At 41.1% G+C, this 56893-nt stretch carries 62 protein-coding genes and 1 pseudogene (1 of these 63 cut by a window edge); 43 read left to right on the top strand and 20 right to left on the bottom strand.

Going from position 1 to position 56893, the window contains the following annotated elements:
• The 4 genes from ACTJJQ_RS16925 to ACTJJQ_RS16910 all read left to right on the top strand — a co-directional run.
• Positions 1–4775, top strand: partial view of a SpaA isopeptide-forming pilin-related protein gene (locus tag ACTJJQ_RS16925; RefSeq protein WP_440600425.1) — the 3' portion only. 1369 nt of this gene lie to the left of the window's left edge; the window shows 4775 of its 6144 coding nt (coding positions 1370–6144); the start codon falls outside the window, past its left edge; the stop codon is at positions 4773–4775.
• A 21-nt stretch (positions 4776–4796) separates the two neighbouring features.
• Complete coding sequence (locus ACTJJQ_RS16920) at positions 4797–5399, top strand: class D sortase (protein WP_008341713.1); 603 nt, start codon at positions 4797–4799, stop codon at positions 5397–5399.
• A complete protein-coding gene (locus ACTJJQ_RS16915) occupies positions 5392–5718 on the top strand; it encodes a hypothetical protein (protein WP_048002713.1) in 327 nt (108 codons plus the stop codon). Before ACTJJQ_RS16920 ends, ACTJJQ_RS16915 begins: the two co-directional genes overlap by 8 nt.
• 414 nt (positions 5719–6132) lie before the next feature.
• Positions 6133–6945 carry a leucine-rich repeat domain-containing protein gene (locus ACTJJQ_RS16910; protein WP_440600424.1) on the top strand — a complete coding sequence of 271 codons (813 nt, stop codon included), beginning with the start codon at positions 6133–6135 and terminating at the stop codon, positions 6943–6945.
• 40 nt (positions 6946–6985) lie between these two features.
• Here ACTJJQ_RS16910 and ACTJJQ_RS16905 read toward each other — a convergent pair whose 3' ends face one another.
• From ACTJJQ_RS16905 to ACTJJQ_RS16895, 3 genes are all read right to left on the bottom strand, one after another.
• Positions 6986–7300, bottom strand: a complete 315-nt coding sequence (locus ACTJJQ_RS16905) for a DMT family transporter (protein WP_440600423.1) — start codon at positions 7298–7300, stop codon at positions 6986–6988.
• Positions 7301–7645 (bottom strand): DMT family transporter, encoded by a 345-nt coding sequence (locus tag ACTJJQ_RS16900; RefSeq protein ID WP_003217798.1) that lies wholly within the window; start codon positions 7643–7645, stop codon positions 7301–7303.
• 80 nt (positions 7646–7725) lie between these two features.
• On the bottom strand, positions 7726–8304 hold the full coding sequence (locus ACTJJQ_RS16895) for a TetR family transcriptional regulator (protein WP_440600422.1): 579 nt from the start codon (positions 8302–8304) through the stop codon (positions 7726–7728).
• 164 nt (positions 8305–8468) lie between these two features.
• On the opposite strand from ACTJJQ_RS16895, the gene ACTJJQ_RS16890 reads away from it, so the two are divergent.
• The 7 genes from ACTJJQ_RS16890 (at position 8469) to ACTJJQ_RS16860 (ending at position 15898) form a co-directional block, all read left to right on the top strand.
• A complete protein-coding gene (locus tag ACTJJQ_RS16890; protein WP_440600421.1) occupies positions 8469–9017 on the top strand; it encodes a VanZ family protein in 549 nt (182 codons plus the stop codon).
• The gene (locus ACTJJQ_RS16885) at positions 9014–9499 is read left to right on the top strand and encodes a DUF6884 domain-containing protein (RefSeq protein WP_268450711.1); all 486 of its coding nucleotides are present in this window, start codon (positions 9014–9016) and stop codon (positions 9497–9499) included. The genes ACTJJQ_RS16890 and ACTJJQ_RS16885 overlap by 4 nt, the downstream gene beginning before the upstream one ends.
• 129 nt (positions 9500–9628) lie before the next feature.
• A complete protein-coding gene (locus tag ACTJJQ_RS16880; RefSeq protein ID WP_048002709.1) occupies positions 9629–10258 on the top strand; it encodes a rhamnogalacturonan acetylesterase in 630 nt (209 codons plus the stop codon).
• A gap of 153 nt (positions 10259–10411) precedes the next feature.
• Positions 10412–11452, top strand: a complete 1041-nt coding sequence (locus ACTJJQ_RS16875; protein ID WP_017366859.1) for an NAD(P)/FAD-dependent oxidoreductase — start codon at positions 10412–10414, stop codon at positions 11450–11452.
• A 75-nt stretch (positions 11453–11527) separates the two neighbouring features.
• Positions 11528–13132, top strand: coding sequence for a helix-turn-helix domain-containing protein (locus ACTJJQ_RS16870; protein ID WP_017366860.1), 1605 nt, complete (start codon positions 11528–11530; stop codon positions 13130–13132).
• Between the two features lie 111 nt (positions 13133–13243).
• On the top strand, positions 13244–14170 hold the full coding sequence (locus tag ACTJJQ_RS16865; RefSeq protein WP_017366861.1) for an ABC transporter substrate-binding protein: 927 nt from the start codon (positions 13244–13246) through the stop codon (positions 14168–14170).
• Between the two features lie 12 nt (positions 14171–14182).
• Entirely contained in the window at positions 14183–15898 is a 1716-nt protein-coding gene (locus ACTJJQ_RS16860; RefSeq protein WP_282900554.1) for an ABC transporter ATP-binding protein, read from the top strand.
• 45 nt (positions 15899–15943) lie between these two features.
• On the opposite strand, the gene ACTJJQ_RS16855 is transcribed toward ACTJJQ_RS16860, so the two are convergent.
• A complete protein-coding gene (locus ACTJJQ_RS16855) occupies positions 15944–16270 on the bottom strand; it encodes a YnfA family protein (RefSeq protein WP_017358827.1) in 327 nt (108 codons plus the stop codon).
• 354 nt (positions 16271–16624) lie between these two features.
• Between ACTJJQ_RS16855 and ACTJJQ_RS16850 the strand changes: the two genes are divergently transcribed.
• The 6 genes from ACTJJQ_RS16850 to ACTJJQ_RS16825 all read left to right on the top strand — a co-directional run bounded on the left by ACTJJQ_RS16850 (position 16625) and on the right by ACTJJQ_RS16825 (position 20460).
• Entirely contained in the window at positions 16625–17194 is a 570-nt protein-coding gene (locus ACTJJQ_RS16850; RefSeq protein ID WP_046527471.1) for an RNA polymerase sigma factor, read from the top strand.
• Positions 17191–17949 carry an anti-sigma factor gene (locus ACTJJQ_RS16845; protein ID WP_440600420.1) on the top strand — a complete coding sequence of 253 codons (759 nt, stop codon included), beginning with the start codon at positions 17191–17193 and terminating at the stop codon, positions 17947–17949. The genes ACTJJQ_RS16850 and ACTJJQ_RS16845 overlap by 4 nt, the downstream gene beginning before the upstream one ends.
• 99 nt (positions 17950–18048) lie before the next feature.
• Positions 18049–18546 (top strand): hypothetical protein, encoded by a 498-nt coding sequence (locus ACTJJQ_RS16840; RefSeq protein ID WP_335372607.1) that lies wholly within the window; start codon positions 18049–18051, stop codon positions 18544–18546.
• Positions 18547–18635: 89 nt separating this feature from the next.
• Positions 18636–19643, top strand: coding sequence for a zinc-binding alcohol dehydrogenase family protein (locus tag ACTJJQ_RS16835; protein WP_335372608.1), 1008 nt, complete (start codon positions 18636–18638; stop codon positions 19641–19643).
• 13 nt (positions 19644–19656) lie between these two features.
• A complete protein-coding gene (locus ACTJJQ_RS16830) occupies positions 19657–20184 on the top strand; it encodes a YfiT family bacillithiol transferase (RefSeq protein ID WP_041506578.1) in 528 nt (175 codons plus the stop codon).
• A 12-nt stretch (positions 20185–20196) separates the two neighbouring features.
• Positions 20197–20460, top strand: coding sequence for a hypothetical protein (locus tag ACTJJQ_RS16825; RefSeq protein ID WP_035391285.1), 264 nt, complete (start codon positions 20197–20199; stop codon positions 20458–20460).
• Positions 20461–20498: 38 nt separating this feature from the next.
• On the opposite strand, the gene ACTJJQ_RS16820 is transcribed toward ACTJJQ_RS16825, so the two are convergent.
• On the bottom strand, positions 20499–20978 hold the full coding sequence (locus ACTJJQ_RS16820) for a MarR family transcriptional regulator (RefSeq protein ID WP_008341672.1): 480 nt from the start codon (positions 20976–20978) through the stop codon (positions 20499–20501).
• A 168-nt stretch (positions 20979–21146) separates the two neighbouring features.
• On the opposite strand from ACTJJQ_RS16820, the gene mprF reads away from it, so the two are divergent.
• The 3 genes from mprF to ACTJJQ_RS16805 all read left to right on the top strand — a co-directional run bounded on the left by mprF (position 21147) and on the right by ACTJJQ_RS16805 (position 25165).
• The gene (mprF, locus tag ACTJJQ_RS16815) at positions 21147–23717 is read left to right on the top strand and encodes a bifunctional lysylphosphatidylglycerol flippase/synthetase MprF (protein WP_282900550.1); all 2571 of its coding nucleotides are present in this window, start codon (positions 21147–21149) and stop codon (positions 23715–23717) included.
• Between the two features lie 93 nt (positions 23718–23810).
• Positions 23811–24359 carry a thioredoxin family protein gene (locus ACTJJQ_RS16810; protein WP_440174250.1) on the top strand — a complete coding sequence of 183 codons (549 nt, stop codon included), beginning with the start codon at positions 23811–23813 and terminating at the stop codon, positions 24357–24359.
• 338 nt (positions 24360–24697) lie between these two features.
• A complete protein-coding gene (locus tag ACTJJQ_RS16805) occupies positions 24698–25165 on the top strand; it encodes a thiol-disulfide oxidoreductase DCC family protein (RefSeq protein ID WP_007496690.1) in 468 nt (155 codons plus the stop codon).
• Positions 25166–25200: 35 nt separating this feature from the next.
• Here ACTJJQ_RS16805 and ACTJJQ_RS16800 read toward each other — a convergent pair whose 3' ends face one another.
• A complete protein-coding gene (locus ACTJJQ_RS16800; protein WP_008341668.1) occupies positions 25201–26457 on the bottom strand; it encodes a transcriptional regulator in 1257 nt (418 codons plus the stop codon).
• A 270-nt stretch (positions 26458–26727) separates the two neighbouring features.
• Between ACTJJQ_RS16800 and ACTJJQ_RS16795 the strand changes: the two genes are divergently transcribed.
• Positions 26728–27315 (top strand): nitroreductase family protein, encoded by a 588-nt coding sequence (locus ACTJJQ_RS16795; RefSeq protein ID WP_024720283.1) that lies wholly within the window; start codon positions 26728–26730, stop codon positions 27313–27315.
• Positions 27316–27348: 33 nt separating this feature from the next.
• Here ACTJJQ_RS16795 and ACTJJQ_RS16790 read toward each other — a convergent pair whose 3' ends face one another.
• From ACTJJQ_RS16790 to ACTJJQ_RS16780, 3 genes are all read right to left on the bottom strand, one after another.
• Positions 27349–27504, bottom strand: a complete 156-nt coding sequence (locus ACTJJQ_RS16790) for a YfhD family protein (RefSeq protein ID WP_008341997.1) — start codon at positions 27502–27504, stop codon at positions 27349–27351.
• A 61-nt stretch (positions 27505–27565) separates the two neighbouring features.
• Positions 27566–27676, bottom strand: a complete 111-nt coding sequence (locus ACTJJQ_RS16785; RefSeq protein ID WP_017358836.1) for a YfhE family protein — start codon at positions 27674–27676, stop codon at positions 27566–27568.
• A gap of 52 nt (positions 27677–27728) precedes the next feature.
• Complete coding sequence (locus ACTJJQ_RS16780) at positions 27729–28625, bottom strand: TIGR01777 family oxidoreductase (RefSeq protein ID WP_216099521.1); 897 nt, start codon at positions 28623–28625, stop codon at positions 27729–27731.
• Between the two features lie 95 nt (positions 28626–28720).
• Between ACTJJQ_RS16780 and recX the strand changes: the two genes are divergently transcribed.
• Positions 28721–29512, top strand: a complete 792-nt coding sequence (gene recX, locus ACTJJQ_RS16775; protein ID WP_017358838.1) for a recombination regulator RecX — start codon at positions 28721–28723, stop codon at positions 29510–29512.
• A 3-nt stretch (positions 29513–29515) separates the two neighbouring features.
• A complete protein-coding gene (locus ACTJJQ_RS16770) occupies positions 29516–29830 on the top strand; it encodes a YfhH family protein (protein ID WP_008341991.1) in 315 nt (104 codons plus the stop codon).
• A 23-nt stretch (positions 29831–29853) separates the two neighbouring features.
• Here the strand turns inward: ACTJJQ_RS16770 and ACTJJQ_RS16765 are convergent, their stop codons facing one another.
• A complete protein-coding gene (locus ACTJJQ_RS16765) occupies positions 29854–30027 on the bottom strand; it encodes a YpzG family protein (protein ID WP_003217811.1) in 174 nt (57 codons plus the stop codon).
• 25 nt (positions 30028–30052) lie between these two features.
• Positions 30053–30202: a small, acid-soluble spore protein K gene (locus tag ACTJJQ_RS16760; RefSeq protein WP_003217849.1), complete on the bottom strand. Its 150-nt coding sequence runs from the start codon at positions 30200–30202 to the stop codon at positions 30053–30055.
• Positions 30203–30318: 116 nt separating this feature from the next.
• Here ACTJJQ_RS16760 and ACTJJQ_RS16755 point away from each other — a divergent pair, with 116 nt between their 5' ends.
• The 3 genes from ACTJJQ_RS16755 to ACTJJQ_RS16745 all read left to right on the top strand — a co-directional run bounded on the left by ACTJJQ_RS16755 (position 30319) and on the right by ACTJJQ_RS16745 (position 34558).
• On the top strand, positions 30319–30591 hold the full coding sequence (locus ACTJJQ_RS16755) for a YfhJ family protein (protein WP_017366871.1): 273 nt from the start codon (positions 30319–30321) through the stop codon (positions 30589–30591).
• A 301-nt stretch (positions 30592–30892) separates the two neighbouring features.
• Entirely contained in the window at positions 30893–31876 is a 984-nt protein-coding gene (locus ACTJJQ_RS16750) for a glycosyltransferase family 2 protein (RefSeq protein WP_017366872.1), read from the top strand.
• Between the two features lie 87 nt (positions 31877–31963).
• On the top strand, positions 31964–34558 hold the full coding sequence (locus ACTJJQ_RS16745; RefSeq protein ID WP_440600419.1) for a YfhO family protein: 2595 nt from the start codon (positions 31964–31966) through the stop codon (positions 34556–34558).
• A gap of 23 nt (positions 34559–34581) precedes the next feature.
• Here ACTJJQ_RS16745 and ACTJJQ_RS16740 read toward each other — a convergent pair whose 3' ends face one another.
• Positions 34582–35715 (bottom strand): FAD-dependent oxidoreductase, encoded by a 1134-nt coding sequence (locus ACTJJQ_RS16740; RefSeq protein ID WP_440600418.1) that lies wholly within the window; start codon positions 35713–35715, stop codon positions 34582–34584.
• A 206-nt stretch (positions 35716–35921) separates the two neighbouring features.
• On the opposite strand from ACTJJQ_RS16740, the gene ACTJJQ_RS16735 reads away from it, so the two are divergent.
• The gene (locus ACTJJQ_RS16735) at positions 35922–36389 is read left to right on the top strand and encodes a DinB family protein (protein ID WP_060832191.1); all 468 of its coding nucleotides are present in this window, start codon (positions 35922–35924) and stop codon (positions 36387–36389) included.
• A 4-nt stretch (positions 36390–36393) separates the two neighbouring features.
• Here ACTJJQ_RS16735 and ACTJJQ_RS16730 read toward each other — a convergent pair whose 3' ends face one another.
• The 3 genes from ACTJJQ_RS16730 to ACTJJQ_RS16720 all read right to left on the bottom strand — a co-directional run bounded on the left by ACTJJQ_RS16730 (position 36394) and on the right by ACTJJQ_RS16720 (position 38306).
• Positions 36394–36816 carry a regulatory YrvL family protein gene (locus ACTJJQ_RS16730; protein ID WP_017358844.1) on the bottom strand — a complete coding sequence of 141 codons (423 nt, stop codon included), beginning with the start codon at positions 36814–36816 and terminating at the stop codon, positions 36394–36396.
• A 67-nt stretch (positions 36817–36883) separates the two neighbouring features.
• A complete protein-coding gene (locus ACTJJQ_RS16725) occupies positions 36884–38047 on the bottom strand; it encodes an oxalate decarboxylase family bicupin (protein WP_035391265.1) in 1164 nt (387 codons plus the stop codon).
• Between the two features lie 94 nt (positions 38048–38141).
• Positions 38142–38306, bottom strand: coding sequence for a YvrJ family protein (locus ACTJJQ_RS16720; protein ID WP_003217819.1), 165 nt, complete (start codon positions 38304–38306; stop codon positions 38142–38144).
• A gap of 166 nt (positions 38307–38472) precedes the next feature.
• On the opposite strand from ACTJJQ_RS16720, the gene ACTJJQ_RS16715 reads away from it, so the two are divergent.
• Positions 38473–39075 carry a sigma-70 family RNA polymerase sigma factor gene (locus ACTJJQ_RS16715; protein WP_212362318.1) on the top strand — a complete coding sequence of 201 codons (603 nt, stop codon included), beginning with the start codon at positions 38473–38475 and terminating at the stop codon, positions 39073–39075.
• A complete protein-coding gene (gene rsoA, locus ACTJJQ_RS16710; RefSeq protein ID WP_041116267.1) occupies positions 39023–39244 on the top strand; it encodes a sigma-O factor regulator RsoA in 222 nt (73 codons plus the stop codon). The genes ACTJJQ_RS16715 and rsoA overlap by 53 nt, the downstream gene beginning before the upstream one ends.
• An 18-nt stretch (positions 39245–39262) precedes the next feature.
• Here the strand turns inward: rsoA and ACTJJQ_RS16705 are convergent, their stop codons facing one another.
• A complete protein-coding gene (locus ACTJJQ_RS16705; RefSeq protein WP_061418435.1) occupies positions 39263–40243 on the bottom strand; it encodes a metal-dependent hydrolase in 981 nt (326 codons plus the stop codon).
• 191 nt (positions 40244–40434) lie between these two features.
• Here ACTJJQ_RS16705 and mutY point away from each other — a divergent pair, with 191 nt between their 5' ends.
• Positions 40435–41535: an A/G-specific adenine glycosylase gene (gene mutY, locus ACTJJQ_RS16700; protein ID WP_039167932.1), complete on the top strand. Its 1101-nt coding sequence runs from the start codon at positions 40435–40437 to the stop codon at positions 41533–41535.
• On the opposite strand, the gene ACTJJQ_RS16695 is transcribed toward mutY, so the two are convergent.
• A complete protein-coding gene (locus ACTJJQ_RS16695) occupies positions 41522–41746 on the bottom strand; it encodes a hypothetical protein (RefSeq protein ID WP_008341962.1) in 225 nt (74 codons plus the stop codon). The two genes, mutY and ACTJJQ_RS16695, sit on opposite strands and share 14 nt — an antisense overlap.
• Before the next feature lie 81 nt (positions 41747–41827).
• Here ACTJJQ_RS16695 and fabL point away from each other — a divergent pair, with 81 nt between their 5' ends.
• The 10 genes and pseudogenes from fabL (at position 41828) to ACTJJQ_RS16645 (ending at position 51376) form a co-directional block, all read left to right on the top strand.
• Entirely contained in the window at positions 41828–42580 is a 753-nt protein-coding gene (gene fabL / locus ACTJJQ_RS16690; protein WP_007496726.1) for an enoyl-[acyl-carrier-protein] reductase FabL, read from the top strand.
• 75 nt (positions 42581–42655) lie between these two features.
• Positions 42656–42805 (top strand): annotated as a pseudogene (locus ACTJJQ_RS16685) (gamma-type small acid-soluble spore protein); the annotation flags it as partial.
• 174 nt (positions 42806–42979) lie between these two features.
• The gene (locus ACTJJQ_RS16680; protein WP_440600417.1) at positions 42980–43240 is read left to right on the top strand and encodes a YgaB family protein; all 261 of its coding nucleotides are present in this window, start codon (positions 42980–42982) and stop codon (positions 43238–43240) included.
• A 147-nt stretch (positions 43241–43387) separates the two neighbouring features.
• Positions 43388–43918: a nucleoside tri-diphosphate phosphatase gene (gene ntdP, locus ACTJJQ_RS16675; RefSeq protein ID WP_008341956.1), complete on the top strand. Its 531-nt coding sequence runs from the start codon at positions 43388–43390 to the stop codon at positions 43916–43918.
• Between the two features lie 95 nt (positions 43919–44013).
• Entirely contained in the window at positions 44014–45756 is a 1743-nt protein-coding gene (locus ACTJJQ_RS16670; protein ID WP_041090773.1) for an ABC transporter ATP-binding protein, read from the top strand.
• A gap of 112 nt (positions 45757–45868) precedes the next feature.
• The gene (locus tag ACTJJQ_RS16665; RefSeq protein WP_019743186.1) at positions 45869–46891 is read left to right on the top strand and encodes an ABC transporter ATP-binding protein; all 1023 of its coding nucleotides are present in this window, start codon (positions 45869–45871) and stop codon (positions 46889–46891) included.
• The gene (locus ACTJJQ_RS16660; protein ID WP_080688153.1) at positions 46860–47837 is read left to right on the top strand and encodes an ABC transporter ATP-binding protein; all 978 of its coding nucleotides are present in this window, start codon (positions 46860–46862) and stop codon (positions 47835–47837) included. Before ACTJJQ_RS16665 ends, ACTJJQ_RS16660 begins: the two co-directional genes overlap by 32 nt.
• Positions 47812–49398 carry an ABC transporter substrate-binding protein gene (locus ACTJJQ_RS16655; protein ID WP_025206978.1) on the top strand — a complete coding sequence of 529 codons (1587 nt, stop codon included), beginning with the start codon at positions 47812–47814 and terminating at the stop codon, positions 49396–49398. Before ACTJJQ_RS16660 ends, ACTJJQ_RS16655 begins: the two co-directional genes overlap by 26 nt.
• Positions 49399–49459: 61 nt before the next feature.
• Positions 49460–50461 carry an ABC transporter permease gene (locus ACTJJQ_RS16650; RefSeq protein ID WP_007496737.1) on the top strand — a complete coding sequence of 334 codons (1002 nt, stop codon included), beginning with the start codon at positions 49460–49462 and terminating at the stop codon, positions 50459–50461.
• Positions 50462–50479: 18 nt separating this feature from the next.
• Positions 50480–51376: an ABC transporter permease gene (locus tag ACTJJQ_RS16645; protein WP_008341942.1), complete on the top strand. Its 897-nt coding sequence runs from the start codon at positions 50480–50482 to the stop codon at positions 51374–51376.
• 29 nt (positions 51377–51405) lie between these two features.
• Here ACTJJQ_RS16645 and ACTJJQ_RS16640 read toward each other — a convergent pair whose 3' ends face one another.
• Positions 51406–52479 (bottom strand): FUSC family protein, encoded by a 1074-nt coding sequence (locus tag ACTJJQ_RS16640; RefSeq protein WP_025206980.1) that lies wholly within the window; start codon positions 52477–52479, stop codon positions 51406–51408.
• Between the two features lie 247 nt (positions 52480–52726).
• A complete protein-coding gene (locus tag ACTJJQ_RS16635) occupies positions 52727–54022 on the bottom strand; it encodes a glutamate-1-semialdehyde 2,1-aminomutase (RefSeq protein WP_008341922.1) in 1296 nt (431 codons plus the stop codon).
• A 129-nt stretch (positions 54023–54151) separates the two neighbouring features.
• Here ACTJJQ_RS16635 and bcp point away from each other — a divergent pair, with 129 nt between their 5' ends.
• Both bcp and perR read left to right on the top strand, forming a co-directional pair.
• Entirely contained in the window at positions 54152–54619 is a 468-nt protein-coding gene (gene bcp, locus ACTJJQ_RS16630) for a thioredoxin-dependent thiol peroxidase (RefSeq protein ID WP_007496746.1), read from the top strand.
• Positions 54620–54778: 159 nt separating this feature from the next.
• On the top strand, positions 54779–55216 hold the full coding sequence (gene perR, locus ACTJJQ_RS16625; protein ID WP_003217782.1) for a peroxide-responsive transcriptional repressor PerR: 438 nt from the start codon (positions 54779–54781) through the stop codon (positions 55214–55216).
• Between the two features lie 35 nt (positions 55217–55251).
• On the opposite strand, the gene ACTJJQ_RS16620 is transcribed toward perR, so the two are convergent.
• Positions 55252–55599, bottom strand: coding sequence for a YgzB family protein (locus tag ACTJJQ_RS16620; protein WP_007496750.1), 348 nt, complete (start codon positions 55597–55599; stop codon positions 55252–55254).
• Between the two features lie 189 nt (positions 55600–55788).
• On the opposite strand from ACTJJQ_RS16620, the gene ACTJJQ_RS16615 reads away from it, so the two are divergent.
• Complete coding sequence (locus tag ACTJJQ_RS16615) at positions 55789–56667, top strand: nucleotidyltransferase-like protein (RefSeq protein ID WP_079919190.1); 879 nt, start codon at positions 55789–55791, stop codon at positions 56665–56667.
• The last annotated feature ends 226 nt before the right edge of the window (positions 56668–56893 follow it).

Genomic DNA, 56893 nt, shown 5'->3' with positions numbered 1-56893 from the left:
TTACGAATCAAGATCAGTCTGTGTTTCGTAATAAAGCGTCCCTTGTCTCTGCTGATAAAGAGATTAGTTCAGCAGAAGGAACCGTGAATGTGACAAGAGGCAGTCCTTTAAATAAAAAAGCCGCCCACTACGATCCAGTCACTCAAACGATTACTTGGGAAATTCGGTATAACTATAACGAAAAAAAGCTGGCTCAAAAGGATGCTTTAATAGAAGACTTCTTTAACGGTACACAGGCGCTAATATCTGATTCAATTCAAGTCAAAAAAGTCACAATTGATGAGAATGGCAAAGAATCAGGAACAAAAGCGTTTGAAGATTATGTGGTTCAACCTCAAAAAAAGGATGAACAAAACGGGTTTACCTTGCAATTCAATCAAGATATCCACTCGGCTTACCTGATCACATATCAAACAAAAGCAACCGAGCGAATTTTCGAAGCTGAAGACATTATCAATACTGTAACAGCTGGCAAAGAGAGCGAACAAGGGAAGCAAAGAATTGATCAGCAAATCCTAACGAAAGACCACGGAACACCGGATTACAAGAACAAGACCATTCCATGGCGTATCATCTTCAACAAAGATCAACAAACCATGAACAACGTGATATTAAAAGATACGTTTACAAACGAAGGATTGACGCTGCAAAAAGATAGTTTAAAAGTGACGACAGGTAATACAGTGCTTGAAGAAGGCACAGATTATCAAATCGTTGAACATGCAAATGGATTTGATATTCAATTTACGAAAGAAATCAAGACAGAACATACTATCACATATACAACGTCTTTTGATTATGAAAAAAGAGCAGATAAAGATCAAAAGAACTTGCGTAACCATGTAAAACTTGAATGGGTAAATGAAGATGGCAAGGATTTGACGAAGGAAAACCAATCTGTCTTTACGCCTGACACATACACGCAGTCCAATGGGTTCAAGAATGGAACATATGATGCAAAGAAAAAAGAGATCACATGGAATATCGGTGTGAACTATAATTTGAAGCATCTAGAAGAGGCGAAAATCGAGGATTTCATTCAAGGAAATCAGCGTTTGCTTAAAGATTCAATTATCGTCTACTCGCTTGATTTACAAGGCGGGGAAAATGGTGCGGAAGAAAAAGAAGTATTAGCGAAAGAACATTATGACATCAAATTCCTTGAAAATGAAAAGGGAGAATCAGGCTTCGAAGTCATTTTCAAACATGCCATTGATTCCCCATACAAAATCACGTATCAAACAAGTGTTGAAGGAATGGATTTAGTACAGAAAACCTACGAAAATAAAGCGACCCTTTATGATGGGAAGACGAAAGAATCAGACGTGAATGCTGTGGTGTCCATTCCAAATGGAGGGAAATACACGAGCAAGTCAGGAAATCAACAAGGGAAAGTCATTGATTGGAAACTGAATATCAACTTTGGTCAATCAACAGTCCAAGATGCGACGATTATCGACCATCCGAGCAGTAATCAAGCCATAATAGAAAACTCATTTCATCTGTATTCGACAACAATAGATGAAAAAGGGCAAGTGACTAAAAAGGATGAGCTTGAAAAAGGGAAGGATTATGAACTAGACCTTGAATTCGATCCAGATTCTTTTCAAATCAAATTTAAAGAAGAAATCACGAGACCCTATATTTTAGAATACCAATCTCTCATTTTAGATAAGGTGGGAAGTACACTTCAAAACGAAGTAACGTTTAGAGGTGAAAATGTAAAAGAAATCAAAAAGGAATCCGAAGCCTCAATTGTGGTCAAACGTACCGCTGGCATGGGAGATGGCACAGGAGCGATTGGCGCTTTAACCATTAAAAAGGTAGATGCGAGTGGTGGAAAAGCGCTAAAAGGAGCAACCTTTTCTCTGACAGATGCTGCGAGCGGTATCGTCATTGGAACAAAGACAACAGATGAAGAAGGAGCTCTTCGATTTGATCGTCTTCTGTATGGTGACTATATCGTGACAGAAGAGAAAGCACCTGATGGTTATTTGAAAACGAAGGAACCGATCAATGTCACGATTGATCAGCCTTACGAATCAGGAGATCAAACGAAAATAGGAAACAGCATGACGGTGCAAAACCAAGAAATCCGCCAGCATGTGAAGCTCACGAAAAAAGACAAAGAAACGGGTGCGGCATTAGAAAATGCAGAATTTGAACTGAAAAATGAATCTGGAGATACCGTCCAAACCCATTTGAAAACGGATGAAAAAGGAGAAATCCTATTCAAACATCTTGAGCCAGGTTCCTATTATTTTGTTGAAACAAACGCACCGAAAGGCTATCAATTAAATCAGCAAAAATGGCCGTTCACCATTAAAGAAAATCAAACAGAAACAACGGTTGTCACCGCAGTAAATGACATCATCAAAGGCTCTGCAGAATTGAGCAAAATAGGTGAAGGCGGAGAGAGACTAGAAGGTGCACAGTTCAAGCTCTTAGATCAAGATGGGCATGAGCTAAATGGTGCGCTTGTCACAGGAAAAGATGGCAAGATCACGATCAATGAACTAAGACCGGGTTCGTATCAGCTCATCGAAACAAACGCACCAGACGGTTATGTATTAGATGAAACACCCATCACATTTGAAGTACCACTCGATCCAAAAGAACCAGTCATCATTTCACAAAAGAACCTCTATGAAACAAGTGCATTAGAAGTGATGAAAGAAGGGGAAGATGGCAAGAAGCTTCAAGGTGTTCGATTTGAAGTCTTGGATCAAAATGACAAAGTCGTGCGTAAAGATTTGACAACAGATGAAGATGGGAAGCTGTTGGTCGATGACCTCAAACCGGGCAAATATCAGCTTGTGGAGACAGAGAGTATTGATGGTTACCAAAAGAAAAATAAACCTTATCCGTTTACCATCGAAATCGCACAAAAAAAACCGGCAGAGATCAAAGTGATCAATGATCTCAAAACTGGAGCTGTCCAGCTCACGAAACTCGGTGAAAAGAATGATGTGCTTGAAGGAGCAGAATTCAAGCTAGTAGATGCAAATGGAAAAGAGATAAAAACAGGTCTTGTCACAGATGAGAACGGGAAGATCATCGTCAACAATCTGAAACCTGGAACCTATCAGTTTGTTGAAACGAAGGCGCCATTCGGTCATGAGCTTGACGAAACACCTGTCACTTTTGCTATTCCATTTAACCCTGAGAAGCTGGTCAGTGTGACAAAAGAAAATAGCCGCACAACTGGCGGAGTGCTATTACACAAAACAGGCGAAGATGGGAAATCATTAGAAGGGGTTGTCTTTGATCTATCTGATGCCAAAGGAAAGATAGTGGCAGGAGGAGAAGGGATTACAACCAATCAGGATGGAAAGATTACCTTCACAGGTCTTAAACCTGGAACCTATCAATTTGTTGAAAGAAAGAGTCTTGAAGGCTATGAATTGAGTGCGAAACCACTTGTCTTTGAAGTTGAATTAGGTCAAAAAGACTTGATTCAAGTGGAGGCCATCAATCAGCTCAAGAAAGGTTCTGTAGAACTAACTAAAATAGGGGAAGAACAAGAAAGATTGAAAGGCGCAGAATTTACACTTTTCAATGACGATGGTAAAGAATTGATGTCAGGTTTAACAACAAATGAAAAAGGCATCATCACTGTCAACGATTTGAAACCAGGCGCTTATCAATTGGTTGAAACAAAGGCTCCTTTTGGACATCAACTTGATGCAGAACCAGTAGACTTCAAGATTGATTTCAATCCAAATCAACTGGTGAAAGTGACGAAAGAAAATATTCGGACGACAAGTGCTGTGAAGCTTGAGAAAAAAGGGGAGGATGGTCAGTTGCTCGCTGGCGTGACCTTTGACCTGATTGATGCGCACGATCAGCGTGTGAAGAAAGACTTAAAGACAGACAAAAACGGTCAACTGACAGTCGATCAACTGAAGCCAGGAACCTACCAATTTGTCGAAACAGCAAGCATTGCCGGCTATGAATTGGATCAGACACCTGTCTCATTTACGATTCGATTAGGTCAAGACAAACCCACAAAAGTAGAAATGATCAACAAACTGACGCCGGGAGCAGTGGAACTGACCAAAGTAGATGATGAGGGACACACGCTGGAAAACGCAGAGTTTGCTCTTCAGAGTAAAGACGGGAAAACGCTGAAGAAATCACTTGTAACGGATCAAAAAGGAAAGCTTCACATCAACGATCTAAAACCGGGAGAATATCAATTCGTTGAAACGAAAGCGCCTCATGGCTATGAATTAGATGATCAGCCGATCCGGTTTACGATTGAGAAAAATCAGCAGAAGCCTCTTCAATTAACAGCGAAGAATCACTTGATTTTAGGAAGTCTGCGTATCATAAAGGTAGACCAGCAGACTGATAGAACCTTAAAAGGTGCAGCCTTTGACATTCGTACAAAAGCTGGGAAAATCATCAAATCTGTGACAACAGGAAAAGACGGAGAAGCCATTGTCAAAGGGCTTAAACCTGGTGAATATACACTCACAGAGACGAAAGCTCCAAATGGTTATGTAGCGTTAAAAAAACCACTCGCTTTTACAATTCAAATGGGCGAAGTGGAGATCAAGACATTGATTGTGAAAAATGCTCCAATGAAGAATGAAGTGGACCACACAAATCCTCCAGCTTCAGATCAAGGGGATCAACATCCGCCTCATGACTCAAACGGTGAATTGCCAAAGACTGGGGAAGAATGGCTACGTTATTTGATGTATGCAGGGATTTTACTAGTAGTGTCTGGAACTGTTCTTCTTGTAGTCAGAAGAAGGACCATTCAGTAAAAGGAAGGAACGAGTGTATTGATGAAAAAAAGAACCTTATTAGGCAGCTTTTTGGTGGTCGCAGGACTAATGCTCATCTCCGTTCCTTTTCTATATGAGTGGCGAACGTCTCAAGAGGCAGCAGCCATGGAAGAGGCATTGAAAATGATTGAAGAAAATGACAGTGATGCCCTTTCTTCTATTCCACATTTAACTGTGTCAGAAGAAGACCTGCGAGATACGATGGAGCTTGAGATCCCGTCAATTGATTTAAATGAAAAAGTGCTACCTGTTACATCAAAAGAAAATTTAAGTATTGCACTGACTCAAATCAAATCTCATCAAATGCCAGGGGAAGGAAATTTCACGATTGCAGGCCATAGAGGGTATAGGGGCGACCGGCTTTTCCGGCAGCTGCCAGAGGTGCCTAAAGGAGAAAAAGTCGTCTTACATCATCAAGCAGAAACATACGAATACAAAATTGTCAGCTCAGCTACGATAGAACCGACGGATGTTGATGTACTAAAGGATCGCGGGAAAAATGAACTGACATTGATCACTTGTACTCTTGATGGCCAGAAACGATTTGTCTTAAAAGGAATACGAATCAATGCTTCAAAGGATAAGCAACCGTCGGATGTATAACACCAACATAATAGATGATGAGTTTGATGGAAAAGCAACGCTCACGACCGACATGTTACACCAATTGTTAGTAGAGCATTATCCCACTTTAAAAAACGAACGTTGGGATGTGGATATAGATACAATTCGGACTTCGCCTATTCTTCATCCTTTATTAAGAAGGAAGATTCCGATAGGTATTGAAAAATTCACATGTGTTTTGTTCACGCAGCAGATAGGGTCCTTTGGAGAGCCTTTGATTGTGTACTTTTTATTGGATGAAAAAGGCGAATCGATTTACGCAATGGATTTCTTGCTTGAGCAGCATGATCCACATTAAACGAGAAATAAAAAAGAAAGATCTTTAATGAACGGGTTCGGTTTTAAGGTGGGAAAGTTGTATTAGTCATATAATGAGGACTCTAATTCGTATATGAATTGGAGTTCTTTTATTTGTTTATATGAAAGAGTACAAGCTATCGTCAAGACCTGTGCAGAATATATGGAGTATAATGAAAGCGAAGTCGTTGATATGTTGTTGCTCCATATTTTAGATAATAAAGATTTTATAAAATGGATTGAAAACAGGCGTAATAACTAGCGGATTGTGGTTAAACGGACAAAGAAGATCATCTAGTTTTTATTCCTTCCTCTATTTCTTCGGCAGAAAGATCGGAAAGAATCATGTTTTGACTCCAAAACTCTGATAAAATTCATTTAAATATCCATCATTAGTAGGTGTGGAGGTAAAAGAATGTTAAAAGAAGACCCTGAATATATTTTTCGTCATGATGCACGACCAGAAGCTGTTCATGATTTAGCCGACATAGATGAAAATTCCACAGAGTTAGTAATCACAGGAAAAACAAAAAATATTGAAAGGTTGAACTCTTTTTCTAACCTGACGAAATTGTGGATTTACAAAGTGAGCCAAAAGGAATTTAATACGATCTTGAGCTTAGTTAACCCTAAAATGCTCTATATGCGTGAACTGAGAGTAGAAGATTTATCAATCATTAGTTCTCTTAAAGATGTTGAGGTATTGGCACTTGAATGGAATACAAAGGCACAAAGTTTATGGGATTTATCAAAAAATACTTTTTTGAAATCTTTATCCATAACAGATTTTTCAAAGTTGAATGACATAGCTCCTTTGCAAAAAAACACTGGTTTAGAATGGTTGCAATTGTCAGGTGGGATTTGGAATTCATTAAACTTAAATACTCTACAACCTTTAAGATACCTCAAGAATTTAAAATATCTGTGCTTATCAAATATAAAAGTGAAGGACGAGTCTTTAGAGCCAATATCGGCATTAGAGGGACTCAAGGAACTTGACATTTCAAACCAATTCCCGACAGAAGAATATGCTAGATTATCCGTAACCCTTCCAAATACGAAGTGTGATCGTTTTGCACCATACATCTTTTTATCAAGTCCTATTGTAGATAAAGATGTGATGGTGATTGGAAAGCGGAAACCGAAATTAAATTCAAAAGTCGATGGGGAAAAGTTGCAAAAATACGAAGAACAATTTAAAGCGTACCAAGAAAAGTATAAAAATTAACTTAAAAAGCAATGGACAATCTATTCCATTGCTTTTTCTATTACGCAAACAACTTCAGCCCAACGACGCCAATCACAATCAGCAGCAAGCTGAGGATACGAATCATGTTTTTCGGCTCTTTAAATAGAATCATATTAAACAAGACAGAACCCGCTGTTCCAAGTCCAATCCAAACCGTATAGGCAACGGACACTTGAACGGAAGAGAACGAGGTGTACAAAAACAAAAAGGATAAGGCAAATCCGCCGACAAATATAATACCTGTCGTGAGTTGCTTTTTCTTACTAAACATATTGAGACCAATGGTTCCGCCAATTTCACAGGCAGAGGCCAACAGTACAAAAAACCAGCCCATTTATACCGCTTCTCCTTTCTGCTCATGTGCATCTCCATCAGACACTTTCAGTCCAATAATTCCGAGAATTAAAATACCCATAAATAAAAGCTTTTCTAATGAAAATGAACCGCCGAACAGCGCATAATCCATCAAAGACGTACCAATCGTTCCAACTCCGGCAAACACGGCGTACACAGTCCCAGTCGGCAGCTTCTCGCAAGCTTTCATTAAAAAATAAAAATCAACCGGGATCAGGCAGATAATGATCGCCCACTCCCACACAGCATCAGCTCTATTTAAACCAAACACCCAAAGTAATTCAAATAAACATGTGAGTGCAACATACATCCAGCTTTTTTTCATCGTATTTCCTCCTAAAACTGAAAACTGACGATTCGTCATTTTGAAGCCAAAAAAGAGCGTACAGCAAGTGCTGTACTAAGTTAAGGTGTCTCTATGCCTAGTGCGTAAAGGAGAAATTGCTTCACCTCTCGCTTTTGAATCAGAACCTCTTCTGTATCTGTTTCTGTAAATAAGTACATTTGCTCAGCAGACGATTCAAGTAAACCGATAATGAATTTCGCAGCATATTGACAGTTCAAGTTCGCACGGACTCTTTTGTCCCGCTTAGCTTTTTCTAAAAAAGCAGCGACCCATTTGTAAATCGGCTCATAAATATCTTCCCATTCCTTTAGATGCTCGGTGGCAGCTAAACCTGAGTAGGTCAGGGCAAGGACATCACGGTATTGTCTTGTAAAAGAGAAAATAAATTCAACTAGCGCATCTGCTTGATCAAGTACATCCGCATGCTGAGTGAGTTCCATTTCAATGGCTGGTACCATCTGTGCGATCAGATGTTCAGCGATGGCAGGCATGACAGACAGCTTTGAAGGAAAATATAAATAAAAAGTTCCTTGCGCAACACCTGCAGTTTTCACAATATCCGATATAGTCGTCTTTTCAATTCCCTTCTCTTTAAAGGCATCAATCGCAGCAAGCATAATTTTTTCTCGTTTTGACACAGGATCACCGACCTTAAAATGACTGAATGTCAGTCAGTATACCGAGAAAATGACGATTTGTCAATATCGCATGAATTGTGAGAATAAGTGATGAATAGATACAGGAAAGCTTGAATAACCTGTAATATGGTCAAGCATGATGTAAGAAAGGGGCAGCTATTTGTATGACATCCAGTGCTATGTTTTCAATGGCTTATTTTCTTCTGCTCGTCCCGTTCTATCTAAATATGAGATATAGACTGGCAAAAAAGCAGCAACGTTTTATCTATTTACGAACAGAAATGGTCCTTGCTTTTCTATTTGTATATACGAATGTTCTCTTTTATTTAACGGTCTTTCCGAATCGCTTTTCAGCACCAAAAGATCAAGTGAGCGTCAATCTGATTCTCTTCCACTCCATTCAACAAAACCTACACGCCTTTCAGCATGGCTATCCAAACCTTGTCTTGTTAAATTTGGCAGGGAACATTCTCTTATTTGTGCCGCTCGGTTTTTTTCTATATCAAGCTTTTCGGAAATGTCGCTTTCAAAAGGCGGTGCTGGCTGGGTTGATCTTGTCAGCGATCATTGAAATCCTTCAATGGATATTCTCACAATCTGGTATGATTACAAGAAGCAGTGATATAGATGATATGATCTTAAATACACTTGGAACGGCACTAGGCTGTATCGTCTATGTAACATACCAGCGAAGAAAGGAGAATAAGAGATGAAGCGAATATGTATCATCCCGTGCGGCGCCAAGAAAATATGGGACGTGAATCCAGAGGCAGGAAGCCAGCCAGCGGATCTCGTCTACTTGAGTCCGCTGCATCAGCGAACGAAAATCTATGCTCAAACATTCTTTTCAGACTGGATGATTTTATCCGCAAAGCACGGATTCCTAAAGGCGGGGGACATGATTCATGAAAATTATGATGTGGCTTTTGGCAAACCGCACAAGGAACAGGTGACACGAGAAGAACTGAGTCATCAATTTGATGAAAAAAATCTCGCTGTATATGATGAGTTAGTCATACTAGGCGGAAAGAAATATCGGAAAGTGATCGATCCTTTATTACAGCCTCACCAAAAGGCGAATTATCCGCTCGCTCCCTATCAAGGCATTGGCTATATGCTTCAGGCATTAAAGAGAGCGACTGAGACAAAAATAGAACTTCCGCCGCATATTTCATACACTCATATCTCATCGTAAGCAGGGTTTTCAGCACAAAAAAGAGAATCATTGAATAAGCGATGTGAATGGTTTCATATCTTTTCAGTAGCCACTAGCGTCTGCATCGCTCTTGAAGAGGTGGCTCAATGAAAAAGGAGGCGTATGAACATGACAACCATCTATTTAGCTGGTGATTCAACCGTTGCATCTTATCCAGATCGTCCTGTTCAAGGAGGATGGGGAGAGTTTTTACATCGCTACACAGCGCAGGGTGTGAGCGTCGACAACCGCGCAATCGGTGGAAGAAGCTCAAAAACATTCATTGAAGAAGGACGGCTTGATAAAATATTGGCTGACATTCAGCCTGGGGACTGGCTGTTTACACAAATGGGGCACAATGATGCTTCAACGGAGAAGCCCGAACGGCATACAGATCCTTTCACAACGTATAAAAGCTATTTGTCTCAATATATTCACGGAGCAAGAGCGAAAGGAGCTACACCGCTTTTATTAACGCCAGTCGGCCGCTTTCATGAAAAAGACGGAGAATATATCAATGATTTCCCTGATTACTGTGCCGCGATGAAAGAACTAGCCGATGAAGAAGAAGTTCTTCTCGTTGATTTAAATACAGTTAGTCTCCAGTTTTATCAAATTTCCGGCATAGAGAAAACGACTTCTTACTTTATGCTGTCAACAGGCATAGAGGATCGCACGCACTTTACAAAAGAAGGAGCAGATGCGATTGCAAGACTTGTTTCGCTGGAATTAAAGGACCTTGGATTAACGATTGTGTGATGGATGACAGGACGAGAAAGCGCTCGTCCTGTTCTTTTTTTGCAGAAAGCTATTGATTCCCTTCGCTAGAGTAGACTACAATAGATACATATGATAATGAGAATCAATATCAACGATAAATAGATCATTCAATGAAAAAACGGAGGGACTCAAATGACAGATCAGCTTGAATTGTTTGACGTCACCATTATTGGCGGCGGTCCAGCAGGAATGTACACTGCCTTTTATAGTGGGATGCGGGATTTAAAGACGAAGGTACTGGAGTATAACGAAAGCCTTGGCGGAAAAATCCTCCTCTATCCTGAAAAAGTCATATGGGATGTGGGTGGTTTGCCGCCAACAAGAGGTGAACAGCTGATTCAGCAGCTAGAAACACAGGCGAAAACATTTGAACCAGAGATTGCGTTGAATCAAAAAATCACGCAATTCGAGCGGGATGAGCATGGTCATATCCTGCTGACGGCTGAAAATGGCGATCGTCATTTGACAAAGACCCTCATCTTAGCCATGGGTCACGGAATTCCAGTTCAGCGAAAACTTGAAATCGAGCATGCAGACCGTTATGAGGTAACAAACCTTTATTACACCGTGCAGGAGCTAAAGACGTTTGCAGGAAAGCGGGTAGTCATCTCTGGAGGCGGAGATTCAGCTGTTGATTGGGCAAATGCCCTCGTTCCAATTGCTGAAAGTGTGACCGTTGTGCATCGTCGTGATATGTTTGGCGGACATGAAAAAAACGTCGCCAACATGAAAGCATCTAGTGCTCGCATTCTCACACCGCATGAACTCACAGAGCTTCATGGTCAAGGTGACAAAATTGAAGCCGTCACCATTCAGCACTTAGAAACAGGCGACATCGAACGAATCGAAACCGATGCTGTCATCGTCAACCATGGCATGAAAGGTGATTTAAGTGTTCTATCAGAATGGGGACTCAAGCAAGGTGAGTGGGGACTCATCGAGGTCAATGAAAAGATGGAAACCAATTTACCTGGCGTCTATGCAGTTGGCGACTTATGCACACATAAAAGTAAAGTGCGTTTAATTGCCGGTACGTTTGTTGATGGAGTTAATGCACTCAATAGCGCAAAGCTATACATCGAACCAGAAGCAGAAAAAGTAGCGTACGTGTCTTCACATAATGAACGCTTTAAAGAGAAAAACAAAGAATTACAAACGGCTGGAGCGCGATAATCACCATTCAGTCAGACATTGAAGTGCTAAAATGGTTTATTTTAGCACTTTTTTATATGGAAGGAGAAAGAGAAAATGACCGCCTATACTCATACAATTCTTCGCATGAAAGAAAGCAGTAAACGATCTCTTTCTGTGAAACAAACGGACTCATGGCAAACATCTTCACTGATGTTCTTGACAACGGACGGTGCGGTGAGACTTGATATGGAAGGAATTCGATATGAGCTAAACGCCAAAGACAGTGTATTGATCCGCTCAGGTATAGATGTCATGATTCAATCTTTGTCCAGCGAGCAAGTGGTGATCTATACTGTCACATTTGATCAATTCACTCTGGCACATGATGCACAAAATGAATTGGTCTATAAGGTGAATCACGATGACCTCCCTGATAACGGTGAAGTGGTGAAAGGCTCTGCCGTCCTTTTTTCTTACATCAAACAAATACAGACGAGCCAAATCGTACAAGAACAGGCGAAATGGCTGGAAGAAATCATGTTCATTTTCCGCAAACAATCCAAGCCATACAACGAAAAAGTGCATTATTCGATTAACATGATCTTGCAGTATATGACTGCACATTATAATCAAAAACTAACAAGAAAAGACTTAGCTCATAAGATGGGGTTTCATGAAAGTTACTTTTCTACCTTTTTCAAACAAAGTATGGGGATGAGTGTGACAGAATACATTGCACAAATTCGAATAGACGAAGCCAAAAAACGTCTTTTACAAACAGACGATCAAATTCAAATCATAGCACGGCAAGTCGGGTATGCAGACAGTTTATATTTCAGCAGGAAGTTCCGTCAAAAAACAGGAAGAACGCCCAGTCAGTTTCGAATGAACCGAAGACCAGAGCGGATTGCTGCTTTTCAATTTGTCGGGTCATTGGTCGCAATAGGCATTGAGCCTGTTTGTATTGACGAAGAAACCTATCTCCATTCAGATATACTCAAAGAACATCTGGCCAGTTCGCTCGTCATAAATGAACACACGCCTGATGACGTCTTCAAATCACTTCAATTAGATGTCATCATCGTCCCTAACTATTACTATTCAAAACCTGCATTGATCAAGCGGTTGGAGCAAATCGCACCAGTTCTTGTTCTGCCATACGTCGGTCATCATGCTGTACAAGAGGTACTGTCTATAGGACGCCTTTTAGGAAGAGAACACGAGGCAAACGATTGGGTGAAACGATTTGAACAGCTTAGTCAACAGGCAAGAAACAACCTGTCTTCCTTTAGAGAAAAAGGCGAGACCGTTGCGATCTATGAAATGAGAGGACATGACAAAGTGTATATGTGGTCCTATGAGGCAAGAGGGGCCTTCTATCTTTACGAAACGCTTGGCTTAAAACCTCCAAAAGCCATTTTAGAAGAAGTTCTTCTTCCTAATCAACATACAGTCATTCCTTTAGAGAGACTTGGAGAATACGAGGCGGATCATATGTTTTTTATTGTCTCTGACCAATATGGGTGGTATAAGCAAATGGACAAGCGAATGGAAGAAAGTGATGTTCTTCGTCAATTATCGGCTGTGAAAAATGGTACCTTTTATCCAGTAAAACTGGAGGAGTTTCGATTTGATGAAGGAGAGCGTGCACTTCTTTTGATGGACCGGTTTGTCTCTCAATTGACACAGCCAGCCTATCCAACAATTGTCCATATGTAAGTTGCGAGAATCCTCCATAGACCACTACGGGTGAGGTTGATAGAATACATGAGACTAGTAATTGATAACTATTCTCATTTGTAGTGGCGAAAATGAAGGAGGAATATGGAGATGAAAAAGACGTATTGGATATGTGCTGTCATTCTTCTAATGATATTGACGGCCTGTGGCAATAAAGAACAAGCCAAAACAGCAGAATCAAAGCAAGAAACGAAAACGGTTGAAACAGTGAAAGGAAAGATAGAGATTCCAGCTGAACCTAAACGAATTCTCGTAGATGGATATTTAGGGAGTGTGATTGCACTTGACGTTCAGCCTGTTGGATCGACCACGCAGGATTTAAAGAACGTACACTTGAAAGACAAGATAAAAGGAATAGAGGACATCAGTGACGAGCGTTCAGCTGAAAAAGCACTTAGCTTAAAGCCTGATCTGATTATCACAGCAGTACAGGATGAAAAAGTCTATGATGTGTACAAAAAAATAGCCCCTACCATCGTGTATCCTTACGGCTCTTTCAAAGATGCGCATGAAGAATTGACGACACTGGCAAAAGTTTTAAATAAAGAAGAGGAAGGAAAAGCATTCCTCACCGCCTTCGATCAACGAATCGAGGCTGCTAGAAAAAAAGTGAAGTCTGCTTTAAAAGAGAATGAAACGGTCTCGATCATGGGCGCTTTTAAAAATGATGTCTATGTATATGGTAACGGAATTTACCGAGGCGGGCAGGCATTATATCAGCAATTACAGGTAAACCCGCCAAAACAGGTCAGAGATACGATTTTAAAAAGTAAGACAGGGTATGAGGTCATTTCTTATGAAACCCTTCCAGAATATGCAGGAGACTACATTTTCATTGATGAAAGCAACGGCGGAACATTTGATAAAAACAATTCTATTTGGAAGAGTCTAGAATCTGTCAAAAAAGAGCAGACCTATCAAATGGATACAGAGTTCTTCTGGCCTTACGATCCGATTGCAGTAGCAAATCAGGCGGAAGAGTTTGCTGACATATTGACAGAAATGTCTGATCGGTAGGAGGTCTGTCAATTGTTAAAGCGTTTCTTCTCATACTACAAACCATATATGGGGCTGTTTATATTAGATTTTTCCTGTGCAGTACTGGCAGCCTTACTCGAATTATCCTTTCCCCTTGCCATCAGTAAAGTGATGGACGATTTGCTGCCAAATGGTGATTGGGATGCCATTTGGTTTTGGGGCATTCTGCTCCTCAGTTTATACGTGATCAGCTCTACGATGCATTATGTCGTGACCTATTTTGGGCACAAATTAGGCATTAATATAGAAACGGATATGAGGAATCAGCTATTTTCTCATGTACAAAGAATGTCCTTTCGCTTCTTTGACAAAAAGAAAACGGGAAAACTCGTGTCCCGTATGACAAATGATTTAATGGATATTGGAGAAATCGCGCATCATGGCCCGGAGGATTTATTTATCGCTGTGATGACACTCACAGGTGCCTTTGGCTTGATGCTGTCGATTAATTGGCAGCTGGCGGTTCTCACATTTATTGTCGTTCCATTCTTGATCGGATTATCCGTCTACTTTACGAAAAAAATGTCTGCTGCTTTTGATAAAATGTTCTCGAGTATTGGTCAATTCCATTCACGTGTGGAAAACAATATTAGTGGCATACGGGTTGTGAAAGCATTCGGAAATGAATCACATGAAATGGACCGATTTATTGAACATAACGAGCAATTTAGAAAGACAAAGCTAACCACATACCAAATGATGGCTGTGCATACCGCTGTTAGTCATTTTCTTATTAAGAGTGTGACAGTGTTTGGCCTTGTATGCGGCGCATGGTTTGTGCTGCAAAAAAATATGACGTATGGGGAATTTGTGTCATTTGTGCTATTAACAGGCATCTTCTTAGGACCCATTCAACAAATCAATGCAGTCATTGAAATGTATCCAAAAGGTGCAGCGGGCTTTAAACGATTTGCATCACTCATCGATCAATCGCCAGATGAAAAGGACGCGGATGATGCCATTGAAGTTGGTCAGTTGAAAGGGGATATCGTTTTTGAGCACGTGTCTTTTCAATATGAATTAGACAAACCGGTTCTTCATGACATCAATCTTGAGGTGAAACAAGGAGAGACCATTGCGGTCGTAGGCCCCTCTGGTGCTGGAAAATCGACGCTTTGCAGTTTGCTGCCACGTTTTTACGAATGGCAGGAGGGTACCATTACAATTGATGGCATAGAGACAAGAAAGATGACACTGCCTTCGTTGCGGAGACAAATTGGTGTCGTCCAGCAAGATATTTATTTATTCCATGGGACCATCCGAGAAAACATTTTATACGGAAAACTCGATGCATCTGATGAAGAAGTGTGGCAGGCAGTGGAGAAAGCCCAACTGAAGGATCTTGTAAATAGCTTGCCAAATGGACTTGATACGATCATCGGTGAACGCGGAATGATGTTATCTGGCGGACAAAAACAGCGTATCTCCATTGCACGTATTTTCCTTAAAAATCCGCCAATTTTTATTTTAGATGAAGCCACATCTTCTCTGGATACGGAGACAGAATCCTTTATTCAGGGCTCACTTGAAGAACTATCTGAAGGACGAACCACGTTTATTATTGCGCATCGCCTAGCAACCATCCAGCATGCTGACCGGATTGTGGTTTTAACAAAAGAGGGCATCAAGGAGCAAGGCAGGCATGAAGACCTGCTGGAAATGGACGGGATGTACCGGCGTTTGTATGAAACACAATTTAGAATGTAAAAGAGGAAAAGCCGGCATATTGCCGGCTTTTTAGCGTGTGATCATTTAACTGCGGGGGGCAAATAACATCACACTGACACCAGCTAAACAGATCAAAGCACCCATCCAGTCATAGAAATCAGGGGTTTTGCGATCGACCCACCAGCCCCAAAACACAGCGAGAACGACAAAAACACCGCCATAGGCCGCATAAACCCGCCCAAAGGTCGGGAACTGCTGGAATGTAGGGATGACGCCGTAAGCGACCAAGATGAGGCTACCTGCGATTCCGTAGCTGACGGGTTTTGCTTCACGCAGCCACAGCCAGACAAGATAACCACCGCCTATTTCAGCCAGACCAGCTAATAAAAAAAGAACAATCGTTACAATCATTTTCGGACACTCCAGTTCTCCTGTTTCGTTCTATTATGACATGATGAAAGGATGCGTTCTACCTGATGTAAATTGAGAGACTAATGAGAGTTTGCTAAAATCAACTGAACAGTGAATGAAACACATGCATTCTTGACTTTCCTTGAGGTGGGTGATCCAAATGGTCAATCCATCCGTTTAGTAAGTACATTCTCATGAGGAACACATTTCCTTTTTCAGCGCTCTTTTTTTCTCCTTGAAAAAAGAGTAAAGTACAAAGGAGGCTTATCTCAGCAATTTGAGTGATGAGCCATACGTGAAGATTTCATGATGAATGCATAATGCTCTTTCTCATGAAAAAGGAAGGAGATGACCATGGACACACTGAAGGATTTTGAGCTGTATCACAAGATCAAACATGATCGACACAAGCCCTCGCTTGAAATATTGTACGATCGCTATGAACGTGTGTTATATTCGTTTATTTATAAAATGACTGGAAACCGTGAGCTGGCGGAGGAAGTGCTTCAAGAAGTCTTTATCAAGCTCTGGCGCGGCATAGGAGAATACAATACAGATAAAGGGAAATTTTCCTCATGGTTATTTATGATGTCACGAAACACGGCAATCGATCTATTAAGGAAACACCGAAATGAAACAGCTCTTGAAGATGAGCATATTGAATACTTGGCAGATCATCAAGAAGATGTGTCAAAAGAAGTAGAATGGAACGAAGAAAAACAAATCATACGTGAAGCAGTATCAACATTGTCGAAAGAACAGCAAACCATCATCGAAGATGTCTATTTTAAAGGAATGACACAAAAGAGCATTGCGGAAAAGCTAGGCATCCCTATTGGAACGGTGAAGGGAAGAGTTCGATTGTCATTGAAGCATTTACGAACGAAACTGTCTCGCGGAGGAAAGGAGGAGGAAGAGGCATGACTCAGTGTAAACATCAAGTCATTGATTACTTTAACGGGCATTTACAAGGAGAAGAAAAGGCGCAGTTTGAAGAACACATCAAACATTGCTCGGCTTGCAAAGAAGAGCTTGAAGAACTGACATCGCTCATGTCTGATATTCCGTTTCTAGCAGAGGACGAAACGCCTCCGGCAGGGATGAAAGACCGCATTTTATCAAGAGTATTTGAAGAAGAGATACGAGAGACAACAATCGCTGCAACATCGAACCCGCCTCAAGATCTCAAAATGGTTCGTGATGCAAATGAGATGAAACCGCCAATGAAGAAGAAAAATCAATGGCTTTTGCCTCTCGTTGCTGCACTACTTCTCATTTCTGCAGCTGGGAACGTGTATTTCTTAACAAATGGAACAGATCAAGCAGAACAACCTGTCAAAGTTGTTGCGACAAAACCACTGGCATCTGCTGAATCTGCAAAAACAACGGGTGCTTTTTCAGTGATTGAGCATCACGGCAAAAAAGAGCTTGTCGTGAGTGCCGACGGATTAAAAGGCCAGCTTGATTCATCAGCTGTTTATCAAGTATGGCTCATTAAAGGAGATCAGCCCGTTCCGGCCGGTGCCTTTAAAACAGATAGCAAAGGAGAGGGCACCGTCACCTATGCGTTATCTGAAAAAGAAGCAAACGAATCATGGGATACGGTGGCTGTCACCCTTGAACCAAAAAAGGATAACAAGCTTCCGCAAGGCCCTGTCGTACTGAGTGCTGCATTTTAAGCTTGATTCATGAAGGATGCCTTTTTCAGGGCATCCTTTTTTGATAGGCAGAAGGAACCTTATGACAAATGAGACGTACTACATATAGAGGTGAGGCACATGCAGCGATACATAGAAAAACAACTATTTCTCTTATCAGCTAGACACGCATTTACCGCATTTTATTTTTTGGTGATCCCATTCATTATAAAAGACCTTTTTGAATCAACTCCTTTATTGATGGTCATGATCTCTCTTTTTATCATTCATCATCTAGTGACAAGTATGGTATGGTTTTATAAATCAAGAAACATTCGAAAGCGTCAATCAGGTGACCTAACCAAACGGGGACATCTCGTTATCCTGATCATGCAGAGGCTCGAACAGCTCATGATGCTCGGTTTTGTGATGTTATTGATCAGTGGATCGATGCAGGGAGACATTGTGACGCTATTATTCACAATTTTTCTGTTCATCGTCGTTTTCTTTCAGCACATTCAGTTTTATTATGTTCAGTACTTCTTTAAATCGAGCGGCTGGTTCACCTATGTCCTCTCTTTACAAAAGGCTCGTCCTTCTTACATCGTGAGGGAACGAAGGGCTTTGAAGAAATCCTAAATGTGCAATCGCTTGCTGACTGATCCATCAGCATCAGAAATGTATGATAAAATGTGGAAAAGAAGCATGGAGAAAGGGAGTGCGAGCGAGTGAAAGCAGTTGGATTATTTGAGTATTTGCCAATTGAGCATGAACAAAGCTTGATCGATCAGGAGGTGGCAAAGCCCAAAACAGCTGGCAGGGATATTCTGGTGAAAGTAGAGGCTGTGTCGGTGAATCCAGTGGATACAAAGGTGAGGTCACCGAAGAATCAGAAAGAAGAAGAACTGAAAATTCTTGGCTACGATGCAAGCGGTACGGTGATGGAAGTGGGCGAAGCGTGTACGTTGTTTCAGCCTGGTGACCATGTCTATTACGCAGGAGATATCACGCGACAAGGCTCAAATAGTGAATACCAGCTTGTGGATGAGAGAATTGTGGCGAAAAAGCCTGCAAATCTCTCTTTTGCCGAAGCAGCTGCCATGCCTCTTACAACAATTACGGCATATGAAGCGCTATTCGACCGAATGCATATGAAGCGGGATGCAGAAGGCTCGACCTTGCTGATCATCGGTGGAGCAGGCGGAGTGGGCTCTATCGCCATTCAACTCGCCAAATTAGCAAAGGCGACTGTGATCGCCACTGCATCAAGACCTGAAACAAATGAATGGTGTCTCTCATTAGGGGCTGATCATATCATTGACCATCACCAGCCGCTCTTAGCGCAGCTTCGGGAAAAAGGGATTGGCGAAGTGGATTACATTTTATGCTTAAATGATACAGATGGCCATTTCAAAGGGATGGCAGAAGCGATTAAACCTCAAGGGACGATCTGTACCATTGTTGAAAATCAGCACCATTTAGACATTCAATTACTCAAAAATAAAAGTGCTGCATTTGTATGGGAATTCATGTTCACACGGCCGATGTACAAAACCTCGGATATGATGAAGCAGCACGAGCTTTTAAAAGAAGCGAGTACATTATTTGAAGAGAAGAAGTTAAAACATACATTAACAAAGGTGCTCAGCCCCATCAATGCCGCCAATTTGAAGCAGGCACATCAAACACTTGAGCAAGGGAAGATGATAGGTAAATTTGTTCTAGAAGGATTTTAAGGAGGGGCAGCAGATGACATCATTACAATATCCGATTGGCTTATATGAACCGGTGGACCAACAAACGAAAAAGCAGCTGGAGGCATGGATTGATGAGCTGGCACTCATTCCTCAAAAGTATGAAGAGGCAGTTGTCCCATTGACAAATGATCAGCTGGATACCCCATACCGGCCAGGTGGATGGACTGTTCGTCAGCTCATTCACCACGTAGCGGACAGCCATCTGAACGCTTACTTGCGATTTAAGCTTGCGCTGACAGAAGAAACACCGCACATACGTCCATATGATCAGGAGGCATTTGCTTCACTTCCTGACAGTAAGGCGCCTATCAGCCTATCACTGCCGTTAATCAGCAGTCTGCATCGCCGGTGGGTCACATTACTTCGCGAGATGACAGAGGAAGATTTCAACGCTGCATATTACCATCCGGCCGATCAACAAACGGTGTCCTTATATGATGCAACAGGAATGTACGTCTGGCATTCACAGCATCATCTCGCCCATATCACGGAATTAATCAAAAGAAATCAGTGGAAGTAAAGGAGTCAACACATGTCTAGTAGAAGAATTGTCGGCGCTATGTTTATCTGCATGGCGGCATTGTTTTATATAGCAAAATTCGTTTTGTTTGAGATTCGTTATGGTGGAAATGTAAGCACAGTAAGAACGATCGAGGAACTGGAAGATATACTCCCAGGCGGTACGTGGATCAGCATCATTTTTCTCATTATCGGTTTAGGTTATCTCCTGTGGGATGATCGGGAAGTCATTCGTCAATATCTTTTCACCCCAGATAAACAAGGAAAAGAAGAATGAAAAAAGACGGACCTCAAGTGACCGTCTTTTTTCCTTTTTTAGCCACGTTCAGGACGAAGTGCTTTTTCTAAAATGGCTAGACCTTCATTGACTTTTTCTTTTTCCTCGTCATTGAGCCGTTGCAGGGAATTTTTAATTTTTTCATGCCCTTTTTGATAAATACTTCTGAAAATATTTTTCGCTTCCTCTGTCAATTCTACGACAATGATTCGACGGTCACGCTCAGAATGCTTTCGTTCCACAAAGTTCGATTGTTCTAACCGATCAAGCAGCCCTGTCATATTGGACAAAGAAGCCCCCATTTTTTCAGCAATTTCGGACACCTTAAGAGAGCCATGGTTATTGAGCAGCATGAGTACTTTCATTTGAGGCATACTCATATCAAGCTTCATCCATTCAGAAACATCTCCAAGTCCTGCAGCAGTGAGCACTTTCATATACAGCACCCATGTCTTTTTTTCCTCAGGAGACAGGATTTCCTCTTTTAGTACGGTGGTGTCATGAATATTATATTCCACGCTTGTTCACTTCCTTTAAGCGGCTCTTTTCTTTATATTACTGATTTTTACTTCTAATTGAAAGTATCATGAAGCTTTTGAATGTTAAACTGCATGAATTAAGTGGTATTTGTTGTATAATAATGGTCAGTTGAAATTAATGAAGCAACTTAGAAAGTTGGGAAAAACATGTGGAACAAAAAAACGGGTATGACGATCTTAAAAATGCTCTTTCCGATCGTGATCATCCTTGTCTTAATTTTTGTCGCCAAGCAGGAGCTGAGCGGCCTTTCCATTAAAAAGACGTTTTATATTATTGACAGCTTGAATCGAATGGACTTGTTTATTCTAGTCTTTCTTGGACTTGTCGCTGTTTTATCCATGTCCTTATATGATTTTATTTTAAGAAAAAGCCTTGATATGCCCATCAGCGGCTGGAAAACGATCCGAATTTCTTGGATCGCCAACTCCTTTAACAGTGTACTTGGATTCGGTGGTTTATCAGGAGCAGGGCTTAGAACGCTTCTATACAAGGAATACATAACAGATACGAAAAAACTGCTGAAAGGCATTGCCCTTTTGACATCCTCCGTTCTACTGGGCTTATCTATTTTCAGTGATTTGATTTTAGTTAGGGTCCTGCCAGTTGAAAGTATTATTAGTCAGGAGCCGTGGTTATGGGCATTTGTCATTATTTTTGCTTGTATTGTACCCATTTACATCATCATGGCGTCCATTCGAAAAAGCTCGATTGAGAGCGGTGAAAACGGACTGAAGCACCCGATCTATGCTTATATTGGTGCATCGTTTTTAGAGTGGCTGGCAGCTGGTCTTGTCATGTACATGGCTGTTGTCTCTATGGGGATGAACGTTGATGTCCGTATTGTATTAGGCGTCTTTGCGATTGCGTCAATCGGCGGTTTAATCAGTATGGTTCCGGGCGGATTTGGTTCGTTTGATCTGATCTTTTTACTCAGTATGCAATACATTGGGTTTGATAAAGAGATGGTACTGACAGCGCTTGTATTGTACCGCTTCGTTTACTCCATTTTCCCGTTTATTCTTGGACTTTGTCTAGCGGCATACGATTTAACTGGAACAACACTCAGGCGTCTTGAAGGCAATCCGAGAATGGCTCCTGCTATTGAAACAACGAACGTCTTAATTGTTTTGCACCGAGCGCTGCTCATCCGTCTATTGTACGGATCTTTGTCCATTTTAACGTTTGGAAGCGGTTTGCTCATTATGGCTTCCGTTGTGCTTCCTGTTGATCGTTTAGGCGTGATTACAACCATTCCACGCTTTTTGTTATCAGGATTTAATGGTCTTTCTTTAATGTTCGGGATCATTTTAATGATTTTGTCCATTGAAGTGTATAAAAGAACAAAACGGTCTTATCTATTGACAATGATTGCCCTAGCAGGCGGCTTTGTGTTTACTTTACTAAAAGGGTTTAACCTGAGTTTGATCTTTATATTGCCGGTCATCATGGTGGTATTTTTCTCGCTTCGAAATCAATTTGTGAAGCAGCAGGCCCCTTATTCTTTGAATCAGTTTGTGGCGGCCGCCGCCGGATATTTACTCGTGTTGTTTAACTATAATGTCATTGGGAACTTCATTTGGATGAAAATTGGTCATTTCCTAAGCAAGGACTATTTGGTTCATAATGAACGGCATATCACGATGACCAGTATGATTGCTTTAATTGGCGTCCCTCTTTTCTTTTTCATTAGCAAATTGATTTTTAATAAAAAAGCAGTTCCAATCGGTGAAGAAGCCGATGAAGAAAAATTAAAAACTTTTCTCGAAGAAAAGGGAGGAAATGCTCTTAGTCATCTAGGTTTTTTGGGAGACAAAAAACTGTTTTTCTCAAGTGATGGAGAGGCGATGCTTCAGTTTGGCCGGATTGGCCGCTGCGTTATTGTGCTTGGAGATCCTTCTGGCCGTAAAGCCTCTTATCCGCTTGTACTGGAAGAATTTTTGGAACAGACAGAAAAAGCAGGCTATCGTGTCGCTTTTTACCAAGTAGAGCGCGAAGGAATGGCGCTTTATCATGACCTAGGTTTTCACTTCTTTAAGCTTGGGGAAGAAGCCATGGTCGATTTAGAAACGTTCTCTTTGTCAGGAAAGAAAAAATCAAACTTACGGGCTGTCGCAAATAAATTTGAACGAGAAGGCTATACGTTTGAAATGCTGGAGCCGCCCTTTTCAGAGGAATTGATCTCAACCTTAAAACAAATCTCTGACAGCTGGCTGGGCAAGAAAAAAGAAAAAGGATTTTCATTAGGCTATTTCCATGAAGACTACATTCAAAAAGCACCGATTGCGATTTTAAAGGATGAACAAGGACAGATCATATCTTTTGTGTCCTTAATGCCGATGTACCAAAAAGGAGAGATATCCATCGACCTCATGCGTCATATGCATGATGCACCGAACGGGATGATGGATGCACTCTTTATCCACCTTTTTCAATGGGCGAAAGAAAAAGGCTACACATCCTTTAACATGGGAATGGCGCCATTATCGAATGTAGGCACGTTCCACCAGTCCTTTCTGACAGAACGTTTGGCGAGTGTCATCTTCAATAACGTCAGATATATGTATAGTTTCAGCGGCTTACGGTCGTTTAAACAGAAATATAAACCAGAATGGCGCGGAAAATATTTAGCGTATAAAAAGAATACATCACTGCCTGTCACAATGGTGCTCGTCACTAAGCTGATAGGAATGGACCCAAATCGAAAACGGCGTCCATAAGTCCAAAGAACCTTTACCTTTCACTAGGTGAAGGTTTTTTTAGACAAAAGAATAGCAAAAGTGGTAAAGTTGAAGGGTAAGGGGGATGTTCACATGACACTAAATGAATGGTTTACAAAGGGATTAGCTGAACGTACATATGTACACAACATGGAGAAAAATCGTGAAAACTTACTCACGGTGTACAACCAGTACGCAATTCATCAAAAGGAAAAAGAGCTGCTTCAAAAACTTCAAAAGAAAAAACTGAGAGCGCTTGTGATCACGGCAGATTGGTGCGGCGATGCGATGGTCAATGCACCTATTTTCATGCGTATTGCAAATGAAGCACTGATTGATGCGCGCTATTTCATTCGGGACGAGCACCTAGACCTGATGGATCAGTATTTAACGAACGGGACCGCAAGATCGATTCCGATTATCGTCATCATTGATCAGGACGGGAAAGAAGTGGGGAAATGGGGACCTCGCTCAGCAGAAGCTCAGCGCTTTGTCGACGAGAAAAAGCCGGATAAAGATGCACCCGATTTTGAGGAAGCATTTAAAGTGTTTGCGAAAGAAGCCGCACATCACTATACGACAGATCGTTACTTATGGAAAGATATTGAGAAAGAAATAGTAGAAGTTTTGGCAAAAATATAAACCAAAAGACTACTTCGCCGCAATGGGAAGTAGTCTTTTTTTATCTTGTTTTTGCGTTTCACCTACAAAACACCGCATAAAGATGTAGAAAAACCGCAGAATTCTATCAAATACCGCAGAAAACCGCAAAGCATCACGATTTTCCCAACCACTTTTAGTTGAAAAACCTCATATATGCCATGAAAACAGCTATTTTGCCCTTATCTAAAGGCTCATATAACGCACGTCGGATGGCTTTTTCCCAATACAAGAGGCCCAGCAACTATAGTAATCTAGTTGTAATCTCCTTTGAACGAACTAAAAAAAATAAATGAAGGAAAAGGGCTGGCGATCAATTTATGAAAAAAATCATCTATCTCGATCAAGAAAAAAAGAAGCTCGCTGAATCAAAGAAAAGAGAACAGCGTTCCATCAAATCACTCAGACTGCTTGTGTTTTATGACGGACAAAGTCCTTCATGTGCAAAAGCGATTGACCTGTTGAAATCACTCGATTGGAAAAACCGAATTCACTTTGAATCATTTAGACACTCACAGCTGCTGAGACTGAATAAAATTAGTGAAGAGAAGGCAGAGAAACGAATCGTGTCTATTTCCTTAGCGAAAAATCAAAAAAACTCAGGGATTTATACTTGGCTGAGAATGGCTTGTCACATCCCTGCATTATGGGGAACGGTCCCATTCATTGTACTCAGCATTTGGCTTGGCTTTGGGCAGCATGCTTACGATTATTTTGCGAGAAAACGGTACATTCATTCTGTCGAACAAGTCACCCGTCCCGATACAGATCAACAAAAAACCATCTAATCATAGAAAAAGCATGACCTTCGATCGGCAGAAGGTCATGCTTTTTTGTAATATGGGATATATGATGCTAAGTGATCAAGTAGCTTCGTTGTGTAAGACATATACGCACGCTTATCAAGCTCAGAAGCCGCATAGGAAAGTAAGGTTCTAAGAGCAAACAAGTACTCATTGTGGAGCTGATTGTGTTCAAAGTAAGGAATCGCTGCTTCTACTAAATAAGTTTTCAAATCATGAGGATTCTCTTCAATCATCAATTTATAGATTTTAATCATATATAAACAGTTTGGTTGAATACGAGGCTGTTTGAGCAGCTCGTGTATGTATGGAAGCGCCTTTTTGCGATCATATTCCGCATACAATGTTGCGATTTCATAAAGCGTTTCACAGTAACGATCTTCTATCTGTTCTTGATTAAAATAATTGAGTGAATCTAGTAAATAAGGCACAGCGGATGAGAAATCTCCTTGGCGTTTTAAGAGAACCCCGTAATAAAAATAAGCTGTCATCTTAATATAAGCATCAGGGTGAAGCGATGTGTGTAAAATCACTTCTTTTAAATATCTTTTAGCTGTTTGAAAGGCCTTTAATTCCAGTGAGATGACCCCATGAATGAGTGTACAATGAATGACCCGCTTGAAATTATTTTTTTGTCTATACAAATCCATTGCTTGATGTGTGGCCTCAAGCGCATCACCGAGATGCCCCATGGCTCCAAGTGCTTTTGCATAGTGATAATACAGGTCGCTCTGTTCAACAGAAGCGTAAGAAAAGCAGCTTTCAAGTCTTTTCAATCCTTCTTCGAGTTGACCGATTTTAATCTGGTGGATGCCATCTAGATATTCAAACGTTTCTTTTTCTGTGTCAATAAAGGTTTTTTCAAACTTCTTAAGCACGCGGTGCGTTTTTAAGGCAAGCTGCTGTTTTTCTGTTAATAAATAAAATTGAAATAAGGACAAATGATACTGAATCCCTAAATCTAGCGAAAAGAACTGTTCCTCGTGATGAATGATCATTTCTGCATTTTGCTCTGCTTGATCGAGCGCATAGAAATACATGTTCATCTGAAACTCATCGAGTAATGACAACAGATGACGCGCCTTTTGCGACAGCGTTTCTTGACTAATTCCAAGCCGTTCAAGCAAAAGATTGATCGTATCTTGATTGGCCTCTTTTGAGCCATTTTCAATTTTACTTAAATGAGAGACAGAACAAATTCCTTCTGCCAACTCCGATTGGGTCATATTTTGTTTGTAACGATAGAGTTTGATGATTTGCCCAATATTGATTTTCATTCCATTCAGAAGCCTCCCTTCCAATCATGGGTTGAAAGCTTTTTGAAAAAATAGCCGCATGAGACAAAGTGGAAATACCTGAAATCATTTCATCATCTTGGCTTTTTTCTCAAAATTTGTTTAAAACGTAATATGATTGTAACATTACTTGAAAAAGGCAAACAACTTTTTAGCAGAGAGGTGAGGTCTTATTTGCAAACAGCACATGATCATGTTTATAATGTGAATGAGAATCAATTTCAATTAAGGTTGATTGAAAGGATGACATATATGCCAGAAACAAAACAACAAACAGAAGCGTTAACGGTTCGAGACGCTGTCAGATATAGACGATCGATTCGAAAATTCAAAGAAACGCCGGTGAGCATTGAACAGCTTCAGCCATTATTAGAGGATGCAGTCTATGCACCCAATCATAAAATCACGGAACCTTGGCGTTTTTTATATGCAGTGACGGATGAAGCAAAAGAGGTATTTGTTGAGCGGTTTATTGCTTTCTTTAAACGCAACAATCCAGACGCAAAAGAAGAAAAGATCAATCAGTACAGAGATTATTTTTCTAAAGTACCAGCTCTTTTACTTGTTGTTCTAAAAGAAGACGAAAATCCAGTTGTGAGAAATGATGATTTTGCCGCTGTGAGTGCGCTCATTCAAAACTTCCAGCTGCTGGCTTGGGATCAAGGAATCGGTATGGTATGGAAGAGCGGCCGTATTTTATACGACAAAGGGTTTCAACAGGATATGGGATTAAAGGAAAACGAACGCTTTGCCGCAATTCTTCACATCGGTTATCCAGAAGAGGTACCTGAGGAAAAGTCACGTCAGAAGGCATCAAGCCTGCTAACTGAAATCAAATAAAAACAGACCTTTTGATAAGGTCTGTTTTTTTACTTATTGTTTTTTGGCACGCTGATCGGCTGCTTTCATACGTGCCATCGCTTTTACGTCATTCGGATCTGCAAGTTCTTTGGAAAATTCAACATATTCGCCATCCGTCTCTTGTGCCGCAAGCTGGTGGTTGGATTTTTTGTGTTGGTCTTTTTTCAAAGCTTTTCCCTCCTTTACAAGATCACTTTAGTTATGTGCTTGTAAAAGAGGAATATCCGTTTTATTTGTTTCTTTTTTCTGCTGCTCTTTCCGCTTTTTTGAATTCCTGCTGATACAGAACTTCCTGGGTTTTCTTCAGTTTTGAAGTCGGCTGGTGTTCTTTTTTCTTCATCAAAATCGCCCCCTCATCTCATTTTTAATAGGATGGGTGTTTTTGACAAAATTTATTCCTCTGAATGCAAAATCGCTTCTTTTAGCTCAGGATGTAAAAACTCATAAGAAGACAGCAGTGCCTTTTTCGGCAGAGCACGTTGGCCTTCTAGAACAAGCAATGACATGTCGCCAAGTGCGGTTTTGATGACAAAGGACGGCACCTTCAGCCAGTGAGGGCGATGAAGGACAGATGCAATGGTTTGCCCCAGCTGCTTCATTTGAACAGGATTTGGAGATGTGACATTGAGTGGACCTGATATGTGTTCATGCTCAATGGCATACGCAATGAGATGTGCTACATCCTCCACGTGAACCCAAGATACCCATTGCGAGCCAGAGCCAATCGTTCCACCGGCAAACAGCTTGTATGGCAAGGTCATAAGAGGAAGTGTGCCTTTTTCTCCTAGCACTACCCCAAAGCGTGTATAAACCGTGCGAATACCGAGCGCCTCAATTTTTTGCCCTTCAGCTTCCCAATGCTTTGACGTATAACTTAAAAAATCAGTCTCGGCTGGAGGGGCCTCCTCCGTAAAATCCTCTGTCTTGGAAGTGCCATAGATACCGACAGCACTTGCTTGAATGAGCACAGATGGTTTCGATTCCTGCGCTTCTATAATGCGTCTCACTTCTTGTGTGGACTGAATACGGCTGGAGAGAATGCCTTTTTTTGCTTTGTCCGTCCAGCGTGTGAAAATGGATTTTCCAGCAAGGTTAATCCATACATCAATGGGAGGCAATTCATGTTCAGGCTTAGCACCTTCTGTTAGCCACTGCACATAGTGTAAATGATTTTGTTCGGATTCCTTTGGATTTCTTGTTAAAATATATAGATGATGTCCTTCAGCTGCGAGCACCTTTGTGACATGCTGGCCGATAAACCCGGTTCCTCCGGTAATGGCGATATTCAATTGACATCTTCTCCTCTCATATACATATCTATATCTTTCACGATTTTGAATCAGAAGAAACATCCTGACTGTTTGAAAAAAGGAGTGATCACAGGATGCCCTATATTACGAAAATCTCTGCTCAGAAAAACAATACAGAACGCGTGAACATCTTTCTTGATGAAAAGTACGCTTTTAGCGTTGATCTAGATGTGCTCGTCCAGCATGATTTGAAAAAGGGAAAAGAGCTGGACGAAGCCGATATCATAGAGATTCAATTCGGTGATGCAGTAAAAAAAGGATTTCAGCAGGCCGTCGATTATTTATCGTATCGGATGAGATCAGTGAAAGAAGTCACCGATTATTTGACGAAAAAAGACATACCAGCACCTGCTATTAGTGAAATTATACACAAATTAAAACATTATAAGTATGTAAATGATCTTGAATTTGCAGAAGCGTATGTAAGCACCCACCGAAAAACGAATAGCAAAGGCCCGTCAGTGCTAAAAAAAGAGTTAAAGCTGAAAGGCATAGACGATGACACCATCGAACAAGCACTATCGCAATATCCGAATGATTTGCAGCTAGAGGAAGCAGTGAAACAAGTGCTAAAGCTGGTTAAGAAAGAGAAAAACCGGTCCGCAAAAGAAATTGAACAGCGTATCAAATTGCAGCTTCAGCGAAAAGGATTTTCATTTGATATCATTGATAAAGCCCTTCAAGAAGCCTATGATGGACAAGAAGAGGAAAAGGAAGAAGAAGCCCTTCACTATATGCTTGAGAAGGCAAAACGCAAGGTAGGTTATGACGGATCATTTGAGAAAAAAATGAAAGTAAAGCAATTCCTTTACCGAAAAGGTTTTGATCTTGATACAATTGATCACGTTTTAGACAAAGGGGAATGACAGATGGAAAAACGCTATAGTGAAATGACAGAATACGAATTAAAGCAGGAGATTGCCGCTCTTTCTGAAAAAGCAAGAAAGGCTGAGCAGCTAGGCATTGTGAATGAATATGCCGTGTTGGAGCGGAAAATTGACATGGCGAAAGCCTATTTATTAGATCCAGCTGCTATTCAGACCAAAACGACTTATCACATCAAAGATACAGACGAGCAGTTTTATGTGGAGTATTTAAATGGGGTTTTTGCTTGGGGCTACAGAGTATCAGCGCCAAATAAAGAAGACGCCCTGCCGATTTCAATGCTTACGCAAAAGGACTGATCCCTAGAGATCAGTCCTTTTCTTTACTTCGAACGTTGTTTACGGACGTTGTTCTGAAGTACGATGTCGTGCTGCGTTTGCTGCGTTTCTCCGTTGACCTGAGAGGCAGAATGTTTAGCATTCGCCCATGGTTGAGGGTAAGCAGTTGTTCTTAATTGAACAAAGTCTTCCATATACGATTTCCCATTTGAACTCATATCTCAAGCACTCCCTTTGGAAAAATTAGCGTTTCCCTGATGCCCTCATACGTTCCTGTGGACGTGTATTTGTCTCACCGTTCGGCCTTTTAGACGCATAAGCATCTGTGGCCCCTGGTTCGCCTTCAAACTTGTGATTCACTTGATTTGGAAAGCCCTTTGCTTTATTACGCATACTGATTCCCTCCAAACAATACAAATCATTTGCGTCTTTTGAAGACGTAAGGGTAGTATATGAAAAAAGAGATTTTTTTAAAAAGGCACTTTCTGCTAGATGAAGGAGGAACCAGTATGGAACAATATTTTGAGCGATTAACCGAACAACTAATGGAAAAAAACAATATGCTCACATATGAAGAAGCACGTACATGGGTAGAGCTCCTTTGGAGTGATTTTGAAACAACCTATGCAAAGGCTGGCCGCAAATATAAAGGACAGGAAACGACTGAACGGATTGTCCGAGAATGGATCGAAAGCTACGGCGCTCAGCTGCATTTATTTCAAAATAAACAATCGAAGGCAAATGAGCATCTGCAACAAAACGACAAAGGGCTGCTTCATTAAAAGGGTTGCCCTTTTCACATCCACTCATCTTTTTCAACAAACAGGAAAATATATAAATGACCAAACAATTTTATGAAACAATACCCAGTCTGTGATCAAAATTACAGGCTTTTTACAATGGATAAACTTAAAATTACATTAAATTCATGTTGGTGAAAATCACTGGAAATAAAACTCTGATATAATGTAACGATTAAGGATACATGAAATTTATGGATAATAAAAAAGGGTTTCGTTTTCTGACAAAAAAGGAATAATGAACATAACAGACTATGTGAAAAAAGTGAAGAGAAGGTGCGATATGGAACGGGAACTGCTCTCTGTTATAATTCCTTCTTACAATGAAGGTGAAAACATCAGACGAATCTTTGAGGCACTCGAGGAAGAGTTTCGCGATTTTCATTATGACTTTGAAATCATCTTTGTGAATGATGGAAGCAAAGACAATACGCTTCAATACATGAGAGAGCTCTCTCACAAAAGTGCAAAAGTCAAATACATTTCCTTTTCTCGTAACTTTGGGAAAGAAGCTGCAATTTTAGCAGGTCTTGAGCATGCAAAAGGGGAAGCTGCGATCATTATGGACGCCGACCTGCAGCACCCAACGTATTTGATTCAGGATTTTGTTAGAGGCTACGAAGAAGGTTATCATCAAGTCATTGCCAAACGAAACCGTAAAGGGGACAGCAAGCTTCGTTCTTACCTATCATCGATGTATTATAAAGTGATGAACAAGGTGGTCGAAGTGGACTTGCGTGATGGTGTAGGAGATTTCCGTTTAATTTCCCGTCAAGCGATCGACGCATTGCTTCAACTGAAAGAGGGAAATCGTTTTTCAAAAGGCCTTTTTTGCTGGATTGGCTTTGAAGAAAAGGTCATCTATTATGAAAATGTGGAAAGACAGCATGGTGATACAAAATGGTCACTGAAGAAATTATTTAACTATGGCATAGATGGCGTTATTTCTTTTAACAACCGCCCGCTGCGTATTTGTTTTTATACGGGTATTTTGATCTTATTTCTCTCTTTGATTTACATCGTGGCGACCTTTATTCAAATCGTCAGAACGGGCATCATGGTACCGGGTTATTTCACTTTAATCTCAGCTGTGCTTTTCCTCGGTGGTGTCCAGCTCTTGAGTCTAGGTGTGATTGGAGAATACATTGGCCGAATTTACTATGAAACGAAAAAGAGGCCGCATTACTTAATTCAAGAATCAAATGTTATGGAACAAGAGACAAGCTCAAAAAAACAAGACCGAGTGTTAACGCAGTTATTTAAATAACGTGGAGTCAAATAACCGGCAAGCACGAATCGCTTGCTGGGTTGTTTTGTTTCAATGAACAGTGGATCTTTTGGAGAAAGGATTTAGATGATGAAACGTAGATGGATACTCATTGGAATGTGCCTCATCCTTGCTTTATTAGGACACTCCTTTTTCTTATATGAATATACGCAAGGCCGATATATGACGGGAGATGGGGATGGCATTTCACAAATGCTCCCATTTAAAAAATTGCTTTACGATGAATACGTCAAAGGGAACTTCTTTTATTCCTATCAATTCGGTCTAGGCGGCGGTACATATACGCAATTAGGTTATTATTTTACAACGTCGATGGTCTTTATGGTCACAGTCGCTGTTGTCTGGTTGTTAAATGCGCTCCACCTTATTCAGTCAACAGACATTCACTTTTGGGCAAATGCTGTTATTTGGCTGAGTGTGATCAAGCTGACAGTCATTCTGTTCATCGCATATCGTGTGCTCCTTTCGATTGTGCAGCATAGGCTGGGGGCGCTCACAGGTGCCGGTATTTACGGACTGTCTATTGTGTACTTTCGGCATCAAACGTTTTGGGAGTTTTTCACCGACAGCATGATGTGGCTTCCGCTGCTTGTGCTCGGGGTTGAACGTATTTTCAAAACAGGCAAGCCGGCTTGGTTTATTGCGGCTTGCAGTCTCATGCTGATCAATAATTTTTACTTTGCTTACATTCACTTTATCTTTTTAGCCATTTATCTTGTCTTCAGATATATGATTAAGCTTCAAAGCGAGGAGCGAGGCTGGAAGGTGTTCTGGACCCTTGCGATCTCTACGTTGTTATCGTTTGGGATCAGTGCTGCCTTTTTTATCCCGTCTGTTTACGGCTTTCTCAATAATGTAAGACCGCCGTATGAACAGGCAATTCCTTGGTTCGAGCTGCATGATCATCTGCTGTTTACAAGCAGGGTGTACTTATTGCCGGTCATCTTTCTGATTTGTCTGTTTCTCGTTCCGCTATACCGGAACAGATGGTTTTTCATGTTCACATCGATCAGTGTTCTGCTGATCATTTTTCACTACAGTCCAAAGATGGCGAGCGTGTTTAATGGTTTTTCTGCACCGCAGTACAGATTTGAATATATTCTTGCTTTTACAGTCGGAGCAGCCGTAGCCATCACCATCAAGCATTTCTCGCAAATGGAGTGGAAGTGGAAAAAGCGTGCGGTTTTAGGCGCTTGGATTGTATTTCTTCTCGCAGTCGCCCTTTCAGAACGAGCAAAGGGAAATATGGATGTTGTTGTATTTACCGGAATAGGACTGCTTGTGATCAGTTTGTTCTTCCTCTCGATACATGCGGGAAAACGTCTGCACCTTCGTCTCTTTTCAGCTGTGCTCATCGTTGTGAGCTTACTGACAGCAGGTGTGTATCAGCAGGGCTACTTATTTGAAAGAAGCAATATTAAGAGCGTATCAGATACGTATCTGAATAGTGAGGCGTATGCTGGACATGAGCAAATGAAGCTCATTCAGCAGATTCAAAGCCGCTCAAAAGAAGATCCGCTTGCCCGGATTGATTGGATGAACGGCGTGCGCAACAACACCCCGTTATTTGAAGGCTTTCAAGGCATGAGTGCGTATTCAAGTATATTGAATCAGCATCTGCTCCATTTCTACTGGAATGACCTGCAAATTGATATGGGACGGGAAAGTGTCAGCCGGTATGCAACAATGGGGGACAGGGCGAATTTATACAGTCTGACCTACGGGAAGTATTATATGAGAGACAAATCGATGTCTTTCTCACCGCCGGTTTATTTTAAGCCAATATTGGAAAGCGAACATTATGAAGTGTATGAAAATACACGCCCGCTCCCATTTGCAAGAACAACGAGTACCGTCTATTCAGAAAAGTCACTAGAGCATGCGTCAGCACTTGATAAAGAACATGCGATGTTGCAAGGTGTGATCTTAAACAAAAAAGGAAATGCTGAAATCGACCAATCGCCTGATCGAATAAAGGATACAAACATTCATACTGAACAAGCGGTATACGAAAATGGCGTGCTTGATGTATACGGGAAAACGGGCGGGCTGAATATCACCCTTCCAGATGATATCGCTCGCGTGGGGGATGTGTATGTGAGCTTTTATGTGAAGCGGACCGACCGTAACGAAGGGTTTCAGTTATCTGTGGATGACTATGTCACATCACGCAAAAGCAATACGTCTATCTACAAAACAGGCGTTAATGACGTGACGATTCGAGTCCCTGCGGAAAAAATCCTTTCCATACGAGTGCCAAAAGGGACGTATGAGCTGAGTCAATTAAAGCTGTATCATGAGCCTTACCACACCCTTGCGCGGGCATATGAAAAAGAAAAACAGGATGATGGCAGCCAGCAGGTGAAGCTTAAAAATAACCGCTTTACGATTTCTTATGAGAACAAGCGCGGCGATGATTATATGATTCTGCCTGTTCCATATGAAAAAGGCTGGGAGCTCACGGTGAACGGCCATCAAACCGATATTGAACAAGCCAATTATGCGTTTATCGGTTTTCCAATAGAAAAAGGAAAAAACGAGATTGTGCTAACCTACTATCCGCCTTATATCAGAATTCTCACATTGATTTCACTCGTCAGTTTGATCGGTGCGATCCTCTATGCACGGAGAAAACACAAGAAACACCACTTTTCAGCATAAGTGGTGTTTTTTTATCTTTCATCTCATACGTAAGTTTCTTCATCCCATTCAATCGTGTATTCGTTCATTTTTTTATCAATATCGTTTTGAATACTCATGTGCTGAAATAGCGCATTCAATTCTTCTGTCCTCTTTCTTCGATCTTTTTCATAATAATAGAACGCATCTCGATAATCATGATCCCTTAGCATCTTTGCTATGATCATGGCATCTTCTAGACTATACGATGCCCCTTGACCAACAAAAGGATTTGCTGTGTGAACAGCATCACCTATAAGAGCAACTCGTCCTTTTGACCACACAGGAAGATCCTTTATTTCATAGATACTTCTTGGAAAGAACATGTTTGTATGATCGATGATGTCAGAAAGGTGTTTAGGAATGTTCCAATGTTCCATTTGTTTATATAATAACTGTCGGATGGTTTCTTGATTGGCTTTCTCAAAATGTTTTGTAGGTAACTTCTCAGGACACTGAGAGAAAGCTTGCCATAAAATATTCATTTTATTTGTTGGATGCGCTTTCCCAAAAATGAATTGAAAGTTTCCGTCATTGTAAAAATAACTTGTTGCCTCATCCAATACAAAATCCTTCACAAACGATACTCCTTGTAGTCCCCAAAAACCGCTATAGTCTAATTTAGCATTAAACGCAATAGCCTCTCTTGTTTTAGAAAAAGTTCCATCTGCTCCTATTACAATATCACCTGTTATCTCAGTTTCATCTTCAAAAAGAACCTGAACGGTATGAGGCTGCTGTTTGATTGAGATTAACTTTTTGTTGTATTTCACTTCTATTCCTTGACGGTGAACTTCTTTTAAAAGTGATTTGATGATTTGGTCTCTCATGACGTTCAGTAAAGGAGCATCATAATATTTTTCACTATAATTGTGAAAGATCGCTTCTACTTCATTCTCACTGTTTATTTGCTGGATCTTCTTTATCACGGTTGCATTTGCTATTACTTCATTTTTACACCCGATTTCATCCAAAATCTTTACCCCATTCGGAGACAGTAAAAAACCTGCTCCTGTTTCTAATTCTTCATCTGACCTGCTTTCATAAATCGTACTTTCCATTCCAGCCTTTTTTAAGAATAAAGAAGTAGCCAATCCTGCTACACCACTGCCGATAATGATCACATTTTGAGATTTCATTATTTTCCCTCCTATTTTATAAACAGACCGGTCGGTTTATTTCAGTGCAAAAAAATAAGCTTTTTCATATAGGACAGCGTATCACAATTCCCCCTCTTCATTTGGTAATTAAAGTATATGATAATATGTTATAAATGATTTCGCAAGAATGAAACTAACCAATTTCTGATCAACTTCTTTTAAAAACATGAAGGGGATAGCAAAACATGAACAAAGACACCGTGATAAAACACTATGAACACACCCTTGAATGGGTACAGTCACTAACGAAAGTAACAGAAGAAGAATGGCGTAGCGCCATCGCTGATGGAAAGTGGAGCATTGCTGAGATCATCGCACATTTCGTTCCATGGGATGAATTTATTTTACACGATCGCCTAAAGGAATTTTGGAACAATAAAGCGTTACCTCAGGCACCTGATGTGCATGAAATGAACCGGCAGTCAGCCGAAAGAGCAAGAAAGGAAGAGAGAAGCGAGACGATCGGGCGATTTATTGCTGTTAGAACAGAATTACTTCAAGAAATGAATAAAATCGAAGCATCTCGCTGGACTACACCCTTTCTGATTTGTCAAACTGAGCTGACGTTATCAAGTTATTTTCAAGGTTTGATTAAACATGATCTCCATCATATGGAGCAGATTAAAAAAGTACTCTCTACAGAAAGACGATAGAGCGTCACGAGGCTTCCTTATCAAACGAAAACGTCGCATAATCAAACAAAAAATGAAATAGCCAAAGACTTAGCGCAAAGAGAATTTCTTCAGAAGTAGTCAGCAAAATGCCGTCAACCAATTCATCTGATAAGTAGACAGCACCCCAAATAAACAAAAGGTGAAATAAGACGGCATAGAAAACGATGGATCTTTTTTTGGACCGACACTTACGAACAAAACACATGAGCACGTGTTCCAGATGTTCAAAAGAGATCCCGAGTACAACGTAGATGCCCATAAACAGAAGCAACGATAAAACCGATTGATAAAAAGCACCCGTCAAATGAAAGAACAGTACACAAAACAACAAAAATATGTAACAGACAGCTGATAGCGCTATCAGGCATTTCACCCCTTGCCATAAAGCGTGAACAGATTGCTGCATGGGTAAACATCACTCCTTTACATGAAGATACCTGCAAAAAGGACAGCCTTTTTGCAGGAAGGTGGAATTAATCCTCTTTTTTGGGTGCAGCAATGACAGGATGTTTTTCAGTATCAAGCAATTTCAAGAATTCTTCACCTTGATCTAAATGATCCAAAACAAGCTGTTTCGGTGTAACCGCAAGCCACTGATTGAGTGAAATGTCTGCATAATGATCGCTCTTAAAGATTTCTAAGAAATAGAGCGGTTCGTCGCCTGTATTTTCTACATAATGCCCCATCGCAAATGGCACATAGCCAACATCTCCCGCCTGATAGTTAAAGGTTCTTGCATGTCCATCAGAAGCAAATACCGTCATTCGAGCTTTTCCAGAAATGAAATATTGCCATTCATCCGTATTTGGATGCCAGTGCAGCTCACGGATGGCACCTGGATCAACTTTCACAAGAGCGGATGCAATCGTTTTAGACGCTTTAAAATTGGTAGAGTCCGCAATCCACACTTGTCCGCCGCTTGACGTAATTGGCTCCTGTTTTAACAGCTCATATTTAAAGGAATTCGGGACCTCTCCTTGCTCTGTTTGCACCTTGTCACACTCAAGGGAACCAGGAATTCCTTTTTGGAAAATATACTTTTCTTTCTCTGGCAGCTTGTTAAATTGTTCTTTTGTCATTCCAAAGTTTTGGAGAACGATTTCCTCTGGCGTATGGGCAAGCCAATCAGTCACTTGGAACGTACTATTTTCAGAGAAAGACCCATCATCAAACACAAGCAAGAATTCCGCTCCCGGTTCAAGTGCTTGGATAGAGTGCGGCAAGCCAGAAGGGAAGTACCATAAATCTCCCTCTGTCACATCCTCTGTAAAATTGCGCCCCTCTGCATCAACCGATGTAATTCGTGCTTCCCCATAAATCATGTACGCCCATTCCGCTTCCTTATGCCAGTGCAGCTCACGAATCGCACCAGGCTTTAGCCGCATGTTCACAGAGGCAAGACTTTTAGAAATTGGCAGTTCACGTACCGTTACCTCGCGGGCATAGCCGCCTTTTTCTAAACGGTTGTGCGTATCAGAAAAAGAATATTTCATGTTGGGAACCGTTCCATGATCGGTTTCTGGTGGTGTGAGCATATCTGGGTTTTGTCTGTCTCGCTCGAGATTACGTGGAATTTTGACTGTTGCTCCTTTTTCTCCTCGAATCGGCTGCGGTACCCCATTTTGCTTTTCACTCATGATAAAATCCCCTTTCAACATCGTATTGTGTGAGGTGACAAAAGGCCTTTCATTTCGCCCTCGTTTTCATAAGGTGAAACGAATCAAGAAGATGTCAATCTGATTCATCATTTTTTTGAACAGCGACCAAACGTTGGATGAGTTTGCTTAATTCATCAAACTTTCGTTCAAAACGTGTCAGCAAATAAACCGTCAAAATGGCAGGGAAACCAGCCTGACCAAGCTGCTTCAGCCATTCCTCTGAAAAAAAGGTCTCCATTTGTCTCACCTCCCAGCGGATGCTCGTCTTCTCTATAAGTGGTATGAAAGAAGAAATAGGAAATCAAAAGGGGAGAAAATGAACCATTAGACCCGTTTCACAAAGTTTACTTTTTTTAACTTTTGTCCACTTAATGCAAGTAGAGAGAACAAAGGGGAGGATGCACATGGATTATCGGCTGTTATTGAAAGCAAAATGGAAGGAGATCATTGATCACCCGCTCATTCAGCAATTTTTAAGTAATCCTAAAAACCAGCAGCTGCTCAGGCAAGTCATGGAAGAGCCAAACGAAGAAAATGCGAAAAAACTAGATTCCGAGTTCAAGCAGTTTTATCAAAAAATCCGCATCATCAAGTATATTTCCACAATGATCCGCATCTTTTCAGTCGACTTTGACAAACGAGTGAAAAAAAAGCAGCAGCGTTTTCCGCTCATACTCGATCATCCTGATACGCAAGAAGTGAAAGATCCTGTTCAAACAGATACGTATGAAGCCGTGCTCTTCAACCAGCAAGACTTAGGGGAGCACCTGCAAGACCCAAGATTGTACAAGGCCTACCAGCAGCTCACAGACAAACAAAAAATGGTCTTAACCCATATTTATGTTGAAGGTCAAACAATGAAAGAAATAGCCGACCGGCTAGGCGAAACGAGACAAAACATCTCAAACATCCACAAAAAAGCGCTCAACAAACTAAAAGAAGAAACAGGGGGAGATGTCCGTGCACGAAGACAAAATGACCAATGGAGAAATGGAAGAACTCATTGAAACCTTCACACCCATGATCAAAAAGAAACTACAAAACACGGCATATCAAGAAAGAGAAGACCTCGAACAAGAACTCTACATCAAACTCATCGAAAAAGTAGACTGGCTGATTTACCAAGAGGGACCTGGCTTTTGGGAGTTTATTGTGGAATATATGACGAAGTTGTAAGCACAAAAAAAGACTCGCTCACACAGAGCCGAGTCTTAATTTTTTTTGCAGTTTTTCTTCACTGAAAATCCAGCCGGTATAGGAATTTTTGATTTGGTGGTCCATGTCGATATGGCAGATTGCAACAAAAGGATAGTGACCTTTGCTGCGGTAGCGCAAATCAATGAACCGTACCTCATAATGATCCTTGTATTTATCTACTTCCCACCGGTAGACAGGGGAGAAGGAGAGAAAGGCTGAAATGTTTTCATCCTGTTTGGCAATTTTCATAATCTCAGTATCAGGGACCGGCACACGGTTAAAGGTGTCTAAAATGATGATCTCACCATTCATACTGCGTCCAACATGGAAAGAGGATTTACATTTCACAGCAATGCGCCATTGTCTGAACTTCATTGTAGGCGAAATAATAATGTCTTCAATCTCATCGAATCGTGCACGTAGCTGGCGTTTAATCTGAAGCTGCATGATGACCCTGACGATATAGTAACAAAAAATCACGGCATATAGCGAGATGAACGTATAGCCGGGATGCCCACCAATCGCCCATACGACAATGGCGACAAGATGTGTAAAAAAGATAAACGGATCAAACGTGTTAATGATCCCAAGCGCTACCCATTTCTTTGAAAATGGACGAATGGCCTGCGTGCCGTAAGCATTGAAAATATCGACAAACACATGAAGCACGACGGCTAATAGTGTCCATAACCAAAGGTGAAGTAAATTTGCCCCCGGCACAAATGGGAAAATCACAGCCGGAATTAGCAATGACCAAAACAGTACAGCCGGAATGGAATGAGTAAATCCCCGGTGATTTCTTATATAAACTGCATTATTTTTTAGTTTTAGCACAGTATCAATGTCTGGTGCTTGGGAGCCGGCGATGGTCGCGATCATCACGGCGTGTGCCATGTGTGGATCTGCGCTGACGGCTGGATCTAAAAGCGCAAGTCCCCCAAGAGAAATGCCCATTACTACATGAGTACCAGTATCCAATTGATTACCTCCTAGTTGTCATGCTTAGGAACAATCATACAAAGTATACGTCTCCAATCAAGACTATGTGCAAAATCACTTTTGCTTTATCTCGATTTAATGTAACATGTTAACGTATCTACAAACAGTATACAACAAATAAGGTTCTTTTCAGAACGTTAGCCCTCGGTCCAATGAGAAGGAGTATAGATATGAAAGACATTCAAGAAAAGCTGGACCGCAAAGATATTGCGGGCTTTCAGCATGATTTAATCGATTGGTATGAAAAAGAACAACGTACACTTCCATGGCGTGAAAATCAAGATCCATATCGCGTCTGGGTATCAGAAGTGATGCTCCAGCAAACGAGAGTGGATACGGTCATTCCGTACTTCAATCGGTTTATGGAGCAATTCCCGACGGTGAAAGATCTTGCTTTAGCTGATGAAGAAAAGGTCATGAAAGCATGGGAAGGTCTTGGCTACTACTCACGAGTGCGTAATTTACAGGCAGCTGTGAAAGAAGTCTATGAATCCTACGGGGGCGTTGTCCCTGATACGAAAGAACAATTTTCAAAACTGAAAGGTGTAGGCCCGTATACGAGCGGCGCAGTGCTGAGTATCGCCTATAACAAGCCATACCCTGCGGTAGACGGCAACGTGATGAGGGTCATTTCCCGTATCTTGTCCATATGGGATGATATTGCAAAACCAAAAACGAGAAACATTTTCGAATTTGCGGTTGATCAGCTCATTTCCCGGGAAAAGCCGTCAGAATTCAATCAAGGGCTAATGGAGCTAGGTGCACTTATTTGCACCCCAACCTCTCCTGCATGCCTCATTTGTCCTGTAAACATGCATTGCTCAGCACTTGAGGAAGGCGTTCAGCATGAGCTGCCGGTGAAAAGTAAAAAGAAAAAGCCGACTGCGAAATCAATGGCAGCAGTGGTGTTATTTGATGATGCAGGCCACCTTTATATTCATAAGCGTCCAAGTACAGGTCTGCTTGCGAATTTATGGGAGTTCCCAAACATGGAAACAATGAAGGGAAGAAAAACGGAAAAAGAGCAGCTGATTGATTTCTTAAAAGAGGAAGCGGGTGTACAAGCAGAACTTGGTGATTTAGAAGGCACCATTCAACATGTATTTACCCACCTCATCTGGAATATTTCTGTTTTCTTTGGACGTGTGACCTCTGTATCTGATGACACGATGCTGAAAAAAGTCACAACAGAAGAATTTGAGGCATATGCTTTGCCAGTCTCACATCAAAAAATATGGAAGATGGCACTTGAACAGCCTAGTCATATTTAACCGTTGTACCATGGGTATAATCGGCTTCATTTCGGTGCAGACCCCCGCGGTTTTCAATTTCAGAAATGATTTCTCGATACTTAGATTGCCCTTCTTCGTTTAAATAAGGTAAAATTTGTTGGAAAGCATGATGAAAAAAAGCAAGCTCAGTATCTTTCCATTGATCCTTTGACATCATGCCAAGCTGGCTTAAATCGCGTCCGACATACATGAATGTAACCTCCTAGTAGGAACTTTCCTATTAGTGTGAAGCGAATGGACGAAAACTATTCAAATCAGGAGATGAACCATAATGAACAAGCGTAAATGTGCACTAATTACAGGCAGCAGTAGAGGTGTTGGGAAAGAAGTAGCCCTTCGCCTGGCTGAAAAAGGATATGACATTGTCATTAACTATGCAAGAAGCAAAAAAGCAGCACTTGAAACAGCTGAAGAAATTGAAGCGATGGGTGTTAAAACATTAGTTGTCAAAGCCAACGTTGGTCAGCCAGAGAAAATCAAAGACATGTTCCAGCAAATTGACGAAACGTTTGGCCGTTTAGACGTATTTGTGAACAATGCGGCATCTGGCGTTCAGCGCCCAATCATGGATCTTGAAGAAAATCATTGGGACTGGACCATGAATATCAATGCGAAAGCCTTGTTATTCTGCGGACAAGAAGCAGCCAAATTAATGGAGAAAAACGGCGGCGGACATATCGTCAGCATTAGCTCACTAGGCTCTATCCGCTACCTTGAAAACTACACGGTGGTCGGTGTATCTAAAGCAGCACTAGAAGCTTTGACACGCTACCTTTCCGTTGAGCTGTCACAAAAAAATATCGTTGTGAATGCCGTATCAGGCGGCGCCATTGATACAGATGCACTCAAGCACTTCCCAAATCGTGAAGAGCTATTAGAAGACGCTAAGAAAAATACACCAGCAGGCCGTATGGTGGAAATTAAAGACATGGTCGACAGTGTAGAATTCCTTGTATCAGGCAAAGCAGATATGATTAGAGGACAGACGATTATCGTCGATGGCGGACGTTCTTTGCTTGTTTAAAAAAAACATGAATAAGATGTACACCTTCTGCACAAATTAATGTGCGTGGAGGTGATAATGATGGATAAACAACAAAATAAAACAAACGCACAACAAGTGAAAAAACAAAACCAAGCTGCTGCACAAGGCGGTCAATATGGCACTGAATTTGCTAGCGAGACTGACGCACAGCACGTAAAAAAATACAACCAAAAAGCTGAGCAAAACAAACAACAAAACAGCTAATCACTGAAACAAAGGGAAGCACTTCATCTACGAATGAAGTGCTTTTCTTTTTGCCTGTCACCACTATCCGACAAAACCTGTAAAACCTCTACATAAATAGTCAAAGGACTTCTTCCTTCTTTCAAGAAATGGTATAGATACAAAAAGTCGATACGAATGAAAGGGAGGAGTTAGATGTCTGATTTCGACCAGCTAGTCAAAGAACAAATGCAGCTTATGGATCAGCTGCTCGATGTACAAGGAGAACTGGATCTGTACTTAGAGACAGAAAAACAATTGCTGCAAGGTGAAAAAAAGGAAGAGCGGCATAAGCTTCATGATCAAATCAAACGGAAACGAGAGGAACTGCAAAAAGTCCAAACACTATTTACAAAACAGACTAAACAAGTCATCAATTCGTATAAACAAATGGAGAAGAGCTCAACCGTGATGTAAAAGAGTGTGCCGTTCAATTGGGTTGAATGGCTTTTTCATTTCATTTTTTAATGATGTAACGGTATAATATAATAGAGACATGTTTAGTTGGGAAATTAGGTCTTTGGACTGTTAGGTTTGTTTGTTATAGAAAGTAGGGGAGAAAATATGGGCTATCCCAAGGAAGGAGAAACCATCCAAATTCAAAGCTATAAACATAATGGCTTGATCCACAGGATTTGGAATGAAACCACCATTCTGAAAGCAACGGAATTGTGTATCATTGGTGCAAACGATCGAACAATGGTGACTGAATCCGATGGCCGAACATGGATGACAAGAGAACCGGCTATTTGCTATTTTCATGCAAAACAATGGTTTAATGTCATTGGGATGCTTCGAGATGATGGGGTGTATTATTACTGCAACATCAGCTCTCCTTTTGCGACAGATGAAGAGGCGATTAAGTATATTGATTACGACTTAGATGTCAAAGTCTTTCCGGACATGACGTATAATATTTTGGATGAGGATGAATATGCAGATCATAAGAGGCAGATGAATTATCCAAAAGAAATCGATAGTATCTTACGAGAGCATCTAAATACATTACTGCATTGGATTCACCAGCGGAAAGGACCGTTTGCTCCAGAATTTGTGGATATGTGGTATGAACGTTTTTTGCGTTATACAAAATAAGTAACAGCAGCTAAAACCTGTTTGGCTTTTCAAAGCCAACAGGTTTTTGACTGCGTACGGATAAGAGGCACTGATAGATTGGGAAGGAGATTTACATGGGGGTCATAAAACGTTACATGGCTTTTGTAACACCGTATAAAAAACAGATTGCATTGACAATGGTGATCGGAATGATTAAGTTCTCGATTCCCTTAACATTGCCTCTGCTTTTAAAGTATGTCATTGATGATGTCATTCAAGGCTCTGGATCGGCTGAAGAAAAAACATCCACTCTCTTTATTATTATGGGAATCATGCTTGTTTTATTTTTAGTGATGAGACCGCCTGTTGAGTACTACAGACAATACTATGCGCAGTGGACAGGCAGTAAAGTATTATTTGATATTCGGGAAAAGCTGTTCTCGCACATTCAAAAGCTAAGCCTTCGTTATTACGCCAACACGAGAACGGGGGAAATTATTTCAAGGGTCATCAACGATGTGGAGCAAACAAAGGAATTTGTCATCACAGGGCTTATGAACATTTGGCTTGATTTGATGACCGTCCTGATTGTGATAGCCATTATGTGTACACTGGATCTTAAACTCACCATTGTGTCTGTCATTATTTTTCCGCTGTATGCGTTAGCAGTGAAGTATTTTTACGGACGGCTTCGCAAGCTGACAAAAGAGCGATCGCAGGCACTCGCTGAGGTACAAGGGCACCTGCATGAGCGAGTACAAGGAATGCCTGTCATTCGCAGCTTTGCGATTGAAGAATACGAACAAGAAAATTTTCACGATGAAAATAAAAATTTCTTAAACAAAGCGATCAATCATACGAATTGGAATGCCAAAACTTTCGCCGTCGTCAATACGATCACAGACATTGCGCCGCTGCTCATCATTGCTTTTGCTGGCTATACCGTCATTAACGGGTCGCTTTCAATTGGGACAATGATTGCCTTTGTTGGCTACATTGACCGGATGTACAACCCGATTCGTCGTCTCATTAACTCATCGACGACTTTAACTCAGTCAGTAGCCTCAATGGATCGTATTTTTGAGTTTATTGATGAACCGTATGAAGTAACAGACAAGCCCAATGCAAAAGAAGCCAATCACTTAAAAGGAGAGGTAGAATTTAAAGATGTGACGTTCCGTTACGAACATACACAGGAAGAGATTTTACACAATATCTCCTTGAAAGTAGAAAAAGGCCAAACCGTTGCGCTTGTAGGAATGAGCGGCGGAGGGAAGTCGACACTCGTCAGCTTAATTCCAAGATTTTATGATGTCACAAGCGGATCACTTGAAATTGACGGCATTGATATTAAAGAGTACAAGGCAAGAAGCCTGCGTAATCAAGTCGGGATGGTGCTCCAAGATACATTTTTATTCAGTGACACCATTAAAGAAAATATCGCTGTGGGAGACCCGGAAGCATCCTTTGAGAAAATTGTGTCGGCTGCCAAAGCGGCTAATGCGCATGATTTTATCATGTCTCTTCCTGAAGGATATGACACGAAAGTAGGAGAACGTGGCGTAAAGCTATCAGGCGGTCAAAAACAACGAATTTCAATTGCAAGGGTATTTCTTAAAAATCCACCGCTGCTTATTTTAGACGAAGCGACGTCTGCACTTGATTTAGAAAGTGAACATTACATTCAAGAAGCGATGCAAAAGCTGGCAAAAGATCGCACAACTTTTATAGTTGCGCACCGTTTATCAACGATTACACATGCGGACCTCATTGTGGTCATGGAACAAGGCGAGATTGTGGAAAAAGGAACACATGAAGAATTAATGAACCGAGACAGCCACTATCGCCATCTATTTACCATTCAAACATTAAATTAGTAGAAGCCTATCCGATTCTAGCGGATAGGCTTTTTTATGCTTGTCAAAAACATGACATATTTCCCAGCTTGTCTCAATACAATTTTAAAAAGTATGACGGGGTGGTGAAGATGTGAAAGAACAAGAAGTATTGCTAGATGTCAAACAGCTGTCCATTGCCTTTCAGCAAAAAAAGCAGAGAGTGCCGATCGTTCATGACATCTCATTCTCTATTCAAAAAGGAGAAACCTTAGGTATTGTGGGCGAATCTGGCTGCGGGAAAAGCATCACATCGATGTCTTTAATGGGGCTGAATCACCAAACAGAAACAACAGGTCACATACAATTTGAAGGTCAAAACCTGCTGTCACTGTCGGAGAAACAATGGCGAGAGGTCAGAGGGAATGACATCTCAATGATTTTTCAGGAACCCATGACTTCTCTCAATCCACTCATGACCATCGGCAAGCAAATGACAGAAGCCCTTTTTACACATCAGACTATCAGCCAAAAAGAAGCAAAAGTGAAGGCAGTAGATTTGCTTCAAACGGTAGGCCTGAAACAAGCAGCGTCATTACTCAAAAAATATCCACATGAACTATCGGGCGGCATGCGTCAGCGTGTGATGATTGCGATGGCGATGCTGTGTCACCCAAAGCTCATGATTGCAGATGAACCAACGACTGCACTTGATGTCACCATCCAAGCACAAATTCTTCGTTTGCTCAAAAAGTTAAATGAAGAGATGGACACCGCTATTTTATTTATTACTCATGATTTAGGCGTCGTGCGGCAAATATGCCAGCGTGTCATGATTATGTATGCCGGTCGAATCGTAGAAGAAGGAACCGTTGACCGTATTTTCCAAAAACCTCTCCATCCCTACACGAAAGGTCTTTTCGCCTCTGTTCCATCATTTAAAGAGAAAAAAGAAAAACTCATGTCTATTGCGGGTCATGTACCTAAGCCAGGAGCTATTCGGTCCGGCTGTCAATTTGCACCACGCTGTCCATATCAAATGACGCAATGTCTTGAAAAAGACCCATCTTTACAATCCATTTCACACAATCACCGCGTCGCATGTTTTCTAATGGAAGGAGGAGAAGACACTGAATCACCCACTGTTGCAAGTGAATCAACTGACGAAGCGTTATGACACATCAGCATTTTTTTCTAAACACAAACAGACGACTTTGGCTTTAAATCAAGTGTCCTTTCATGTGAAAGAAGGAGAGACGCTCGGCATTGTGGGCGAATCTGGCTGCGGGAAATCAACCCTTGGCAAAAGCTTAATGAGATTAATCGAACCGACTTCTGGCTCAATCCAAATGAAAGGAAAAGAAGTGACGCTTCTGAAAGAACGAGACATGCGTTCCTTCAGAAAAGACATTCAAATGATTTTCCAAGATCCATACGCTTCCTTAAATCCACGAATGAAAATCAAAGACATTTTAGAAGAACCGCTCATTGTTCATAAACATGGAACAAAAGCAGAAAGACAAAAGCGTGTAAAAGAGATGCTGCACATTGTTGGGTTTGACCCATCCTATGGAGACCGTTATGCGCACCAATTCAGCGGCGGTCAGAGGCAGCGTATTGGAATTGCTAGGGCGCTCATTACTCATCCAAGTCTTGTGATTGCCGATGAGCCAGTTTCCGCTTTAGATGTATCGGTTCAAGCACAAATATTGAATTTAATGCTCGAATTGCAAAAGACGCTTTCTCTGACGTACTTGTTTATTTCTCACGATCTAGGCGTTGTCAAGTATATGAGCGACCGAATTGCAGTGATGTACGCTGGCCGTATTGTAGAAATGGGTCCTGCGGAGGACGTCTTTCACAAGCCGCTTCATCCTTATACATCGCTTCTTCTGAAATCCATTCCACATATGGATCACGTGCTGGAAACGCAGGATGTGTCAGCGGAAGAATCCACCCTGGTGTCAGAAGATGGCTGTCCTTTCTATAAAAGATGTCCAAAAAGGTGGGCGCAATGCTTGCAAGCTGTTCCGCCTTTGTATGAGGAGGAAACAGGTCATGCAGCTGCGTGCTATTTATATCAAAAGGAGGAACACAATGAAGAAGACATGGTTATTCAGTAGTTTCATTTTTGTGCTGGCACTTGCGTTATTTTTAGGTGGCTGTTCATCTTCATCAACATCAGAAGAAAAAGCCACAAAAGACACTCTCGTATTCGGCAGAGGAGGGGACTCTACGTCACTTGATCCGATTACAACAACAGAAGGCGAAACCTTCAAGGTCACAGAGAATATGTTTGAAAAGCTTTTGAATTACGGTGAAAAAGACACGACCATCCATCCAGGCCTCGCAACAGAATGGGATGTTGCAAAGGACGGAAAATCGTACACGTTCTACTTAAGAGAAGGTGTGAAATTTCACGATGGCACAGACTTTAATGCAGAAGCAGTGAAATTCAACTTTGACCGCTGGATGAATGGAGATGCCGAAAAATTTCCTTACTACGGCATGTTTGGCGGCTATAAAAAAGATAAAGGGCATGTCATTAAAGACATCATCGTCAAAGGAGAGCATGAAATTGAATTTCAACTCAAACGCCCGCAGGCAACATTTCTGAAAAACATCGCCATGTCACCATTTGGTATCGCTAGTCCTGCAGCAGTTGAAAAAAGCGGTGATTCATTTAGAGAAAACCCAGTTGGCACAGGACCATTTAAGTTTAAAGAATGGAAGCAGAACGACCGTATTGTCTTAGAAAAGAACGAAGGTTACTGGCAAAAAGATAAACCAAAACTGAAACAAATCATCTTCCGCTCTATTCCTGAAAACTCTGCTCGTTTAAATGCGCTTAAAACAGGCGAAATCGACTTAATGGATGGCGTCAATCCGTCCGATTTAGATGGCATTAAAACAGACAAAGCGCTCCAGCTGATTAAAAGACCATCCATGAACGTAGGTTATATCGGGCTGACAGTGACTAGAAAGCCGCTTGATAACAAGTTGGTTCGTCAGGCACTCAATTATGCAGTTGATAAAGAATCAATCATCGAGTCGTTTTATGGAGGGCTTGCTGAACCAGCAAAAAATCCACTTCCTCCGTCATTAGAAGGCTACAATGACGAGATTGAGCCATATCCATATGATCCGGAAAAAGCAAAAGAACTATTGAAAGAGGCAGGCTTCCCTGACGGTTTTCGCATCAAGCTTTGGGCAATGCCTGTGCCGCGTCCATATATGCCAGACGGGATGAAGGTAGCTGAAGTCATTCAGTCAAACTTTGAAAAAGTTGGTGTCAAAGCCGAAATCGTCACATATGATTGGGCGACTTATTTAGATAAAGCAAGTAAAGGCGAAGCAGATGTGTTCTTATTAGGATGGACAGGGGACAATGGCGATCCTGATAATTTCATCTATACATTATTAGATAAAGACAGTATTGGCGGTAACAACTATACATTCTTCCAAAACGATAAAATGCATGACATCCTCATTGAAGCGCAGACCGATACGGATCAAAAGAAGCGAAATGAATTATATCAAGAAGCTCAAGAAATCATTCATGATGAAGCGCCTTGGATTCCATTAGTCCATTCAATTCCAATGCTTGCCGCATCTAAAGATTTAAAAGGCTACCAGCCGCATCCGACTGGTTCCGAAGCATTGACTGACGTATATTTCGAATAAGCAAATAAGGGAGATCGTTCGATCTCCCTTATCCAAACAATGAAAAGGCGGTGAAAGCTGTTTGTTTGCTTATTGTATGAAGCGAGCAGGAATGCTCATTCCAGTACTGATCGGAATGACCTTAGTTGTATTTTCTATTATTCGGTTTATCCCTGGAAATCCGGCGCAGGTCATCTTAGGACAGCGGGCAACGAAAGAAGCAGTAGAGCAATTGACGATTCAGCTTGGTTTAGATCAGCCGTGGTACGTACAATATGGTCACTACATGCTGGGGCTTTTAAAAGGTGATCTAGGGACTTCCATACGAACAGGAGCGGCTATTGCCCAGGAAATGAAGCCTTACTTATTCGCTACATTAGAATTGACTTTCTTCGCTATGTTGCTGGCGATTATTGTCGGTGTGAATGCCGGAATCATTAGTGCGTGGTTTAAACATTCTTTCTTTGATTATGTGGCCATGTTTATTGCGCTCATTGGGGTGTCCATGCCGATTTTCTGGTTAGGCTTAATGGGACAGTGGCTATTCTCGATTGAATTAGGTATTTTGCCGACTACAGGACGAGAAAACGTCAGAAATCCGGTAGAGTCGATCACCTATATTCATACGCTGGACACGCTTTTGCAAGGACGATTTGATCAATTCTTTGACAGCATCAAGCATTTAATCTTACCAAGTACCGCTCTCGCAACGATTCCTGCTGCGATTATTGCAAGGATTACGAGGGCAAGTATGCTGGAAGTTCTTCATTCAGATTTTATTCGAACAGCAAAAGCAAAAGGGGTACGTTCATTTTTCATCATTTATCAGCATGGGCTGAAAAATGCGCTCATTCCGATTTTAACGATTATTGGTCTTCAAACAGGTCTCTTGCTAGGCGGGGCCATTTTAACAGAAACGATCTTTGCTTGGCCGGGAATTGGGCGATATATTTACGATGCCATTAGCTATCGTGATTATCCTGTTATTCAAACTGGCATTCTTGTTGTTGCGCTCATATTTGTGCTGATCAATTTCATTGTGGATATCTTGTATGCAGTCATTGATCCGAGGATTAAATACTAGAGAAGGGAGAGTGACGACATGGAAGCGCAAAAAGAGCTTCAAGCACCTGAACAAAAGGAAGAACGCTCTCAATCACTGATTCTTGAATCGATGAAACTGTTCTTTCAGCACAAGCTGGCGGTCATTGGCACTGTGATTGTCTTTTTATTTCTGATCCTAGCAATCTTTGCACCGCTCATTGCTCCTTATGGAATCAACGAGCAGTCACTAGGCGAACGATTTAGTGCCCCTTCAGCTGCGCATTGGTTTGGTACGGATGATTTCGGGAGAGACATATTTTCTAGAGTCGTGCATGGAGCTCGGATTTCATTATGGGTGGGTTTCTTCTCCGTTCTCGGGTCGGTTATTTTAGGAACATTGCTTGGATTGATGGCAGGTTACGGCGGTAGATTGCTGGATGCTGTCATCTCAAGACTATTTGATATTTTACTCGCTTTTCCTAGCATTCTATTAGCGATTGCGATCGTTTCCATCTTAGGACCTTCCTTACAAAATGCCCTTATTGCCATAGCGATTATTAACGTCCCGACATTTGGCCGGCTGGTTCGTTCAAAAGTGCTGAGCATTAAGCAAGAAGAATACGTTTTAGCAGCAAAGGCAGTCGGGATGTCACACCGCCGCATCGTTCTTCGTCACATTCTGCCAAATAGTATGGTGCCGGTGATCGTTCAAGCGACGCTTGCGATTGGTACTGCCATTATTGAAGCGGCGGCTTTAGGATTTTTAGGATTAGGTGCACAAGCGCCAAGTCCAGAGTGGGGGAAAATGCTTGCAGATGCGAGACCTTATCTCGTACAAGCGCCATGGACTTTATTTTTCCCGGGGATTGCGATCATGCTGACGGTTCTTGGCTTTAACTTGATGGGAGATGGATTAAGAGACACCCTTGATCCTAAAATGAAGAAAATAAAATAAGACCGATTCTAAGAATCGGTCTTTTCGATTTAAGCTTCTTTTTCTTCTGTCTCAATCTCACTATCTTTTGGGTGATACGTTTGGAAGCTTGTAATCAAAGTATCTAGATGCTCCAATTCATCACGGTATTCAATAATACTCGACATCACATTCAGCATATTGTAATCCAGCAAGTCGTTTTCTTGATTTTGCTGGTGCTGAATAAATGATTTCGTTAATGCTTCAAGACGAAGAGAGCATTCATTCTGAAAATCATCGTCCTGCGGTTTCATTTTTCCAACAAACTTCATCAAGGTACGTTCATGCCAGTACAGTAAATAATCAATCTCATCTGTTAAGCTCTCTCTGAAATGCTCTGGCATCAAATGAATTTCATTTTCTAACTTATGAAGCTTTTTCAGCAAGTACAGCGCTCGATTAGACGTCATGATTGCCTGTCTGAATAAAACAAGCTTTCTAGATTTGACATAAGTTGTTTTCTTTAAATAGCTTCGTTCTTCTTTGTATAACAAGTAAATGTGATCTAATTTGATCATGCGTTCTTTTATTTGATCGATGTCATCCTTTAAAGTGGAATGATCAGTAGACTGTCTGGAGCTCAGACGGATCCATTTTAAAATCTCCTCCGTATTTTCCATAATGTGATGAACAAGCTTTGTTTCATACTTTGGCGGCAGGAAAATCAAATTCACTAAAAATGAAGAAAGTACGCCTAACACCACAGTTGCTGTTCGAATTAAGGCAAAGGAAAGGAAATGATCCCCTGCACTTTCTAAAATCGCGATGACGGTTACGAGTGCAATCGGAATCGTGTGTTCAATCTTCAGCTTTAAATTAATCGCAATGACCATGACGGCAGTTAAGCCGATGATGACTGGTCCTGTGCCAAAAAGCAGACCGAACGTAATGGCAAGTGCTGCTCCAATAATATTGGCTTGCACTTGATCAACAATCGTTAAAAATGATCGATAAATAGATGGCTGGATAGCAAATACAGCTGCAATACCCGCGAAGACGGGTGTCGGCAACCCAAGCCATGTTGCCAGGTAAAGCGCGAGTACAATGGCAATACCAGTTTTTAAAATACGGGCTCCAAGTTTCATTGGTTTTGTCCCTGCATTCCTTTCTTTTCGATAATAGATGACCACTTGTCATATATCATAAATATTTTGATGAAACAACTAAGTAATATACAGCGGTCTTCCGAAATATTCAAGTGATTTTTGAAAGTTCATGAAAACATCAAAAGAAGGTATTGAGAAAAAATGTAACAGATTCACTCGCTTTTGACAATCAAGAGCTGGTAAATAAAAAAACAGACGCATGAATTTACGTCTGTTTTTCTCTTCATTATGATTGTTTCAGCTGTTCAAACGCATGATCTACTGCTTTGAGCGTTTCAGAAATATCATTTTCAGTATGTGCAATGGTTAAGAACCACGCTTCATATTTAGAAGGCGCGAGGTTAATACCTTGTGCGAGCATGAATTTAAAGAAACGGGCGAACATTTCACCATCCGTATTTTCAGCCTGCTCGTAGTTCACAATCGTTTCCTTTGTAAAATAAATGGTGAGAGCACCTTTTAAGCGATTCACTGTAATATCTACTTGATGTTTTTTTGCGTGGGCTAAAATTCCCTCTTCTAACATGGCCCCGAGTTGATCAAGACGTTCGTACACCCCGTCTTCTTTTAACACTTCCAAGCATGCAATACCAGAAAGGATGGAGGCGGGATTTCCTGCCATTGTGCCAGCTTGATAGGCTGGTCCAAGCGGGGCGACTTGCTCCATAATTTCTTTTTTGCCGCCGTAAGCGCCGATTGGAAGACCGCCGCCGATAATTTTACCTAATGCAGTGAGGTCAGGTTTTACTTGAAGCAAGTCCTGTGCACCACCATACATAAAGCGGAAAGCTGTAATGACTTCATCATAGATGACTAGAGCCCCTTTTTCATGAGTCAGGTCATTAACCTGCTGCAGGAAACCGTCTTTAGGCTCTACGATGCCAAAGTTCCCGACAATTGGCTCAACAAGAACAGCTGCTACTTCATCACCCCAGCGGTCTAATGCTTCTTTGTAGCTGTCTATATCGTTGAATGGAACGGTAATGACTTCATTGGCAATACTTTTAGGCACGCCCGCTGAATCTGGTGTTCCTAAAGTGGAAGGTCCAGAGCCAGCCGCAACTAGCACAAGATCAGAATGGCCGTGGTAACATCCGGCAAACTTAATGATCTTTGTTCTGCCTGTATAAGCGCGAGCGACACGGATTGTCGTCATCACAGCTTCTGTACCTGAATTGACAAAACGAACTTTATCCAAAGCAGGCATCGCTTCCTTCAGCATCTTAGCAAAAGTGACTTCATGCTTCGTTGGTGTTCCGTAAAGGACACCCGTTTCGGCTGCTTTCGTGATGGCTTTTGTAATATGAGGATGAGCATGTCCCGTAATAATTGGACCGTATGCTGCTAAATAGTCGATATAACGGTTTCCGTCAACATCCCAAAAATAAGCGCCTTCGCCTTTTTCCATTGCAACAGGTGACCCGCCGCCCACTGCTTTATATGAACGAGATGGGCTGTTAACCCCTCCAACAATATGCTCCAGCGCCTCTTGATGTAATTTTTCTGATTCGGTGAATTTCATAAATAGCCTCCTATCTCAACGTATCACGTCGTCTATCATTATTTTAACATGCCGATGCAAGCGTCCTTAGTTGAATATCTTCTCGAAATTGGATAGGCTAATGAAAAAATAGGTTGGAGGGATTGTATCATGACAATCGAAGTGGGGCAGCAAGTACCTGATATTGAATTACTTGGTGATAATGGAGAGAAAGTAAAGCTCTCTGATTTTAAAGGGAAACACATTGTCCTTTATTTTTATCCAAAAGATATGACGCCAGGGTGTACAACGGAAGCTTGTGATTTCCGTGACCGCCATCAAAGCTTTGCCGAATTAGATGCTGTCATCATCGGCGTAAGCCCAGACGGTCAAGACAAGCACCAAAAGTTTAAAGAAAAACATGACTTACCTTTCCTGCTTCTTGTAGATGACGAACAAAAATTGTCTGAAGCTTTCGGTGTATGGAAGCTGAAAAAGAACTTTGGTAAGGAATACATGGGAATTGAACGCTCAACGTTTCTTATTAATAAAGAAGGAAAACTTGTGAAAGAGTGGCGTAAAGTAAAGGTGAAAGATCATGTGGAAGAAGCGCTTGAGGAACTGAAAGCTCACGCTTAATATGTTGACGAGATGAGATCGGCAGTCGTGCCGGTCTTTTTTGTATAGAAGAATAGGTAAAAAAGAGGATTGTAATTGACAAAGTTTCGGCTCTGGGGGTACACTATTTATAAAGATTATAATATAAGAATATTTTTGAAAAGAGAGGTGCATGATGAAATGGCTGCTCACGAACTAAAAGACGCTTTAGATGCTCTAAAAGAAACCGGTGTTCGAATTACTCCGCAGCGCCATGCCATCTTGGAGTTTCTCGTAAATTCTATGACACACCCAACCGCGGACGATATATATAAGGCACTTGAAGGGAAATTTCCTAATATGAGTGTAGCAACGGTTTACAACAATTTACGAGTCTTCCGGGAATCTGGATTAGTAAAAGAATTAACGTATGGGGATTCCTCAAGCCGATTTGATTTTGCGACATCTGACCATTACCATGCGATTTGTGAAAACTGCGGAAAGATCGTTGACTTTCACTATCCTGGCCTTGATGAAGTAGAACAGCTTGCATCCCATGTGACAGGCTTTACAGTAAGTCATCATCGCTTGGAGATCTATGGCACTTGTCAAGAATGTGCAAAAAAAGAAAATCATTAATGAAAAAGCTGACCAGTTGAATGGTCAGCTTATTTTTATGACTTTTTTCGATTGTAGGATTCATCAAACTCTTTGCCTTCTAATGCTGGATCGAGTGTAAGTGGCTCTCTGCAATGCATGCACATGTCCACCCGCCCAAGCACTTTTGTTTCCTTCTCACAGCCTGGACATACGACCCGGACTGCCTTCGTAGAAAGCATACCGATCCAAAAGTAAACGGCTGTACTCAATCCAATCGATAACACGCCGAGTAGCATAAAGAAGGTCGACAGCCAGACCGATTCCTTGAAGAACACACCGATATACATGATCAAAAAACCAACAAAAACCAAACTAAGTGCAAATGTTCTGATTTTATTAATCTTACTGGAGTATTTCGCCATCCCTAGTCCCCCTTATCTCCAATATAGCACATTTTACCTTTCTGTTTGAATTAGTTATAGAGTTTTGTGAATAAATTGCTTATAATGATTCAACGATCTTTTTTCATGTATTGAAGGAATTTTGATTCTATGAGGAGAAATACATAGCATTAGAGAAGAACCTTACACCCGAGTATTGGAGGAATCACTATGGAAAATCTTCTCCGTCCTATTTATCAAGAGAGAGCAAGTCATCCAGATACATTAGCTGTGATTATAGTAGAAAGAAGACATAAAGTATCTTCTGAGACGGATAACTTTGATGCAGCGCTTCTAGTCATCGTAAAGGATGCGGAAGAACCGTTATTTATTAAGCACTATGAATCCGGTCACCAAACAGCTTCTTTAAATGTTGTCACAGATGATCAGTTGAAGGAATGGATTACCTTAGGTACCAACAGACGGATTATTGATTGGATTTTAAACGGAAAAGTCCTGTTTGATCGAAATGAATATATTTTCAACTTGATTGATGAACTGAGTACATTCCCGTTTTCTAACCGCAAGCTCAAAATTGGTTTAGAATATGGCAAGCTCATTCGAAGATATATAGAAGGAAAAGCATTTTTTGAATCAAATCAATTCCTCGATGCATATAATTCCATTGTGCATGCCCTGCATCATCTGGCGCGTATTGAAGTGATTGATAAAGGCTTCCACCCAGAAGTGACCGTTTGGAACCAAGTACGACATATGGAACCGGAAGTATATAAACTTTATTCAGAGTTGATTGAAAGCCACGAAAGTCTTCATAAGCGGTTAGAACTTTTATTCCTAGCGAATGATTTCTTGATTCATTCAAAAGCAGAAATTGGTGCGGCTCATTTGCGTCATGTCATGGAACAGCAGGATATTTGGCTGTTTGGTGAGCTTCTTGCACATCCTGATCTCAAACATTTCACACCTGATCTTAGTGTGATGATTGATTTCTTTGTGGAAAAAGGAATTGTGCTAGTAGAGCCAATTGAGACGAAGGGGCAAAAAATCTATCATCGAGGATATTTTGTTAAAAAAGATATTGACGTATGAATATTATGATGGTATATTATTAAACGTCGCTAATGAGCAACTGAGTTGCTTTTAAAGAAAAGCTGACAAAAAGAAATTCAGAAAAACACTTGACGCACCCGGTGCTCAAATGTTATATTAAGAAAGTCGCCTCTGAGCGATAACGAAGATGATCTTTGAAAACTAAACAAGACAAAACGTACCTGTTAATTCGAGTTTTTATAAAAAATCCTATGATACATCATAG

The sequence above is a fragment of the Bacillus sp. 22483 genome (assembly GCF_052044605.1).
GTDB lineage: Bacteria > Bacillota > Bacilli > Bacillales > Bacillaceae > Bacillus > Bacillus altitudinis.
The sequence above is the reverse complement of the archived record's forward strand: the minus strand, read 5'-3'. Positions and strand labels throughout refer to the sequence as shown.

Coding starts and splice junctions, on each gene's coding strand:
- ACTJJQ_RS16765 (WP_003217811.1), bottom strand. CDS start 30,027: ATGAGTTCAAATGGGAAATCGTATATGGAAGACTTTGTTCAATTAAGA.
- ACTJJQ_RS16900 (WP_003217798.1), bottom strand. CDS start 7,645: ATGAAAAAAAGCTGGATGTATGTTGCACTCACATGTTTATTTGAATTA.
- ACTJJQ_RS16745 (WP_440600419.1), top strand. CDS start 31,964: ATGATGAAACGTAGATGGATACTCATTGGAATGTGCCTCATCCTTGCT.
- ACTJJQ_RS16885 (WP_268450711.1), top strand. CDS start 9,014: ATGAAGCGAATATGTATCATCCCGTGCGGCGCCAAGAAAATATGGGAC.
- ntdP (WP_008341956.1), top strand. CDS start 43,388: ATGGGCTATCCCAAGGAAGGAGAAACCATCCAAATTCAAAGCTATAAA.
- bcp (WP_007496746.1), top strand. CDS start 54,152: ATGACAATCGAAGTGGGGCAGCAAGTACCTGATATTGAATTACTTGGT.
- ACTJJQ_RS16770 (WP_008341991.1), top strand. CDS start 29,516: ATGGAAAAACGCTATAGTGAAATGACAGAATACGAATTAAAGCAGGAG.
- ACTJJQ_RS16645 (WP_008341942.1), top strand. CDS start 50,480: ATGGAAGCGCAAAAAGAGCTTCAAGCACCTGAACAAAAGGAAGAACGC.
- ACTJJQ_RS16615 (WP_079919190.1), top strand. CDS start 55,789: ATGGAAAATCTTCTCCGTCCTATTTATCAAGAGAGAGCAAGTCATCCA.
- recX (WP_017358838.1), top strand. CDS start 28,721: ATGCCCTATATTACGAAAATCTCTGCTCAGAAAAACAATACAGAACGC.
- ACTJJQ_RS16715 (WP_212362318.1), top strand. CDS start 38,473: ATGGATTATCGGCTGTTATTGAAAGCAAAATGGAAGGAGATCATTGAT.
- ACTJJQ_RS16725 (WP_035391265.1), bottom strand. CDS start 38,047: ATGAGTGAAAAGCAAAATGGGGTACCGCAGCCGATTCGAGGAGAAAAA.
- ACTJJQ_RS16730 (WP_017358844.1), bottom strand. CDS start 36,816: ATGCAGCAATCTGTTCACGCTTTATGGCAAGGGGTGAAATGCCTGATA.
- ACTJJQ_RS16830 (WP_041506578.1), top strand. CDS start 19,657: ATGACATCATTACAATATCCGATTGGCTTATATGAACCGGTGGACCAA.
- ACTJJQ_RS16890 (WP_440600421.1), top strand. CDS start 8,469: ATGACATCCAGTGCTATGTTTTCAATGGCTTATTTTCTTCTGCTCGTC.
- ACTJJQ_RS16670 (WP_041090773.1), top strand. CDS start 44,014: ATGGGGGTCATAAAACGTTACATGGCTTTTGTAACACCGTATAAAAAA.
- mutY (WP_039167932.1), top strand. CDS start 40,435: ATGAAAGACATTCAAGAAAAGCTGGACCGCAAAGATATTGCGGGCTTT.
- ACTJJQ_RS16915 (WP_048002713.1), top strand. CDS start 5,392: ATGTATAACACCAACATAATAGATGATGAGTTTGATGGAAAAGCAACG.
- ACTJJQ_RS16655 (WP_025206978.1), top strand. CDS start 47,812: ATGAAGAAGACATGGTTATTCAGTAGTTTCATTTTTGTGCTGGCACTT.
- rsoA (WP_041116267.1), top strand. CDS start 39,023: ATGTCCGTGCACGAAGACAAAATGACCAATGGAGAAATGGAAGAACTC.
- ACTJJQ_RS16850 (WP_046527471.1), top strand. CDS start 16,625: ATGGACACACTGAAGGATTTTGAGCTGTATCACAAGATCAAACATGAT.
- ACTJJQ_RS16910 (WP_440600424.1), top strand. CDS start 6,133: ATGTTAAAAGAAGACCCTGAATATATTTTTCGTCATGATGCACGACCA.
- ACTJJQ_RS16640 (WP_025206980.1), bottom strand. CDS start 52,479: ATGAAACTTGGAGCCCGTATTTTAAAAACTGGTATTGCCATTGTACTC.
- ACTJJQ_RS16620 (WP_007496750.1), bottom strand. CDS start 55,599: ATGGCGAAATACTCCAGTAAGATTAATAAAATCAGAACATTTGCACTT.
- fabL (WP_007496726.1), top strand. CDS start 41,828: ATGAACAAGCGTAAATGTGCACTAATTACAGGCAGCAGTAGAGGTGTT.
- ACTJJQ_RS16735 (WP_060832191.1), top strand. CDS start 35,922: ATGAACAAAGACACCGTGATAAAACACTATGAACACACCCTTGAATGG.
- ACTJJQ_RS16785 (WP_017358836.1), bottom strand. CDS start 27,676: ATGAAGAAAAAAGAACACCAGCCGACTTCAAAACTGAAGAAAACCCAG.
- ACTJJQ_RS16825 (WP_035391285.1), top strand. CDS start 20,197: ATGTCTAGTAGAAGAATTGTCGGCGCTATGTTTATCTGCATGGCGGCA.
- ACTJJQ_RS16810 (WP_440174250.1), top strand. CDS start 23,811: ATGACACTAAATGAATGGTTTACAAAGGGATTAGCTGAACGTACATAT.
- ACTJJQ_RS16680 (WP_440600417.1), top strand. CDS start 42,980: ATGTCTGATTTCGACCAGCTAGTCAAAGAACAAATGCAGCTTATGGAT.
- ACTJJQ_RS16760 (WP_003217849.1), bottom strand. CDS start 30,202: ATGCGTAATAAAGCAAAGGGCTTTCCAAATCAAGTGAATCACAAGTTT.
- ACTJJQ_RS16870 (WP_017366860.1), top strand. CDS start 11,528: ATGACCGCCTATACTCATACAATTCTTCGCATGAAAGAAAGCAGTAAA.
- ACTJJQ_RS16865 (WP_017366861.1), top strand. CDS start 13,244: ATGAAAAAGACGTATTGGATATGTGCTGTCATTCTTCTAATGATATTG.
- ACTJJQ_RS16905 (WP_440600423.1), bottom strand. CDS start 7,300: ATGGGCTGGTTTTTTGTACTGTTGGCCTCTGCCTGTGAAATTGGCGGA.
- ACTJJQ_RS16840 (WP_335372607.1), top strand. CDS start 18,049: ATGCAGCGATACATAGAAAAACAACTATTTCTCTTATCAGCTAGACAC.
- ACTJJQ_RS16920 (WP_008341713.1), top strand. CDS start 4,797: ATGAAAAAAAGAACCTTATTAGGCAGCTTTTTGGTGGTCGCAGGACTA.
- ACTJJQ_RS16755 (WP_017366871.1), top strand. CDS start 30,319: ATGGAACAATATTTTGAGCGATTAACCGAACAACTAATGGAAAAAAAC.
- mprF (WP_282900550.1), top strand. CDS start 21,147: ATGTGGAACAAAAAAACGGGTATGACGATCTTAAAAATGCTCTTTCCG.
- ACTJJQ_RS16875 (WP_017366859.1), top strand. CDS start 10,412: ATGACAGATCAGCTTGAATTGTTTGACGTCACCATTATTGGCGGCGGT.
- ACTJJQ_RS16695 (WP_008341962.1), bottom strand. CDS start 41,746: ATGTATGTCGGACGCGATTTAAGCCAGCTTGGCATGATGTCAAAGGAT.
- ACTJJQ_RS16635 (WP_008341922.1), bottom strand. CDS start 54,022: ATGAAATTCACCGAATCAGAAAAATTACATCAAGAGGCGCTGGAGCAT.
- ACTJJQ_RS16880 (WP_048002709.1), top strand. CDS start 9,629: ATGACAACCATCTATTTAGCTGGTGATTCAACCGTTGCATCTTATCCA.
- ACTJJQ_RS16845 (WP_440600420.1), top strand. CDS start 17,191: ATGACTCAGTGTAAACATCAAGTCATTGATTACTTTAACGGGCATTTA.
- ACTJJQ_RS16855 (WP_017358827.1), bottom strand. CDS start 16,270: ATGATTGTAACGATTGTTCTTTTTTTATTAGCTGGTCTGGCTGAAATA.
- ACTJJQ_RS16750 (WP_017366872.1), top strand. CDS start 30,893: ATGGAACGGGAACTGCTCTCTGTTATAATTCCTTCTTACAATGAAGGT.
- ACTJJQ_RS16740 (WP_440600418.1), bottom strand. CDS start 35,715: ATGAAATCTCAAAATGTGATCATTATCGGCAGTGGTGTAGCAGGATTG.
- ACTJJQ_RS16805 (WP_007496690.1), top strand. CDS start 24,698: ATGAAAAAAATCATCTATCTCGATCAAGAAAAAAAGAAGCTCGCTGAA.
- perR (WP_003217782.1), top strand. CDS start 54,779: ATGGCTGCTCACGAACTAAAAGACGCTTTAGATGCTCTAAAAGAAACC.
- ACTJJQ_RS16795 (WP_024720283.1), top strand. CDS start 26,728: ATGCCAGAAACAAAACAACAAACAGAAGCGTTAACGGTTCGAGACGCT.
- ACTJJQ_RS16800 (WP_008341668.1), bottom strand. CDS start 26,457: ATGAAAATCAATATTGGGCAAATCATCAAACTCTATCGTTACAAACAA.
- ACTJJQ_RS16720 (WP_003217819.1), bottom strand. CDS start 38,306: ATGGAGACCTTTTTTTCAGAGGAATGGCTGAAGCAGCTTGGTCAGGCT.